The sequence below is a fragment of the Streptococcus parasanguinis genome, from assembly GCF_016648925.1.
In the GTDB taxonomy this organism is placed as follows: domain Bacteria; phylum Bacillota; class Bacilli; order Lactobacillales; family Streptococcaceae; genus Streptococcus.
In genome coordinates, this window is sequence record NZ_JACLQX010000005.1 from 1 (window position 1) to 57,671 (window position 57,671).

Consider the following 57,671-nt stretch of genomic DNA (forward strand, 5'->3'; position numbering starts at 1 on the left):
ACAGCCCTACTCAACTGTGCGGAGGTGGGACGACGAAATCGAATTCTAACGAATTACCGATTTCTGTCCCACTCTCTGAATGTACATTTACTGATTATGATTCTGAAGTCTGTTCAACTGGTTTGTGAGCAGACTTGATAGAGATTTTCCCATTGCTGGTCATGACGGCTTTGAGTTGTTTTTCACTTGGATGTTCCAGGTAATAATCGGTAATAGCATCTTCGATATGGTCTTGGATGGTACGACGGAGTGGGCGGGCCCCCATTTTTGGATCGTATCCCAGATCGACCAATTTTTCTTTCACCTTCTCTGTCACGTCCAGATGAATCTCATTTTGTGCGAGACGTTGATTGACTTCATCGAGCATGAGGGTAACGATTTGAAGCAGGTTTTCTTTTGATAGAGGTTGGAATTCAATGATGCCATCAAAACGGTTCATGAATTCGGGGCTAAAGAAGTTACCGAGTTCTCCAAGTACAGAGTTGGTGCGTCCTTCTCGAGCTGCTCCAAAACCAACATTGGCCTCAGCTTTGCCAGTTCCAGCATTAGAGGTCATGATGATAATGGTATCTTTAAAGCTGACAGTGCGGCCTTGACCATCTGTCAGACGGCCATCATCCAAGACTTGCAAGAACATGTGCATGACGTCTGGATGGGCTTTTTCAACTTCATCCAGCAAAACGAGAGAGTATGGATTGCGGCGGACCTTTTCAGTTAGTTGTCCAGCTTCATCGTAGCCCACATAGCCCGGAGGAGCTCCGACTAGTTTCGCTACGCTGTGTTTTTCCATGTATTCGCTCATATCAAAGCGGATCATATTGTCTGCAGAACCAAAGAGTTCAATCGCCAATTGTTTAGACAATTCGGTCTTCCCGACACCGGTTGGTCCGACAAAAAGGAAGCTTCCGATTGGACGATTTGGCGATCCTAGGCCGACACGATTGCGTCGAATGGCTTTCGCGATTTTATCTACTGCATCATCTTGACCGATCACATGAGCTTTCAAATCAGAAGCCAGATTGATCAATTGAGACTGTTCTTTTTCTTTCAAATCACCAACAGGAATATTGGTCTTTTGTTCAACTATGTGTTCAATAGTTTTTTCACTGATGACAGGGGTTTCCTGATCGGTGACATGTTGACCTTGCATTTCCTTGTATTTCGCGATTTGGTCGCGGAAGTAGGCTGCTTTTTCAAAGTCTTCTTCGCGTGTCGCTTGAGCTTTGAGGTTTTCCGCTTCAATCAAGCGCTGGTCGATCACTTTTGGATCCACAAAGTTTAGGGTCAGGTTCATCTTAGATCCCGCTTCATCCAACAAATCAATGGCCTTGTCTGGCAGGAAGCGATCTTGGATGTAGCGGTTTGAAAGAATAGCTGCCGCTTCGATGGCCCCGTCTGTATAGTGGACGTGGTGGTAGTCTTCGTATTTTTTCTGGATGCCCTTGAGGATGGTAATGGTTTCTTCAACCGTTGGCTCATCGACCTTAACGGGCTGCATCCGACGTTCCAAGGCTGCATCTTTTTCAATAATACGGTATTCATTGAGGGTAGTAGCACCGACTAATTGGAGTTCTCCACGCGCCAAGGCTGGTTTGAGGATATTTCCAGCGTCCATATTGCCCTCACCAGCTGATCCTGCGCCAACAATTTCATGGATTTCGTCGATGAACAGAATCACATCTTCACGTTGACGAATTTCATCCATTAATTTTTGCATGCGTTCTTCGAATTGACCACGGATGCCTGTGCCCTGAACGAGGCTGACGACGTCTAGGCGGATGACTTCTTTTCCTTGCAATTTATGTGGAACGTCGCCATCGACGATTTTTTGAGCCAGGCCTTCCACTACGGCAGTTTTTCCGACCCCAGGCTCTCCAATCAGAACCGGATTGTTCTTGGTTCGACGGTTGAGGATTTCGATGACACGGATAATCTCCTCGTCACGGCCAATGACAGGGTCAATATCCCCTTTGCGGGCAATTTCTGTGACATTGATGCCGAACTCTTCTAACAGTCCTTTTGGCTTTTGAGGGCGTGCTTGACGAGGGTCTTGACCACCACCACGGTTATTGTTTTGGCCGTAGCCGCCACCTCCATAACTGCCTCCGGATTGAGTTGGAGGGGTTTGAGGTTCTTGCGGACTTTGGAAGTTTCCAAGGTTATTGAAGAAATCTTCAAAAGGATCTCCAGTGAGTTGGCTCCGTTGGGTCATGCCTTTCAAGAAGCTGTTATTAGGGTCTGTTTTCATAATTTTATAGCAATTTTGACAGAGGTCTACTTGCTGCTGACGTCCATTTACATTTGTATATAAATGGATGGTTGATTCATTTATTTTACAATTTTGACAAAGCATATACATACCTCACAGTAGGTTTTTGATGGTTTTCCATCAAGAGACGAGCCTATTTTTGAAAGGTCAAAAATAGTCAAAGATTTATAGTTTCATTATATCAGTATTCTAGAAGTTTGCAAGAATTTGCTACGGAATGTCGCTAAGGAGTGAAGAAGAGAGCAAATCAATGGAAAAATGTGAATTTTTATTGGAAGAGCTTTCTCTTTTATGATAAAATAGGAGAGTAGAAAGTAAAGAGGAGAAATAAAATGGAATCACATTTAGTACGGATTATTAACCGTTTGGAGACGATGACAAAAGACGGTGGAAACTTAAAACGTAATTTTGAACGTGACGGTGTTGTTGTCGCTGAAGTAGCCTACAACCACAATGAAGAAGAAGGTTCAACCTTTACACTTCGTGATGTTGAAGCGCGTGAAACCTATACATTTGATAGCATTGATTTAATTGCAATGGAAATTTATGAATTGCTTTACTAAGCAGCTGTGTGGATGAGTTTGGGGTGGTCTCAAGCTCATTTTTTGTCCATCTGGCTATAGTTTTCGTCTATAAGAAATTCTAATTAGGAACAGTTAGGTTTGAGAGTTGAAATCTGCTATAATAGAGAGGACTATTTTCATTACTTGACTAGAAAGAGAATTGACATGACGACAATCATTGATGGGAAGGCGCTCGCTACAAAATTACAGGGTGAGATTGCGGAGAAAACAGCACGATTAAAAGAAGAGACAGGAGTTGTGCCTGGCCTCGTTGTCATCGTAGTAGGAGATAATCCAGCTAGCAAAATCTATGTAAGAAATAAAGAGCGTTCTGCTATTGCGGCAGGCTTTCGGAGTGAAGTGAGACGACTTCCTGAAAGCATTAGCCAAGCTGAATTATTAGAAGTGATCGAACACTACAATCAAGATCCCCTTTGGCATGGGATTTTGGTGCAGTTGCCACTGCCTAAGCATATCGATGCGGATGCAGTCCTTTTAGCCATTGATCCGACAAAAGATGTGGATGGCTTTCATCCATTGAATATGGGACGCTTGTGGGCTGGAAATCCTCTCATGGTGCCTTCAACTCCCGCTGGGATCATGGAGATGTTCAAAGAGTACGGGATTGATCTAGAAGGGAAGCGAGCAGTCGTGATTGGTCGTTCCAATATCGTTGGAAAACCAATGGCGCAGTTGCTCCTCGCCAAAAATGCGACGGTAACCTTGACCCATTCCCGGACCCATCATCTGCCTAAAATTGCTAGAAGAGCAGATATCTTGGTTGTTGCGATCGGTCGTGCGAAATTTGTAACAGCAGACTTCGTGAAAGAAGGCGCCGTTGTTATTGACGTCGGAATGAATCGCGATGAGAATGGCAAATTGTGTGGGGATGTCGATTTTGACTCCGTTGCACCTTTGGCCAGTCATATTACTCCGGTACCAGGAGGGGTTGGGCCTATGACCGTCACCATGCTGATGGAGCAGACCTATGAAGCAGCTGTTCGTGCCTTAAAAAAATGAAAGTGTGAACAAGATGAAGTTTGTATTTGATTTAGATGGAACCCTGTCATTCGATGGTGTCACAATCGATGATGAAATCAAACAGGTCTTATTGAGAGCAGAAGAATTTGGCCATGAAGTCGCCTTTGCTTCTGCACGTTCTTACCGGGACTGCTTGGGCCTTTTAGGGGACCCATTGAGTCAGCAACTCGTGATAGGCTTAAATGGTGGATTGGCCTATCGCCAGGGGCAATTGGTATATGAGGAACAATTGGACAAGGATGTATATCGGGAAGTCCTTGGCTTTTGCCGCCATTACAATCTACCATTTTTTGTGGACGATACCTTTGATTATAGTGGTCAGATTTTGGAAAAGGTTCCTTTTATTGCGAATGTGGATCCCCTCAAAAAAGCCCAGTATCGTTCATTAGAGGACCTGACGGATCCGATTAAGGTTGTGATCTATATGGGGGGTCATGAGGAATTGGTAGATGAGATCATCGAGCGAATTGAACAGTCCAATAAGGCCCACATTCGTTATCATGCTCATGAAAAATGTATCTATCTCAATCCAGCAAACACTCATAAAGCGACAACAGTCGAAGAACTCTGTGGAGAAAATTTCGTGGTTTTTGGTAATGATCAAAACGATATTGAGCTCTTTGAAAAAGCTATTTATGCAGTTCAAATTGGCGATTTTCCATCCCTTCGGCCTTACGCTGATGATCAATTAGTGGCCAAGCAAAATCATCCACAAGCTGTTGCTGCTAAGATCTTGCAAGTCTTCGCAGAATTTAGAGGAAAATAAAAGAAGGAGGGGGAGTCGTGGCTTCTCCTTTTTCGCTAGAAATGAGGAAGGTATGAAAAGAGTTCAGAAAGAAGAGATCCAGCGTGTTATTGTGAAGCGAGAGGAGAATTCTTATAAGGGCGATTTTGGTCGCCTGCTCTTGATTGGGGGAACTTACCCCTATGGAGGAGCTATTATTATGGCAGCCCTTGCTGCGGTTCATAGTGGTGCGGGGCTGGTTACTGTCGCAACAGATCCTGATAATCTGACAGCCCTTCATAGCCATCTTCCTGAAGCCATGGGCTTTGATCTAGCCGATCACGAACTCCTTTGTGAGCAGCTCCAAACAGCCGGTGTGATTCTCGTAGGACCGGGCTTAAAGGAAGCAAGAGAAAGCCAAGCGATCTTACACATGATTTTTGAGCATGTCTCTAGCCAGCAGGTCTTGATATTAGATGGCGGAGCTATTAGTCTTTTTGCAGCTTCTCAGTTTGACCTGCCAGAGGCTCAGTTGGTCTTTACCCCTCATCAAAAGGAATGGGAAAAACTGTCAGGGCTTGATCTAACAAGCCAGACTGAAGATAGAAGTCGAGAAGCGGTTCAAAGTTTTCCTAAAGGGACTGTCATTGTAGAAAAAGGGCCACACACCCGCATTTGGACAAGTGGGCAAGATGAGGGCTATCAGCTAGATGTTGGTGGTCCCTATCAGGCAACAGGGGGTATGGGAGATACCTTGGCAGGGATGATCGCAGGATTTGCGGGTCAATTTCCACAGGTCAGTCTCTATGAGCGCGTGGTGGTTGCGACCTATCTCCATTCAGCCATTGCAGAAGACTTGAGCAAGGAGGCCTATGTGGTTCTACCGACGACCATCAGCCAAGAAATCCCCAAATGGATGAAGAAGTGGAGTGACAATTCAAACGAAAATGTTGAAAATGAAACGTTTTCATGATAGTATGGATGAAAGGAGGTGAGAAAATGAATGAGCAAAAAAAATCGATTACGATGAAAGATGTTGCAGCAGAAGCTGGGGTTAGTGTTGGGACCGTTTCTCGTGTCATCAATAACGAAAAAGGCATTAAAGAGGTGACATTAAAAAAAGTTCAACAAGCGATTGAAAAACTTTCTTATGTGCCAGATGAATATGCGAGAGGATTAAAAACGAATCGTAGTAATATTATCGCTTTACTTATTCCAACCATTTGGCATCCATTCTTTTCTGAGTTTGCATATCATGTAGAAAAGGAATTGTTGAAAAATCAATGTAAATTATTGATTTGTAATGCAGATAAAGATGCTCAAAACGAGATAGAGTACATAAAATTACTTGAAAAAAATAAGGTAGATGGGATCATTGGGATCACCTATTCAGATATCGATAAGTATATCTCCTCTAATTTACCTTTTGTTAGTATTGACCGTCATTTTTCTGAAAATGTCTATTACGTAACCTCTGAAAATTATCATGGTGGTCAACTGGCTTGCCGAGAGTTAGTCAAACGAGGTTGCCAAAATTTAGCTTACATTAGTGGTGTGAACAAACATTTGAATGAAACAACGGAACGCGGAAGGGGGTTTAAAGATGAAGCTAAACGGCAAAATACAAAAATCTGTAGTCTTGAAATGCCAGAACCGTTAGATCAAGCAGAAAGACAAATTAAGTCTTTTTTCGAAGCTCATCCTCAGATTGATGGGATTTTTACAGTAAATGATTTTATGGCTCTACGTGTTATAAAAGTTTTGACGGAGATGGGAAAAACTCCTCTAGAGGACTATCAAATTATTGGTTTTGATGGCTTAAGACCTGCTTTTGATCAACCGTACTTACTTTCGACCATTGTTCAAGAAATAGCTCAGATGGCCCAAGCGGCAGTAGATTTATTACTCAAATTGATTCGACAAGAAAAAATAGAAAAGAATGTGATTAGTTTGCCCGTACATTTCTTTGAAGGGAACACTACAAAAAAATTATAAAAAGTGCTTGACAAATTATGAAAGCGCTGTTATAATTTAGCTATAAAATGAAACGTTTCAAAAAACTCAACTATTTTAGCTTGAGTTAAAAATATAACCAAAAAATGAAACGTTTCAAAAAGGAGGACGCTATGCGTAAAGGTATTAAGTTATCTGTAGTTGCAGCACTATCATTAGGATTGCTTGCAGGATGTGGTGGGGGATCAAAATCCAAAACTGCAAGTTCTTCAAATGAGATTAAAGTCTGGGTTCAGTTCTCAGATGAAACAGCTGAGGGAAAAGCTTGGCAACAAGTTGTTGATAATTTCAACAAATCAAAGAAAACGAAATATAAGGTTGTGACAGAATTTATTCCACGTAGCGGTAGTGGTGGTGGATATGAAGATAAGGTTAACGCCGCTGTTACGACAAATAGTTTACCAGATGTCATTACACTAGATGGTCCTAATACTGCAGCCTATGCAAAATCAAAAGTGATTGCTCCTTTGGATGATTATCTAAAAGACGATAATATGGATGATGTACTGGACAGTATTAAACAACAGGGAACTTATGATGGTAAATTTTATGCATTTGGTTATTCAGAATCCAATGTAGGTGTTTACTATAATAAGAAAATGTTTAAGGAAGCAGGGATTGATGAAGCTAGTTTGCCAACCCTAGAAAAACCATGGACATGGTCTGAGTTTAATGCCATTGCTAAGAAATTAAAAGATCATTTTAACAAACCAGCAATTGATTTCCGTTTGAATTCAAACGATGAGATGTTGCCATATGCTTACATGCCTCTTATTTGGTCAAATGGTGGATCTGTTGTGAATTCTAAAGGAACAAAAGCGGAAGGCTACTTCAATAGCAAAGAAAGTGTTGAAGCTGTTCAATTTATTCAAGATCTTGTGAAGGATGGATATACGACAGTTAGTCCTGTTGAAAAAGGTTTTGAAACCGGTGAATATCCTATGGTTCTGAGCGGTTCTTGGACGATTGCAGACCTACAAACAAATTACAAAGATATTGATTTTGGTATTCTTCCTTATCCAGTTTCAGATAAAACGAAGAAATTGGTATCACCTTCAGGTAGTTGGCAATTAGCCGTTACAACAAAATCTGATAAAAAAGAAGCAGCCGCTGAATTTGTTAAGTTTGCTACAAATACTGAATCTAGTGAAATTCTAAGCTTAGGTAACAGTGTTCTTCCAATCAGAAAATCAACAATTAAAAATATTAAGGACAAAGTATCTGAGCCAATGCGTTTCTTGATGGAACAAAATGCTAAAACAGCTCATGCTCGTCCAGTTGTAGTAGCTTATCCACAAGTTTCACGCGCTTTCCAACAAGCAATGCAAGATATCAGCTATTATAAAGATAATCCAGATGTACAAAAAGTATTAGATGCTCGTGCGAAAGAAATGCAAACAGCAATCGACCAATCTTTAAATAAATAGTTGACATTCAAAAAGGTGGAAGGTAAGTTATGGAATGTACCTTCCACCTTATTTTATTTAATAGTTTCATCTTAGGAGACGAACAATGAGCGAAAAAAATAAAGTCGAAACAAAAAAGAAAGAACGCCTTAAAGAAAATATTATGGGCTATAGCTTTTTAGCTCCAGCTTTAATATTGCTTTTCATCTTTTTAGTGATACCTGTTGGTATGGTGATCTATTATGCCTTTACAGATTATTACCTATTAACGCCTGAGGATAGAAAATTTGTAGGATTACAAAATTTCATGCGCTTAGCACAAGATCCAATCTTTATAAAAAGCTTCTTGAATACCTTGAAATTTGTAGTTTGGATTATTCCAGTGCAACTTGGTGCGGCTCTCGGGATGGCCTTAATTGTTAATAAGAAACGTAAAGGAAATATGTTCTTTAAGGTAGCATTTTTTGCTCCTGTTGTGATGTCTCTTGTCGTTATCTCTATCCTCTGGTTATACTTGTTAAATCCAAATAATGGTTTGCTCAATGCTCTACTGAATAAAATTGGTATTTCTTCACAACCATTCTTGACAAGTCCAAAACAAGCCATGTATGCCATTGTATTTGTTTCTGCATGGCAAGGTGCAGGTTATCAAATGTTGTTATTCCTTGGAGGAATGCAAAATATTCCACAAGATATTTATGAGGCGGCAGAGTTGGATGGATTTTCAAAATGGGCTCAATTTAGATATATCACGATGCCTTTATTGAAACCAACTGCCTTGTTTGTACTCTTGACGACATTGATTTCAGCATTTAAATTGATTGTGCAACCAATGGTCATGACTCAAGGTGGTCCATTGAACTCAACAATCACTATGGTATATTACATTTATCAACAAGGTTTCACTGACCGTCTTGTTGGTTACTCAAGTTCGATTGCCTTAGTATTTACAACATTGATTGGTATGATTAGTCTTGTACAACGGCGAGTTTTGAAGGAGGATGATTAGGATGAAACGTTTAAAACCGACTACTATTTTAGAATATGTTTTATTAATTCTATTAGCAGGCCTCTTTCTATTTCCTATGATCTGGATGGTGGTTTCAGCAATGAAGCCAGAAGCAGATGTGTATAAGAATTTAACAAGTTGGAAAGCTTTCTTACCTAGTTTTAATCCAGCTGATTGGTTTAAACCTTACCAAGAAGTTCTTGCCCGTTTTAGTATTCTAACATATCTAGGGAACAGTATTTTTTATGCAGGAACATTTGCACTTGGGTCTATTATAGTAAACGCCTTAGCGGGATTTGCATTTGCAAAAATTAATTTTACAGGTAAAAAAATTCTGTTTGGCTTTTTATTGGCCTTGTTAATCATTCCGATGGAAACAGTGTTGATTCCTCAATTTACAATTATTAATTCACTTGGCTTAGTCAATAATCGTTTAGCGGTTATTATCCCTGGATTAGCTAGTGTCTTTAATATTTATCTTTTCCGAAACTTCTTTATTGCCATTCCAGAAGAAATTATCGAATCTGCAAAAATAGATGGCGCAAGTATCTTACGGATCTTTTTCAAGATTATGTTGCCGATGTCGAAACCGGCAGTCGCAACAGTAGGTGTTCTTTCCTTTATTTCTAGTTGGAATGATTATATCTGGCCGTTGATGGTTTTAACCGATTCGTCAAAATTTTCAATGCAGGTGGCGATTACAACCATTAATACAACTCAACCAGTTTATATCAATCAAGTAATGGCTGTTTTGACAATTTCTACAATTCCACTTATTCTAGTATATATCGTAGCACAAAAATATATTATTCAAGGTCTAGGTGGATCTGGTACAGGTATTAAGTAGGTGATCAGTATGAAGGAAAGCATTCGGAAAGCAAATCAGTATATCGATGAAAACAGGGAGAAGGTCAACCAGCAATATAGAGGAGCATTTCATTTGCTACCTCCAATCGGTTGGATGAACGATCCAAATGGCTTTGTTTATTTCCGTGGGGAATATCATTTGTTTTACCAATTCTATCCCTATGATAGTGTTTGGGGGCCCATGCATTGGGGGCATGCCAAATCAAAAGATCTTCTCCATTGGGAAGAACTGCCAGTAGCATTAGCGCCAAGTGAAAGCTATGATAAGGATGGTTGTTTCTCGGGTAGTGCTATTGTGAAAGATGACAAGCTCTATTTGCTGTATACTGGTCATGTAGACGATGAGGAAAAGCGGGAAGAGACTCAGTGTCTTGCGGTGTCAACAGATGGCATTACCTTTGAAAAGTTGCCTACTAATCCAGTGATCCATGCTCAACATATTGAGGGGATCGCAGATATTGCAGATTTTCGTGATCCTAAAGTATTTGAATATCAAGGAAACTATTATGCTGTCGTTGCTTCTAAGACACCAGATGACAGAGGTCAAATTCTCCTATTTGCATCAAGTAATCTAGTAGATTGGGACTTTACATCAGTCCTTCTAGAAGGTGAAAAAGGGCAAGGGATTATGTGGGAGTGTCCTGATTTCTTCCCTTTAGATGGCAAATGGGTCTTGATCCTGTCTCCCATTGAAATGGAAAGGCAGCAAGAAAAATACTGGAATTTAAATTCGACGGTTGCCTTTATCGGTGACATGAATTGGGAAACGGGGCACTTTCGTGTCGATTCCTATGATGAAATCGATGGTGGTTTGGATTTCTATGCCCCTCAAACTTGTCAAGGACCAAATGGCGAACGATTCATGGTTGCCTGGATGCAAATGTGGCACCGGTCTATCCCCAGTCATGATTTAGCTCATGGGTGGGCAGGTAGTATGACTCTTCCAAGAAAATTGTCCTTGAAAGACGGACGATTGGTTCAGGAGTTACCTGAGTCAGTGAAAGAACACTTTCTTGTAGAGCATGCGTCAGAAACCGTTGTTAAGGGCAATCAGATCACGATCCCAGCGAGAGGGAAACAAACCTTGTTTGAACTAAATGCCAAACCGGGTCGCTCCTTTATCCTTGGATATGGTGATGAAACTGATCCTGATAGTGTCTTGCAATTGGTTTACGACGCCTCTCAAAAACGCTTTAGCTTAAGTCGAGACCAATTTGGACACCTCATTTCTGGAAAAGAAAATCCAGCATTTCAATCGAGATGGATTCAGTTGGATCCTGAAAAAGAACTTCATTTTTCAATTCTCCGAGATACCAACTCAATTGAAGTATTCGTGGATGGTAAAACTCTCTCGATGACCTTTTATGAAACGACTGAGAATCCTGTCTATACCATCACGGCAGATGAATGGGTCGAATTGGTCGTAAAAACCTATCAAAAATAGAAAATCAATAGCCTCCTAAAGAATAAAAAGACAAGTCTTGTGACTTGTCTTTTTATTCTTTAAGAGAGGACAGAAGCGAGGAGTCCTCCGAGAATGAGGATGATAGCCCCGCTCAGTCGGTTGGCCATTTGGGCGAAGGCGATCATTTCCATGCGATCGGATGCGGAGAGAACAGCGATATTTCCGGTTCCTCCCATCGAGTTATTGATCATACCAGATCCGATAGCAGTCTCGACTGGATACAATCCAACCAGTTTTCCGATCACAGCAGAAGCAAGCCCCATAGCTAGAACAGAAGTCAAGCTTAGGAGAATGAATTGCCAGGTCATCGCCTTAGCGAGAGTTGAAAGATCAATCAAGGAAAGTCCGATCCCAGCTAAGACTGCATGGGTAAGGTTGGTCATAATGACTTGGTTGAACATGAGCACACAGTTTTCCAAAGGTTTTGGGACAGCATTGAAAGCTTTCAGAATAAAGACGATGATAATCATGAAGGCATAACTGTGGATTTTTGGAACAAAGGCATTGCAGATGACCCCGAGAAGAAAAATACTAAAGGCAAACATCATTCCAACTCCGATTTGGATCGGATCAAGGGTGAGTTTTTCTTTCTTCAATTCATCTTTATTGACGGGAATCAAGACACCGTGACCATTGTAAGGACTATCTGCAAAGACTTTGACGATCAAAACAGCACCAATGATGGCAAGGATATTACCAAGTGTGGTAGCGGGTGCCAATTGAGAGAAGATAGCTGCTTGGCTTCCGTGGAGATTGGCAGCATAGATCTTTGAAAGAGGCAGGATTCCAGCTCCCATTCCTCCGACCATTTGTGGGAAGGAAACATAGAGAATCGAATGTCCAAATCCTTGTCCCAAAAGGCTTCCAACGATCCCAACAGAGAGAGCCCCAATGACCATGGTGACCAAGGAAACAGGAATAAAGCGAGCGGAAGCTTTCACTAGGAGATTGCGATTCATCCCTAGAATAGCCCCACAAATCAAGGCTGCGATATAAAAATCTAGAAAGCCAAAGGAATCTCCCAAAAAGCCCTTGGTAGCTGTGATAATGTTTGCTGGAATAACATGGAAGGTCGCTAGAAGAGTAGCTCCTAGTAAGGTGAAGACGGATCCCCCACCTAGGTAAGAATTCATAATTGGAAGTTTCTCACCGATAAAGTAGAGAAGATGCCCCATGACGACCAAAAGGAGGGTTAGTCCAAGCATATTGAGTGGGAGTTTCCCCATAGCAATCGTCACCGCAAGAACGATGACGATGAATGCATATAGAGGAAGACTGACACCGGAAATTTTGATTTCATTCAATTTTTTCATGGTTGTTCAGTCAGCTCCTTATTAGTATTTAGGATACCATTTAAGGTCACGTACAGCTTTGGCCATATCTGTTTCTTTAGCTTGTGCAAGCCCTTGTTCTTGAGCTTTCTTGGCAACAGCTTCTGCTACCTTGATAGACACGTCTGCTACATATTGGAATGGTGGAAGGACTGGCGCACCTGGTTGACCTGGATTGACGATGCCTGACAATGAGTGAGCAGCTGCCCCGATCATTTCGTCTGTCAACAATTTGGCTTCAGAGGCCAACATACCAAGACCAAGACCTGGGTAGATCAAAGCGTTATTGGCTTGACCGATTTCGTAGTCCACACCTTTGTAGCTAATGGTTCCTGAAGGGACACCGGTAGCGACAAAGGCTTTACCGTCTGACCATTCGATGACTTGTTGGGCTGTTGCTTCCAATTTCTTGGTTGGGTTAGAAATTGGGAAGATAACTGGGCGTTCAGTGTTTTCACACATGGCTTCAACCACTTCTTTAGTGAAGGCACCTGGGTTTGTAGAAGTTCCTACCAAGATCGTTGGTTTCACTGTTTTGATCACTTCAAGAAGATTGGTCATATCGCCTTTACCTTCGAAGTCAGAACGTTTTTTAGCAAATGGTTTTTGAGCTGGCGTCAAATCTTCCATATCGTCAAACAAAAGACCTTGTTTATCGATCATGAAGAAACGTTTGTAAGCTTCTTCTGGAGAAAGCCCTTCAGCAACCATTTCAGCGTGAACACGGTCTGCGATACCAGCACCAGCAGAACCACCACCATAGCAAAGGTAAACTTGGTCTGTCAATTTTTCACCAGTGATATCCATCGCTCCAAAGATACCACCCAAGACAACGATCCCAGTTCCTTGAATATCATCGTTGAAAGTTGGGATTTCTTTCTTGTAACGGTTCAAGATATCAGCCGCATTTGAACGACCGAAGTCTTCCCAGTGAAGGTACAATTTAGGGAAAAGTTTTCCAGCTGTTTGAACGAATTGATCGATAAAGGCATCGTATTTTTCACCACGAACACGTTCATGACGGTTCCCCAGATACATTGGATTGTTCAACAATTCTTCACGGTTGGTACCAGCATCGATGACAAGAGGCATAACGCAAGCTGGATCAATGCCTGCAGCAGCCGTGTAGACCATCAATTTCCCGACAGAGATGTCAACCCCTTGGACACCCCAGTCACCAATACCAAGGATTCCTTCTGCGTCAGTTGCAACGATCAAGCGGATATCGCGATCGCCAGCCGCATTTTTCAATGTTTCTTCGATATTTTCTGGGTGGTTAATATCAAGGTAAGCTGCGTATTGTGGGTCTACAAAGAGTTCAGAATATTGTTCAATGGTGTCTGCGATCACTGGATCATAGACGATTGGGTTGAACTCAACGATGTGTTGGTTAAAGAGGTAGTAGAAAAGAGTACGGTTTGTATTGAAAATTTCCATCAAGAAAAGACGTTTTTCAAGGTCTGATGGTTTGCGCAAGAAATGTTGGTAAGCTTGTTCAGCTTGTTCTTCGATGGTTTGAACATATGGAGGAAGAAGACCAATCAGGCCAAGTTCTTTACGTTCTTCCATTGTGAAAGCAGTTCCTTTATTTAAGAAAGGATTGTTTAAAATTTCATGTGATTTCATTGCGAAATACTCCTCATAAATAATTTATCTGTAAGATTTTTTCTCACGCAAGCCATTATAGTCTTCGGTAATTCTTATAGTCAACTTCCCTTGTCCTTATAAAAAAATTTTATAAGTAAGAGTTTTGTGTTAGAATGAAGGAAATGGAAATTGTAGAAATAGAGGGATAGAGATGAATATCCGAGACTTGGAATATTTTTATCAACTGTCGAAGCTAAAGTCTTATACAGACGTGGCGCATTATTTTCAAGTGAGTCAACCGACTGTAACCTATGCCATCAAGCGTTTAGAGGACCACTATGCTTGTCAGTTGGTGGAAAAATCGTCTTCTAATCGTGTCTTGCACCTAACTCAGCCGGGGAAGGTTTTAGCCAATCACGCGCGAGAAGTTTTAATCGAAATCGAAAAGACAGAAAAAGCTGTTGAACGAAGTAAAAAGAATCTGTTGCGCATTGGACTACCTCCTTTGATCACTAGCGATATCATGAAAAAATTTGGGACGCATGATGAAGAGCTTGAGATTTTTCGTCAATCGCAATTGGTGCAATTAGGTTCCAGGGATTTGATGCGTTTGTTGGTGCGTGGAGATTTAGATTTTAGTCTGTTGGGAAGCTTAGAGCCCATTTCACGCGCGCATTTGACCAGTCAGCTCTTGTATAAAAAAGAATTTTTTGTGATTGTTTCAAAGGATCATCCACTAGCAGATCGCAAGGAAATTTCTTTTAAAGAGGTGTTAGAGGAGACCTTCATTCTGTTAGATGAGCATCATGTCCACATGACGGCTTTTAAACGCTTGAATGCTCGCTTTGATGATTTAGCCCAGTCTACTGTTGTCTTGACCGATTCCAACTTGGTCTTGAGTTTCATCGAAGAAAATTTGGGAATTGGTCTCATGACCGATCTGACTCTCTTTCCAGAATATCCAAATCTTGTCAAAATTCCGCTGGTTGAAGAGGAAAAAACAGTCTTCTATATTAGTTATGCCTATCCAAATGAAGGGGAACCCCAAGCGCTTCTTAGCTCCTTTATTGAACGGTTAGAGAAGTGTGAAAAATAAGGAAGCTGGTGTTAAACAGACAAATAGAAAGTTTCTTGAATAAAATGAGACTTGTAGAGAAAGGAAATTCATGATTTCGCTTTGTCTGCCAGCCTTTTTTGGTGTTTTTTGGTATAATTAAACTTGATCATATTCTGCAGAAAGGAGTTCCTATGTCCAACTATTTATCCGTATCAAGTTTGACCAAATATTTGAAATTAAAATTTGATAAGGATCCCTATTTGGAAAGGGTTTATCTGACAGGGCAGGTCTCCAATTTCCGAAAACGTCCCAACCACCAGTATTTTTCATTAAAAGATGAAAAAGCGGTCATTCAGGCAACGGTCTGGGCTGGGGTTTATCGAAGCTTTGGTTTTGAGCTAGAAGAAGGCATGAAGATCAACGTCATCGGTCGCATTCAGCTCTATGAGCCAAGTGGGAGTTATTCCATTGTCATTGAAAAGGCTGAGCCAGATGGGGTAGGGGCCTTGGCCATCCAATTTGAGCAACTCAAGAAAAAGTTGACCGAAGAAGGGCTCTTTCAGGATCGATGGAAGCAAGCTCTGCCACAATTTCCAAGAAAGATCGGGGTCATCACCAGTCAAAGTGGGGCCGTGATTCGCGATATTATCACAACGGTGAGCCGACGCTTCCCTGGTGTAGAGATTGTGCTCTACCCGACCAAGGTTCAGGGTGAAGGAGCATCTAGTGAGGTGGTTGCTAATATTCAAAGGGCTAACCAACGGGATGATTTGGATGTCTTGATTATCGGTCGTGGGGGTGGTTCAATTGAAGATCTCTGGGCTTTTAATGAAGAAGCAGTGGTGCGAGCCATTTTTGAATCGCGGATTCCGATTATCTCCAGTGTTGGACATGAGACAGATACGACTCTAGCCGATTTTGTAGCAGACCGACGAGCCGCTACTCCGACAGCCGCTGCTGAATTGGCTACTCCAGTAACCAAATTGGATCTCTTGTCCCATTTACAAAAGCAGGAAAATCGCATGGCAACAGCCATGTCCAATCGCTTGGCCTATAATCGTGAACGCTTGGCCAAATTAAGTCAATCGGTTATTTTTAGACAGCCTGAAAGACTCTATGATGGCTACCTGCAAAAGATTGACCAGTTGCAATTGCGCTTGAAACAAGGAATGCGTGATGCTTATGGACAAGGGGCCAATCAACTGCAAGGTCTGCGTCATCGCCTAGAAGCCATGTCTCCTTTGCATCGCATCGAGCGCTACCAAGACCGCCTGCTCCAAGATAAGAGAATCTTAACCAACCGAATGGAACAAGTCCTAAAAGAGCAAAAGATCAAGGTAAAAGGCTTATCAGAAGCCCTCTTGATGCTCGATACCAGTAGGATTATTGCGCGTGGCTATGCCATGGTTAAGCAAGACGATCAGGTTCTAGACTCGGTTGCGAAAGTAACAGAAGGGGACCCGCTGTCACTCATCATGAGAGATGGCCAGTTAGAAGTAGAGGTAAAACATGTCGAAAGAAAAGAAATTTGAAGAAAACTTAGCAGATTTGGAAGCCATTGTCCAAAAATTGGAAAGTGGTGATGTGGCTTTAGAAGAAGCTATTACAGAATTCCAAAAAGGAATGAAGTTGTCAAAAGAATTGCAAGATACCTTGGATCAAGCAGAGAAAACCTTGGTCAAGGTCATGCAAGCAGATGGTACTGAAGCGGATCTAGCATGAGACAAGAAGAAAAACGAAATAGAGTAGAGCAAGCAGTTCGCTCTTTTTATGAGGAGAAAGCCGTTGCCCCCCATTTAGTGGACTCGGTCCTTTATTCGATTCAGGCAGGTGGAAAACGCCTGCGCCCCTTGCTCCTTCTAGAATTGTTAGAGGCCTTTGGACTGGAATTGACAGAGCCTCACTTTCAAGTGGCAGGAGCTTTGGAGATGATCCATACAGGAAGTCTCATTCACGATGATCTGCCAGCCATGGACAATGACGATTACCGTCGGGGACAATTGACCAATCATAAGAAATTCGGAGAAGACCTGGCGATTTTAGCAGGGGATGCGCTTTTTCTCGATCCCTTTGGGATGATAGCTGCGAGTGCCCTTCCTGATGCGGTCAAGGTCTCCTTGATTCTTGAATTGTCAGATGCTTCCGGTAGTCGTGGAATGGTAGCTGGCCAAGTCCTTGATATGGAAGGGGAGCACAAACAGCTCACGCTAGCAGAATTGCAGACTATCCATGCCAATAAGACAGGGCGCCTCCTTGCCTATCCTTTCATTGCAGCAGCTTTGATTTTAGAGTTGCAAGCAGACATTGGTCAGCTCTTAGAAAAAATCGGGAAAAAATTAGGCCTGGCTTTTCAAGTGCGGGATGATATTTTGGATCTGGTCGCTGATTTTGAAGCTTTGGGTAAGACCCCTCAAAAGGACTTAGTAGCTGAAAAATCGACCTATCCAGCCCTGTTGGGATTGGAAGAATCAAAAGCTTTGCTGACAAGTGAATTAGACGCTTGCGAGGACTTGTTGGATCAGATTACAACTGCTTGCGACTTTGATCCGCGAGCGATCAAGAAATTAATAGAAGGATTACGAATAGATGGCTAAGGAAAGAGTGGATGTATTAGCCTATAAACAAGGCCTATTTGATACCCGCGAACAAGCCAAAAGAGGGGTGATGGCAGGTCTTGTCGTTGCCGTCATCAATGGTGAGCGCTTCGATAAACCGGGTGAAAAAATTGATGAAGCAACCGAGTTGAAATTAAAGGGTGAAAAGCTCAAATATGTCAGCCGGGGCGGTCTTAAATTAGAAAAAGCCCTGAACCAATTTGGTTTATCTGTAGAAGGTAAAATTGCGATTGATATTGGAGCTTCTACAGGTGGCTTTACAGATGTCATGCTGCAAAACGGAGCCAGCCAGGTCTTTTCGGTGGATGTCGGGACCAATCAGTTGGCCTGGAAATTGCGCAATGATCCTCGAGTGGTCTCGATGGAACAGTTCAATTTCCGCTATGCCGAGCCAGATGATTTTGAAGCGACACCGAGCTTTGCCAGTATCGATGTCAGCTTTATTTCCTTGGACTTGATTCTGCCAGCCCTTCACCGGATTTTGGCAGAAAATGGACAAGTCGTGGCCTTGGTCAAACCTCAGTTTGAGGCAGGACGCGAACAGATCGGGAAAAATGGGATCATTAAGGATCCTAAGATTCATTTAGCGGTCCTTAAAAAGGTCGCTACATTTGCAGGAACGCATGGCTTTGCGGTAAAGGGAGTGGATTATTCCCCTATCCAAGGAGGTCATGGCAACATCGAATTTTTGATGTATCTAGAAAAAAAAGAAGAGAAAACAAAGCCAACTACAGAGCAGCTGGAGGCTGTTGTGGAGCTGGCACACAAGGAATTTAAACATGAAGAGTAAGAATATCAGATTAGAAAAAATTCGTCGCTTCATTCGCGATCATGAAGTGGGGACGCAAGAAGAGATCGTCGAACATTTGAAAGAAGAAGGCATCTCAGCAACCCAAGCGACGGTATCACGGGATATCAAAGAATTGGGCATCGTAAAACGTCCTCTCAAAGATATGACCTATGTCTATGAATTGCCACGTAAGCACCACCAAGGGATTGGGATGATTGAAAGCAATATCTTGTCTCATCGTCGCATGGGAGAATATGTCAATTTCACCATGGTTCCAGGGACGGCTCCTCTAGTCAAACGTCGCTTGCGGGAGATTTATAAGGAGCATATCTTTAGTATTGTTGCAGATGATGATACGATCTTGTTGATTGCTTATTCCGCACCAGAAGCAGAGAATATCCTCAAATCAATCTTTGGGTGGTAAGAGCCTATGCTATTAGAAATTTCGATTAAGAACTTTGCCATTATCGAAGAGATTTCCTTAAATTTTGAAAAGGGAATGACGGTACTGACAGGGGAAACAGGTGCAGGGAAATCCATCATTATCGATGCCATGAACATGATGCTGGGAAGCCGCGCAACGACCGATGTCATTCGACACGGAGCCCCAAAAGCAGAAATCGAAGGGCTCTTCACCGTTGAGAGCAATCGCCACTTGACGACTCTCTTTGAAGAGCAAGGGCTAGAGTGGACTGATGAATTGATCATTCGCCGAGAGATCTTGCAAAATGGACGAAGTGTCAGCCGGATCAATGGTCAGATGGTGAATTTGTCTGTCTTAAAGGCAGTCGGCCAACACTTGGTGGATATCCATGGGCAGCATGATCAGGAAGAACTGATGCGGCCCCAATTGCATATCGCTATGCTGGATGAATTTGGGGATGCAGCCTTTTTCCAAACTAAAGATGCTTATCGTCAGACCTTCGAAGACTACAAACGCCTGCGCAAACAAGTGGTGGAACTCCAGCGCAACCAGCAGGAAAACAAGGCTCGTATCGAGATGTTGGAGTTTCAAATCGCAGAGATTGAGGCAGCTGCCTTGGAAGTGGATGAGGACCTGCGTCTGGAGCAAGAACGCCAACGCCTGCTTAATCACAAGATGATTGCTGATACCCTAACCAATGCCTATACCATGCTGGATGCAGAAGAGTTTTCGAGCCTCTCCAATGTGCGCTCAGCCATGAATGATCTGGAAAGCATCGAAGAATATGATCCCAGCTACAAAGAGCTCTCAAGCCAGTTATCAGAAACCTTTTATGCCCTTGAGGATATTACCAAGCGCTTAGAAGATGTGGTCGATGGTCTGGAGTTTGATGGCAATCGCCTCATGCAGGTGGAATCACGTTTAGATTTGATCCACTCCATCACGCGCAAGTATGGTGGCCAAGTCAAGGACGTCTTAGAATACCTGGCGCAAATCACCAAAGAATATAGCCTCCTCACTGGAAGTGACCTCTCGTCTGAGGACTTGGAAAAAGAACTCAAACGTTTGGAAAAAAGTTTGGTCACCTTGGCTCAAGATTTGAGTGATCAGCGGCATGCCCTGGCCCAAGCTTTGGAAAATGAAATCCAGCAAGAATTGGCAGATCTCTACATGGACAAGGCGCGTTTTCAAGTACGTTTTAGCAAGGCTAAGTTTAATCGTGAGGGAAATGAAGCTGTCGAATTTTACATTTCGACCAACCCAGGTGAGGATTTTAAACCCCTTGTCAAGGTAGCATCCGGCGGAGAATTGTCACGCTTGATGTTGGCCATTAAGTCTGCTTTTTCTCGAAAAGAAGGAAAAACCAGTATCGTCTTTGACGAGGTGGATACAGGGGTCTCTGGGCGCGTGGCCCAAGCGATTGCAGCGAAAATTCATAAGATTGGTCAAAATGGCCAAGTGCTTGCCATTTCTCACCTGCCTCAAGTCATCGCTGCAGCAGATTATCAATTCTATATTGAGAAAATCAGTGATGAACACTCAACTGTCTCTACTGTGCGTTTGCTCAATAGAGAAGAACGAATCGAAGAAATTGCCAAGATGCTGGCAGGAGAGGATCTAACGGAAGCTGCCCGTCAACAAGCAGAGCAACTTCTCAAGCGTTAAGAGAAAGAAGGTTTGAAATAATGTCAAGATACTTTGTAGTCGGAGATATTCACGGAAAAGCACAAATGCTAGAAGAGCTCATGACAGAGTGGGATGGAAAAGCCCAATTGGTCTTTTTAGGGGATTTGATAGATCGAGGCGAAAACAGCAAACGATCGATTGAAATCGTAAAAGACTACGTAGACCATCACGGAGCTGTTTGCCTTTCCGGGAATCACGAGTACATGTTTTTAGCCTGGTTGGACAATCCAGAAGAGCGTTATGACCACTACCGAAGAAATGGTGGCGATACGACCATCAACTCTCTGTTAGGCCGGCCACTCGATGCTCCTGTAGATGGGATTGCGGATGCGCAAGCAGTAGAAAACGCCGTTCCTGACTTGGTGGCTTTCATCCGTAGTTTGCCTTTTGACTACGAGACAGAGACCTATTATTTTGTCCACGCTGGTGTGGATCTAACCCTTGAAAATTGGCGAGAAACCAGTGATTACCAAAAGGTCTGGATCCGAAAACCATTCCATGAAGCGGAGAATCATACAGGCAAATGGATCGTCTTTGGCCATACACCGGTCTATGGACTGCTCAATGAGCCAGTCGGCACCGAAAATCTTTGGATTTCAGATCGGAAGATGGGTGTCGATGGGGGTGCTGTCTTTGGTGGAGTCCTCCATGGATTGCTCTTGGATGATCAAGGTATTGTCCATGACCATGTCCTTCATAATACAGGTTTTTCTGCCGCAGACGACTGAGGAAGCAGGAATGGATATCTTTCACTGCAAAACCCCGTGTTTTTTGATATAATGAAAGCAGAACATTCTTAGGAAGAGTATAGAAATATATGGCAAATATTAAAATAGTTACAGACTCATCTATTACAATTGAGCCTGAAGTGGTTGAAGAATATGGCATCACCATTGTGCCACTTTCTGTTATGGTGGATGGAGTCCTTTATTCCGACAGTGAGTTGGGTGAAGGGGACTTCTTGCGCTTAATGCAGTCTAGTAAAAATCTTCCAAAGACCAGCCAACCACCCGTTGGAGTCTTTGCGGAGGTGTATGAAAAGTTAGCAGCAGACGGAGCTCATATCGTTTCAATTCATATGTCTCATGCCTTGTCAGGAACCGTAGAGGCGGCTCGTCAAGGAGCAACCTTATCAGGGGCAGAAGTAACTGTGATTGATAGTGGCTTTACAGACCAAGCCATGAAGTTTCAAGTGGTTGAGGCAGCTAAGTTGGCTAAAGAAGGAGCAGATCTAGACACCGTTTTAGGTCGTATTGAAGAAGTCAAAGAAAAGACAGAGTTGTATATCGGCGTATCTACCTTGGAAAATCTAGTTAAAGGTGGTCGGATTGGCCGTGTCACCGGACTTTTGAGCTCGCTTCTTAACATCCGTGTGGTGATGCAAATGAAGGACCATCAGTTGGAACCAATCGTCAAAGGACGTGGAAACAAGACCTTTAAGAAATGGTTGGATGAATTGGTAGAGAATCTTTCCCATAGTAAGGTGGCTGAGATCGGGATTTCTTACGCAGGGACACCAGAGTGGGCCAATGAAATGAAGGCTCAGTTGCAATCTCTCGTTGAAAAAGCAATCCCTGTTCTCGAAACTGGATCGATTATTCAAACTCATACAGGTGAGAATGCATTTGCAGTTTTGGTACGCTACGAATAAGCTGAATAAATGTTTGAAAAAACAGGTTTAGTACTTGACCTAAAGGCTTTTTTTAGATATTATAGTACTGTTAAGGCGTAAAGCCTAAAAAAAATTGGAGGATTTGTTAAATGGCTAACAAACAAGATTTGATCGCAAAAGTGGCAGAAGCTACAGAATTGACTAAAAAAGATTCAGCAGCAGCTGTTGACGCTGTATTCGCAGCAGTTTCAGAATACCTTTCAAAAGGTGAAAAAGTTCAATTGATCGGTTTCGGTAACTTCGAAGTTCGTGAACGTGCAGCTCGTAAAGGTCGCAACCCACAAACTGGTAAAGAAATCAAAATCGCAGCTTCTAAAGTTCCAGCATTCAAAGCTGGTAAAGCTCTTAAAGAAGCAGTTAAATAATTGCATTTTGAAAAGCCATCCTAGATTTCTAGGGTGGTTTTTTGTTGGACAGCTCTATAGGATAAGGGTATAATAGGAAAAAAGAAAGAGAGAGAAGAGACCATGCGATTCATTTTAGGACTCTTTGCCTTGTTGTTTATCCGACCTATTTTGTATCTACTGAAAGGGCTGTGGTTCGTACTGGAGTTCTGTTTTATGATCCTCGTGGTCAAAATGATCCTAGGAACCGTGCGCTGGATGACCAGTTGGATCGGCTGAGAGGGGATAGAGACATTAGTGAATGACTCAATGTCCCCCAGGGGTTTTGCTCTTCCATTTTCAGGCTCGTGAATCAATGTCCACTGGACATAACCTCGCTTTTCCGTTTTCAAGCTCGTGAATCAATGTCCACTGGACATTTTTTTTAATTAAAAGCATTCTAAATAGTGATTTATTTTGAAACATGCTATAATAGGGGTAACGAATCGATTAAATCAAATTGGAAAGGGGGGATCATAGTGAACACATTGCATCGTCATGAAGAAGAGCGAGTGGAAGAAGTTTTGCAAAGTTTGCGTGCCAAGGGCATTCGGATAACCGATACTCGCAGAGCAGTTCTTTCCTATTTAGTGGCGAGTCATGAACATCCAAGCGCTGAGAAGATCTATCGCGACTTATTGCCTCAGTTTCCAAGCATGAGTCTAGCAACTGTATACAACAATATCAAGGTTTTAATTGATGAGGGAGTTGTCTCTGAGATCAAGGTTCGCAATGATACCACGACCTATTTTGATTTCATGGGGCATGACCATTTGAATGTGGTATGTGAAAAATGTGGTCGTATCGCAGATGTGGACATTGAAGTCCCAGATCTTCGCGAAGAAGCAGCCAGTCAAAGTGGCTACCAGATCACCAAAACCCAGATGACCGTCTATGGCATTTGCCCCGACTGTCAGAAAAATTAATGTTAGAGAAACCAGAGCCGTTAGGCTCTTTTTTGTGAGAAATTGCGCTTTTCTATGGTCGCCACTAGATTTTTCACTGAAAATCTAGTAGAATAGAATAGATAAACGGGGGAAACCTCGGAGAATAAAAAGGAGATCCATCTAATGGTAAAATTGGTTTTTGCTCGCCACGGTGAGTCTGAATGGAACAAAGCTAACCTTTTCACTGGTTGGGCTGATGTTGATTTGTCTGAAAAAGGTACACAACAAGCGATCGACGCTGGTAAATTGATCAAAGAAGCTGGTATCGAATTTGACCAAGCTTATACTTCAGTATTGAAACGTGCGATCAAAACTACTAACTTGGCTCTTGAAGCTTCTGACCAATTGTGGGTTCCAGTTGAAAAATCATGGCGCTTGAACGAACGTCACTACGGTGGTTTGACTGGTAAAAACAAAGCAGAAGCTGCTGAACAATTTGGTGATGAACAAGTTCACATTTGGCGTCGTTCTTACGATGTATTGCCTCCTGCAATGGACCGTGATGATGAACACTCAGCACACACTGACCGTCGTTACGCTTCACTTGACGATTCAGTGATTCCAGATGCTGAAAACTTGAAAGTTACTTTGGAACGTGCCCTTCCATTCTGGGAAGATAAAATCGCTCCAGCTCTTAAAGACGGTAAAAACGTATTCGTAGGAGCACACGGTAACTCAATCCGTGCCCTTGTAAAACACATCAAACAATTGTCAGACGACGAAATCATGGATGTGGAAATCCCTAACTTCCCACCATTGGTATTCGAATTTGACGAAAAATTGAACGTTGTAAAAGAATACTATCTTGGTAAATAAAAATATCCAGTGGATATTTTTATTCCGAGCCTGAAAACGCAAAATCGAGGCAATTATAACGGGATTCGTTATCAATCATAGAAAGCTGACTTCGGTCAGCTTTTTTGCTTGTCTTCCTTAGATCCTAGCTGGTTTTGGGTTTTCAGGGTCTCCTAAAAATGTTATAATAGAGTGTTACTAAATTGGGTTCCATTAGCCCTGAAAGGAAAAGAAAATGACAAAATCATTCTACATCACAACCCCTATCTATTACCCATCTGGTAAACTGCATATTGGTTCAGCTTATACAACGATCGCCTGTGACGTCTTGGCGCGTTACAAACGCATGATGAACTACGATGTTTTCTACCTGACTGGTCTCGATGAGCATGGGCAAAAGATCCAGCAAAAAGCAGAAGAAGCTGGGATTACGCCGCAAGCTTATGTAGATGGGATGGCCGTTGGAGTGAAAGAACTCTGGCAATTACTCGATATCTCATATGATAAATTCATCCGTACGACAGACGACTACCATGAAAAAGTGGTGGCTCAAGTCTTTGAACGCTTGCTTGCGCAAGACGATATCTATCTGGGTGAGTACTCTGGTTGGTATTCAGTCTCTGATGAAGAGTTCTTTACAGAAAGCCAATTGGCTGAGGTTTACCGTGATGAGAATGGCAAGGTTATCGGTGGGGTAGCCCCATCAGGCCACGAAGTAGAATGGGTTTCTGAAGAATCTTACTTCCTTCGCCTCAGCAAATACCAAGACCGTTTGGTTGAATTTTTCAAATCCCAACCTGATTTCATCACGCCAGATGGCCGTCTCAATGAAATGTTGAAAAACTTCATCGAGCCAGGTTTGGAAGATTTGGCGGTATCTCGGACAACCTTTACTTGGGGAGTTCCAGTTCCATCTAATCCAAAACACGTGGTCTATGTATGGATTGATGCCCTTCTCAACTACGTGACAGCTCTTGGTTATGGTCAAGAAGATCATGAAAACTTTGACAAATTCTGGAACGGAACCGTCTTCCACATGGTTGGAAAAGACATCCTTCGTTTCCACTCCATCTACTGGCCAATCCTTCTCATGATGTTGGATATCAAATTGCCAGAACGCTTGATTGCCCATGGTTGGTTTGTCATGAAAGACGGTAAGATGTCTAAGTCTAAAGGAAATGTCATCTACCCAGAAATGTTGGTGGAACGCTTTGGCTTGGATCCACTTCGTTACTACCTCATGCGCAGTTTGCCAGTTGGTTCAGATGGGACCTTCACACCAGAAGACTACGTGGCTCGCATCAACTATGAATTGGCCAATGACCTTGGAAACCTCCTTAACCGGACGGTGGCCATGATCAATAAATACTTTGGTGGTCAAGTTCCTGCTTATGTCGAAAATGTTACCGCATTTGATGCAGATTTGGCTAAGGTGGTTGAAGAAAACATCGCTGAATACCACAAGCAAATGAATGCGGTTGATTACCCACGTGCTTTGGAAGCCGTATGGAACATCATCTCTCGGACCAACAAGTACATCGATGAGACAGCGCCTTGGGTTCTCGCCAAAGAAGATGGGGACAAGGAACAATTGGCAGCGGTCATGGCTCACTTGGCAGCTAGTCTTCGTGTCGTGGCTCATTTGATCCAACCATTCATGATGAACACTTCAAATGCCATCATGGAACAACTTGGCTTGGGCTTGGACTTCGATCTTGAAAACTTGACCCTAGCAGGTTTCCCTGAAAATGTCACAGTGGTTGCCAAAGGAACTCCAATCTTCCCACGTCTCGACATGGAAGAAGAAATTGCCTACATCCAATCTCAAATGACTGCTGGAAAACCACAAGAAAAAGAATGGATTCCAGAAGAAGTGGAACTCAAGTCTGAAAAAGACGAGATCAAATTTGAAGACTTTGACAAGGTTGAAATCCGTGTAGCAGAAGTCAAAGAAGTGGAACGCGTCGAAGGATCAGACAAACTGCTTCGCTTCCGCCTAGATGCAGGAGATGGCGAAGACCGTCAAATCCTCTCTGGTATCGCAAAATTCTATCCAAATGAACAAGAATTGGTCGGCAAGAAACTCCAAATCGTGGCCAACCTCAAACCACGTAAGATGATGAAAAAATACGTTAGCCAAGGCATGATTCTTTCCGCAGAACACGGAGATCAATTAACGGTCCTAACCGTTGATCCATCTGTACCAAATGGAAGCATCATCGGTTAAATGATAGATGAAGAAAAGTCATCTAAAAAACTTTCCTTAGGTGAGTACGGACGTCAGCGAACTTCGAAGAAGTTCCATGACTTAGTTTTGGACCCTAGGTTCCAAAACTCCCGAGTGCTAGAAACACAATTGTTTCTAGCACTTTTCTCACGGTGGAAAGTTTCAGTAGATGATTGAATAATTCTAACGAATAAATTTTTTGATTTTTATAGAATTTATTTGATTTGTAAGGAAGAGCAGATTGTCTACTCTCTCAAGCACTCCCGCGGGAGTGCTTTTCTTGTGTCGATATAGTTCCTATCATTGAATTTTATAAGAATGTTAGATGAGTCCTATTAGTAATGAATGTTAATGGAGACTTCCGCAGTGAGAAAAGAGTCTGAAACGGTATCGTTTCAGACTCTCGGAAGATTTGAGACAGAGGGCTCAAATCTTAGGTATGGAATCCCAAAGGGATTCGCTACCGTCCGTCCTCACCTAAGGAAGGTCTCCGAAATATAGTCCCTATTCATCCGGCCGGTATTCTAGGATATCTCCTGGCTGGCAGTCGAGTTCTTTGCAGATGGCTTCAAGGGTAGTGAAGCGGATGGCTTTGGCCTTGCCGGTTTTGAGGATGGAGAGGTTAGCTGTCGTGATGCCGATTTTATCGGCTAGCTCATTGGATTTCATTTTCCGCTTGGCCAGCATGACATCTAGATTGACGATAATCATGGCACCCTCCTTAAATGGTTAGCTCATTTTCTTCAGCAATCTCAATACCTCTCTCTAAAATCTTGCCAGAGACCCAGACGATTGGAACGGCAAGGAGAAGCCCTGTGTTAAAGGTAAATTGGAAAGTGAAGGGAAGGAGATAAGCATTTCCACTGGTTTCAAGTGTGCCAGACATAAAGGACAAGACCAAGAGAATCTTCCAAGCTCGGTTGCAAAGATCAATGTTAGAGTGAGAAAAGATCTTTTCTTGGTAGAGATTTTGGAGGAAGCTGCGAATGGTGATGAGAAGGTAAATATAGATAGCGCTTGAGGTTAGTGGGAAGAGCAGCTGCCAGAGAGGTTGTGGATGTTTGGGAAAGAGCTGGATGCCATTCGCATCAAAGGACAAGCGACCTGATTGAATGAGATCTTTGAAAAGGCCCATGCGGGAAAGCAGATGGATGACCAATGCAGCCACGGTCATAAAGCCACAGAAGTAAATGAAAGCCGTTAAGACTTCAATGACATTTTTTAAGGTTTTTGAGTTTTTCATCGCAAGCCTCCTTGAAGTTTATTTATTTTTCACTTATAGTATACTCCTTATAAAAAATTAGTCAATAAAAAAGTATCGAAAAACGATAAAAAAATAATGATAAACAAAATATTGTTTTTGAAAAACAGGTATTTTCTACTAAAACTAGTCAGTTCAAGCCTGGAAAACCACTACATAGAGGGGAATTTTACTATACTTTCGATTTAGGGTATACTAGTGTAAAGATCTTATTCCATGGAGGTAGTAAAATGAATCTTAAGTGGAAGAAAAAATACCTGGGGCCGATTTTGGGGCTGGTCGGAGCAGTTGTTCTGATCGGTGGAGTCTATCTCTACTCTAGCTCCAACATCCAACCAGACCATCAAAAGGAATTTAACCAGACTAGCAAGAAGGTCACTAAGCCAAAGGAAAAAGCCATTGACTTGAGTGGTGACTATGTCTCTAATGAACGGGATGAAGCCAAAATCGAGAAAAAAGGCAAGGCTTGGAAGATCGATTACCAAACGGCTGACGGCAAGGTATCCGCTGAATTTAGCACGGACTGGAAGGCCGAAGGGGCTAACAAAATTTCAACTGGCAAGATGAAAAAGTCCGATGGTAATACAGACTTTACAGTCACTGTTCGTGTCTTCAAATACAAGACAGATAAGAAGCCTTTGATCACGGTCACCATGACTGACAAAAATCCCGACCACGAGATGGTCTTTGCCAATCGGGAGGATTTTTTCAAATCGACAGATCCCAATGATGTCGTCCTTGATGGCAATCTCTCACCGTTTGAAGGTGCTTATTCCAATGATACCTATGAAAAGGAAATCGCAGATTCCGGTTTTAAACTTTATGGCTATACTCCAGAAGAATATTACCAAAACAAGACCAGCGCCTTTCCAAGCATTGTAAATGGTGAGGCTGGCTGGACTTTCTGGAGCGGAGGCACTCGGGCAAGTTACCTGCTCAATAAAGAAAAAGAGCCCAAGAAGCGAAAAGGCTATTATGAAGTTTATTTCACAGGGGCCAATGCGACTGCGATCCAAGGGCAAGAGCAAACCTTGTACTTGATCCCAGCAGGTGTGACAGGTCCTGATGGAGTAGCTTCCCAAGAACGTCGGATTCTCTTTGGGGATGCGGCCTTTCGGGATTATCATCTAGAGTGGTGGAAAGCTTACCCACAACCGAAAAAAGAGAAAGACTTGGATATTGCGGCCATTAACGGAGGCGATTTCTCAAGCTTAGCTGGAACCTGGCGCAATGGCAAGGGAGCTGAAATCGTCATCCAAGCAGACGGAAAAGTCAAGGGCCAAGGCAGCCTCAAGGCTGTTGCGGACTCGGATAAGAAGAGCAAGATCCCTTATGTTGAGATGAAGATGGGTGAGACTGGTGCTGCGATTGGACTTCTGAAAATCGGTTTCCAAAATCCAGATGGAGACCAGTCTGATACCAGCAAGCCACGTCTAGTGGTTACTCAATCTGCAGGCAACTACCCGGCTGATCAATATTTCTACCGTCAATAAAAAGTTTGAGACAGCTTTGTCTCAAACTTTTTTACTGTCTAAAAGGCAGCTATCTATTTGCAGAATGCTAGTTCCTAGCATTAAAAGGAAAAAAATGTAAAAAAGGCTTGACAAAGCAAATGATTAGCAGTATTATTAACTAGTTAATTAACTGATTAATAAACTAGTTAACGAAAATGAAAAAGAGGTGAAGGATGAATAGGAGAAGAATGAAGGTTCTGGGACTCTTGTTTCTCGGTTTCTTTCTGCTGACAGCTTGTGGAAGTCAAGGAAATGCAGGCAAGCCCCCTTCTAAAAAAGGTCTTAAAATTGTCACGAGTTTTTATCCTATCTATGCCCTGGTCAAGGAAATCTCTGGCGATCAAAATGACATCTGGATGGTTCAGTCAGGTGCAGGGATCCATGATTATGAACCCTCAACCAAGGAAGTGGCCCAGATCTATGATGCAGATGTATTTGTCTATCATTCTCAGACCCTGGAATCTTGGGCCGGTCGCTTAGATCCCAATCTTCAAGGTTCCAAGTTGCGAGTGATCGAAGGCAGCCAAGGAATGACCCTTGATAAGGTGGCTGGATTAGAGGATGTCGATGCTGGTCAGGGAAAAGAAGCCAAGCACTTGTATGATCCGCATACTTGGTTGGATCCTGTAAAAATCGCAGAGGAAGGAAAGATCATCGCCCAGCGCTTGGGAGAGATTGATCCAAAGAACAAGGAGCTCTATCAGACCAATGCTCAAAAGCTTGAAAAGCGCTGTGAGGAACTGGTAGCCCACTACCAGCCTCTCTTTGACAAGGCCAAGCAAAAGACTTTTGTGACCCAGCATACGGCCTTTTCCTATCTGGCCAAACGCTTTGGTCTCAAGCAGTTAGGGATTGCAGGGATTTCCCCAGAGCAAGAACCGACCGCTCGGCAATTGGCGGAGATCCAGCAGTTTGTCAAAGATTATCAGGTGAAAACGATCTTCGTAGAGAAGCACACGTCGTCAAAGGTGGCAGATAGTATCGCCAAGGCAACAGGGGCGCGTGTCAAGGTTTTGGATCCACTAGAAGCTGATCCGCAAAACGATAAGGATCTATTAGCAAATTTAGAAGAAAATATGGCGACTTTAGCCAAGGAATTAGAGGAGTAAATCAAGAATGAAGAAAAAGGGAACGATTGGAATTGTAGCGACCTTGGGGCTAGGACTCTGTGCCTATGCGCTCAGTCAGCAGCCACAAGTCAAGGAAGAGAAAAAGAATCAGATTCAGTATTTGCAAGCTGACAAGAAATCGTCATCGTCTGCCTCAAGTAAAAAGGAAGACAGCATCGAAGCGGTCAATGCCAAGGAAAAGACCCAGGCAGAGCAGATTGTCATTAAGATTACAGATGAAGGCTTTGTCACTTCTCATGGGGATCATTTTCATTACTACAGCGGCAAGGTTCCATTTGATGCCATCTTTAGTGAAGAGTTGATTTTGCGGGATCCAACTTATCAGCTGCAAGAAGCGGATATCGTGAGCAAGGTCAAGGATGGCTATATTATCAAACGCGCTGGGAAATACTATCTCTACTTAAAGGATGCCCAACATACGGTTAATGTGCGCTCGATCGAAGAGATCGCTCAACAGCAAAAAGGAGGCGCAAAAGAAGAAGGGGAGACAGGATCAGTGCAAGCGAGCTCCTCGCACAAGGCAGGCAAGACCCGTGACTTCCGTCAACCGAGTCAAGCGCTGAAAGAAGGAAAGACTCTAGAGATGCTGACGGCTAAGAACCATACAGGTGGTGGATACCGTACAGATGATGGTTATGTCTTTAGCCCTGGAGATGTCATTTCAGATACAGGGGACGGCTTTATTGTGCCCCATGGCGGCCATTACCATTATATTCCAAAGAGTGCCTTATCTGCTGGAGAGTTAGCAGCAGCTCTCTCTGTCTTAGGCGGTCAAGCTGGCCATCAGGCTGGAAGCTCACGCCTAGCTGGAGCAAGTACAGAACAAGGGCAAGGAACTTCAGATCAAGCCTCTCCAAGCCTTGGGAAGCAAGTGGGCAACCAGCCCTCAGCTAGTCCAACCAATACACAGACAACCCCGACGACGTCTAAACCGGCTACCTCTAAACCGAGTCCAAGCCTGAGCAACTTGATCGAAGAATTGCAGAAAGCCCCGTTGTCTTCTCGTCATGTGGAGTCTGACGGTTCTGTCTTTGATCCAAGCAAGATTACCAAGTGGACCGATCAAGGGATTGTCTACCCTCATGGGGATCATTTCCACTTTATCCCATACAGCTCCCTATCTCCTTTAGAGCGTGAGTTGGCGCGGCAATTCCAATTGCTTCGTGCTCAAGGAACTGGTATTCCAACCGAAGGAAATCCAAGCTTGCCTTCAAATCCAAGCACAAAACCAGTTGATCCTGATCATGAGCATGATCATGACCACGAGCATGGAGACAGTCACGAGCACGAAGAGGAGCACGACCATGGCTTCCACGCAGACAAGGTCATCAGCAAGGACGAGGAAGGCTATATGGTCGCTCATGGCAACCATGCCCATTATTTCTATAAAAAGGACCTCTCTCCTCAAGAGATTGCAGCAGCGGAGGCAACTCTAGCTGGTAAGAAAGAAGAAGACAAGGGTCAGCCACTGACAGATGATGTTGCCACCTATTCTCGTGATGCCTCAGATGAGGAAAAGATCCAATACATTAGCAAGACCTACGGTGTCCCTCGCGAGGCCATTAAGATTTCCAATGGTTTCTTTGTCTTTAACAATCCAGACCAAGAATACGATCCGACCCACATCCATCCTTATGCCGTTCGGAAGGAACATGTCCGCATCCCACTTGAAACTGGCAATCCTGAACTAGACTTTATCAATGAACTCTATGCAACAGCGCTTCGTTCAGGGATTTCTCCTTATAGCCTCCAGATTGAAAATGGTCAGTTTGTCATCCCGCATGGCGATCACAACCACTACATCAAGGTGCGCTCAGCAGGACTAGCAGATTACTTAGCTCACCGTCTTCCTACCATCCAATCGTCTTATAAAAAAGGTGACTTGGACAAGAAAGTCGTAGAGGATAGGGTTAACCAGCTCTTAGCAGAAAGCCGCAGCCTCTATGCTTCTGATCCATTGCAACAAAGACGAATCGAGCTCATCTTGGGTCACTTCTTGGAAAATGTCAAGAGTTTCCCAAGTAACTCAACAGAGGGCTATCTAGCCAGTCTCAAACAGGTTGATGCGCAGTACATTCATGCGATCCAAGCGGTCAAACCAAAAGAAGAGACAGCCTTGGACCGTCGTTACCAAGAATTGCTGGAACAAGTGCGCTTGCTAGACACAGAAGCCTTCCAACTGAAGAAGGAAGGGTTGGTCTCACAACTGCAGGAAGCCTATGCTGCTAAGGACAGCAAGCGTTTAGAGCAGGAAGGGAAGCTATTAGAAGCTGTTCAGGAGATGCAAGATCGGACGGGTGTGACATCGGTCGACTATCTCAAGTACTTCTACCAAAGCTTGAGCGACGCGCGCTTGACACCAGAACTGCGCACCAAGGCGGCAGATCTAGCTTTGAAACTCTATCGGGCCCAAGCCTTTGAAGAGGCCTGGGATGCTAAGGCTCACTTTATGGAACTCTACCAAACCAAGCAGGCAATTGACCAGCTCTTCTCTCAAGAAAAAGGCCAAACCTATCCTATTGAAAAAACAGTTTTGGATCAAAAAGGAAGTCAGGCTCCATCTTATAACTTAGCGGTCTATGATTTCCTCAAGGGCTTATATGGAGAGTTGGACAAGGCGACAGAATCCCGTCAACGAACCAGCATCCTGACAGCCCTCTCAGAGCAAATCCAGTCGCTCTTGCCACAAGTCGAAGACCAGGCCAAACGAACTGCCTTTGAAGCAAGTTTGGCTCAGCTTGGAAATGAGACGGATCCAGACAAGGCTATTGCAAGTGGACAAGCTCTGTTACGCGAAATCAGTGACACCATTGAAAAGCAAAAACAAAAGCAAACAGAAGAGCCTCAGATTGGGGATGTCGCCCTTTATCAACAGCTCTATAACCAATTGATGGCGCTTCACCAACAATTGCAGGAAAAGGGGGCTAGTGATGCTGTATTTGATCGCTTAGAAGCTCTCTTTGACCAATTGGCTAATCCAAAGAGTGACAAGGCAGCCTTACTACAGGCTATCCAAGCCTTTCAGGCAGAGTTAGCAGCAATGCCATCTGCAAGCGAAGCGGGGAAACCAGCTAGCACGGTCGAAACGCCTGTCACTACAGAAACTCCGGTAGAAACAGAAGCAGCAGCTTCAGCAGGGAACAACACTGCCACAACTGAGACAGAAACAGAGCCTGCAAGCCCAGCTTCCATAGAAGAAGGCACGCCAGATGCTCCATCTTCTCAGGACCAATAGAAAATAGAAAATCATCTGAAAGACATTTCAGATGATTTTTGTGTTCTAGTGAATAGAAGAGGTGGTCTTTTTTTCAGTTGTTGAGTCTCACTCCTTGTGCTCAAGGAGCAGAGGTGAGGAGGACTCGACTGCTTTTTTTCGCTTGAAAAATGCAGTCATTTGAACCAGAATACGAGGAACCGTCTGCCATTTTTTCCAAGCTTGGACACGGGTATCGAGGAGTTGCTTGGCTAGACGTTCTAGCATTTCCCTTTCTGTAGGATCTAGGTCTTGAGCATTTTGAAAGATCTCTTTAATCTTGGAGAAATTTTTCAAGTTCCTCAAATCATTAATCGAAGTAATGCCTGCATCCAAGAAGAGGCCGAAGAAGGTATCAAAGAACTTCTTGCGCTCATCCGCCGATGTTTCGCGAACCCACTGCTTCAGGGTCTCGTCGGTTTGCTGGCTGTCAGGACTGGTTTGATCTAGGGTCACAAATTTATCTTTCTCAATCATCCAAGTAAAAGCGTCATGCTGGACAAAGCCACCAAAAGCTCGGCTTTTGACAATCGTAGCAGGCTCAGGGACTTCTAGCATCATGCCGACGATGGATCCTTGAGGGACAAAGCGACGAATGATTGGGGACGTCCGCTGGTAGCCTTCAGTCTCGATAATGGCCCTGTTGAGGCCAGGAGCATCGTAGCTGTAGATGGCATCGACTCGTTCAAATAAGGAATCCGGCAGGTAAGTGCAGGCATAGGTTGCCAGATTGCCCCCTTTGGAGTGACCGGCTACTAAGAAGCGCCCTTTAGGAAATTCCTTCATGACGTTTTGTAGGTAGCTGGCTGCGCGTCTCTGAGCTGGAACATGATCCATATAGGTCATGTGGAAGTCTTCCTTCCAGCCGATCAAGGTGTCATCCGTCCCTCTGAAGACAACTAAATAAACATTCATGGTAAGATGATAGGTCATGGCCGCAAACTGCTTCTGAACATCGGGGTCATATTCGTTGACATAGTTGAGGAGTTTGATGTTTTTAAAACGCTTTGAACTAGCTAAGTCATCGACTAATTGCAGGTGTTGGTCTGTCACGATGAAATCGGTGGTTCGATCGACTAGCTCTGCTGCATCAGATAAGCGGACTTCAATATTGGTCGTATCCCCTTGGGGCACGATCCGATCAAAAGGAAGATAGGTCAGCTCTGTCAGTGCCAGGACATCCAGTTCATTGAAAGGACGGTCGTATATGGAATCGTAGGTCACTTCTTTTAGGTAATCAAAAATAGTTGACATCTGTGCCTCCCGTGTCTTATTTCTTTCAGTATAGCACAAAAATGGATGGAGAAAAAGCGCCTTCCATCAAGACAGTAGGAGTGAGATCTTATTTCCCTCTGAAACAGCCTTTTTCTCTGCTTCTTAATCTGTTATAATAGGAAGAAGAAAAAGGAAGGAAAGAAAGCCATGCATAAAATTCTCTTAGTCGAAGACGATGACATTATCCGCCAACAGGTCAAACAATTATTGGAACAATGGGGCTATGAAGTGGTCGCAGTCGAGGATTTTATGGATGTCCTCGGGATCTTTGTCGAAAGTGACCCCCACTTGATCCTCATGGATATTGGCCTGCCTCTCTACAATGGTTACCACTGGTGCCAGGAGATTCGTAAGGTTTCAAAGGTTCCGATCATGTTTCTTTCTTCACGGGATCAAGCCATGGATATTGTCATGGCCATCAATATGGGTGGAGATGACTTTGTCACCAAGCCCTTTGACCAAAATGTCCTCCTTGCCAAGGTCCAAGGACTCTTGCGTCGCTCTTACGAATTTGGGACAGATCAAAATCTGCTAGAGCACCGGGGAGCCATCCTCAATCTCAAGTCCACGGACTTGGTGTATGAAGGGGAAGTCATCAAGCTGACCAAGAATGAATTTCAGATCCTGCGCGTCCTGTTTGAGCATGCAGGCAGTATCGTGGCGCGCGATGACATGATGAAGGAGCTCTGGAATAGCGACTTCTTTATTGATGACAATACCTTGTCTGTCAATGTGGCCCGCCTTCGCAAGAAACTAGAGGAGGCTGGCTTGTCAAACTTCATCGAAACCAAGAAAGGCATCGGTTACGGGTTGACCCATGAATAAATTTGGAACGATCTTCTGGCAATATGTGGTATCCCGCAGGCGCCTACTCTATCTATCGGTCATCTTTTTGATCGTCGATTTGGTCTTTGCCTATCTCTTTCCAGAGACAGGGACGGTTTTCCTCTATGCGACCCTAGTGCTAGGCTTTTTTGCCTTCTGTGTCTTGATCTGGGATTTCGCCATGACCTTTCGGGACTACCGCAAAGCCGCACTTTATGAGGAAATAGAGGTTGCCTCACCACTGGAACACCTCCTTTATGAAAAATACACGGAAGAACAGCAGGCGCGCTTGGAGGAAGGGAAGACAGCCCAGGCCAAGTTCAATGATCTGATGGATTACTATACCCTCTGGGTTCACCAGATTAAGACGCCCATTGCGGCCAGCCAGCTCTTGGTGCAAGATGTCGAGACGCCCATTGTCAAGCAGCAGATGGAGCAGGAGCTCTTTAAGATTGACTCCTATGCCAATCTGGTATTGCAGTACCTGCGACTGGAGAGTTTTCATGATGATCTAGTCTTAAAGCGCGTGTCGGTAGAAGACTTGGTCAAAGAAGTAGTCCGCAAGTATGCCCTCTTTTTTATCCAAAAGAACTTGACCGTGGATCTGCATGATTTGGAAGAGGAGGTCATCACCGATCGCAAGTGGCTCCTGGTCATCATCGAGCAGCTCTTGTCCAATAGCCTCAAGTACACCAGCACAGGTGGGATTGAAATCTATTTTAAAGACCAGACTCTCTATATAAAAGATAGCGGGATTGGGATCAAAAATAGCGATGTCCTCCGTGTCTTTGAGCGGGGCTTCTCCGGCTACAATGGCCACCTGACCCAGCAATCTTCAGGGCTGGGCCTCTATCTATCTAAGAAAATCGCAGAGCAATTGGGCCACAGGATCACCCTCCATTCAGAGGTCGGCCAAGGCACGACCGTCGCTATTCGCTTTGAAGAAAAGAAGTTGGTCATGGATTAGGATTTCCCCATCTTACAAAAATGTAAGAAATAAAGGTCAAAATGAAAGGTTAGGTTATGGTAGCCGCCTTTTATTTTTTATACAATAGTTTCATCAAATGAAGGAGGTCAAGAAAATGAAACTCTTGAAATGGATGAAACAACCCAAAAAGACTGAGAAAACAAATAACCAAACCGATCTGGAAAAGACGGAATTTGGTCTCCAAGTCCTGCAACAAACCCAAGAATTTTTCTTGATCTACTAGTAAAAGGAGAAAAGTATGTCATTACTAGATGTTCAACATATCAAAAAGATCTACAAAACCCGCTTTCAAGGAACGCAGGTCGAAGCCTTAAAGGATATCCATTTTACCGTTGAGAAGGGCGAATATGTCGCCATCATGGGGGAATCAGGATCCGGGAAATCCACCCTCCTCAACATCCTAGCCATGCTGGATCAGCCGACGGAAGGGCGGGTCTACCTAAATGGCACGGACACCTCAACCATCAAGAACAAGGATGCGTCCAGCTTCCGCCGAGAAAAACTAGGATTCGTCTTTCAAGATTTCAACCTGCTCGATACCTTGTCTGTCAAGGACAATATCCTCTTGCCTCTAGTCCTTTCTCGCAGACCGGTCAAGGAAATGATGAGCAAGGTCGATAGCGTCAGTCGGGAATTGGGCATTCACCAACTCCTTGAGAAATATCCCTACGAAATTTCTGGTGGGCAAAAGCAACGGGTGGCTGTAACACGGGCCATCATTACCTCTCCAGAAATCCTCCTTGCGGATGAGCCAACAGGGGCGCTGGATTCTAAGTCTTCGGCAGCATTGCTAGATGTCTTTGAAGATATCAACACCATGGGGCAAACCATTCTCATGGTGACCCACTCAACTGCAGCGGCAGCTCGGGCCAAGCGCGTGCTCTTTATCAAAGACGGAATTCTCTACAACCAGATCTTCCGCGGGGAAAAGACAGAGCGTCAGATGTTCCAAGAAATCTCGGATACCTTGACGGTCATGGCAAGTGAGGTGGAGTAGATGTTACGATTAACCACTAAATTAGCTTGCTCTAATCTGATCAAGAACCGCAAGCTCTATTATCCCTTTGCTATTGCGGTCATTCTCGCAGTGACCATCGCCTATCTCTTTGACTCCCTGACCTTTAATCCTCGCATTTCCGAGCTTCGAGGGGGCTCTTCTATAGTGTTCACCCTCAGCTTGGGATTCTTCGTGGTCAATGTCGCGGGGGCCATCATCGTGCTTTATGCCAATAGCTTCGTCATGAAAAACCGCTCCAAGGAGCTGGGAATCTACAGCATGCTGGGCCTTGAGAAACGCCATCTCATCAGCATGATTTTCAAGGAACTCTTGCTTTTTGGCTTTCTAACCATCTCAGCCGGAGTCTTGATCGGAGCTCTCTTTGACAAGTTGATCTTTGCCTTTCTCTTGAAACTCATGAAGATGAAGGTCCAGCTAGTATCCACCTTCCAACCTGGGATTGTGGTTTTGGTCTTTGTCACCTTTGGTCTCATCTTTGGCCTCCTGGTTTTTCTCAATGCTTGGCGCATTCTCCGTTTGAATGCCCTGCAGTTGACGCGTGAGAAGGCTAGTGGTGAAAAGAAAGCCCGCTTCTTGTGGCCCCAAACCATCCTTGGCTTAGCCTCTCTCGGTTTTGGCTACTACCTAGCTGTGTCTGTCAAAGACCCTATCATTGCGCTTGTGACCTTCTTTCTAGCCGTTATCTTGGTCATGATCGGGACCTACCTGCTCTTTAATGCTGGGATCACCGTCTTCTTGCATCTGCTTAAGAAAAAGAAGAGTTATTATTACCAACCCAACAACATGATCTCGGTCTCTAATCTCATCTATCGTATGAAGAAAAATGCAGTGGGGCTTGCGACCATTGCCATCCTCTCGACCATGGTATTGGTAACCATTTCTGCTGCGACCAACATCTATATCGGTGGTGAAACGATCAAGAAGATCATGTCTCCTCATGATTTCTCTGTCCAAGGAAAAGGGGTAGACCTAGAGCAAATCAACCAGAAATTTGATGAATTTGCCTCTGAGCATCATCTTGAGATCAAAAATCGTGACCTGATGACCTATGCCAACTTTGGAGTTAAATCACAAAAGGGTACGGATTTCACCGTCTATCCAGCTGATGAACGCAACGTCACTCCCAAAACTGTCTTTATGGTCTTTGATGCAGCTAGCTATGAACAAATGACCGGAGAAAAGGTCGATCTGACCGGTAACCAAGTCATCCTCTTTGCTCATAACAAGGCTCTGACAGGGCAAAAGCAGTTCACTATCAATGGGCAAGACTTCCAAGTCAAGGAAGAAGTGAGCAAGGATTTTATCACGGATCATGTGCCAAATCAGTTCAATATGCTGACGGAGGATTTCAATTACCTGATCGTGCCAGACCTTTCAGCCTTTGTCGCTCAGTTTCCGGATCTTGCCATCAATACCAATATTTACGGTGGCTTCAATGTCAATGTTGACGAAGACCAGCAACTCAAGCTGGCAGCCAGCTATGACAAGATGATCGATGAATTGAGTAGCCAACAGGCCCAAGGAACATTTATCTATGGAGGCAACCGAGCCAATGATGTGGCAGAGTTGAATAGCCTCTTTGGCGGCATCTTCTTTATCGGTATTTTCTTGTCATTGATCTTTATGGTCGGAACCGTCATCGTTATCTACTACAAGCAAATCTCAGAAGGCTATGAAGACCGTGACCGCTTCGTCATCCTCCAAAAGGTAGGGCTTGATGAAGATGAGGTCAAACGGACCATCAACCGTCAAGTGCGGACTGTCTTCTTCCTCCCCCTCATCTTTGCCTTTGTCCACCTGGCCTTTGCCTACCATATGATCCGCCTGATCCTTAAAGTGCTCGGTGTCATCAATAGTAGCCAAGTCCTCATCGTGACCCTCAGTGTCTGTGCCGTCTTTTTCATCACCTACCTAATCGTCTTTTGGATCACCTCTCGGAGCTATCGTAAGATTGTGCAGATTTAAGAAAAGAAACTCAAATTAAATTAGAAACTTTCCTTAGGTGAGTACGGACGTCAGCGAACTTCGAAGAAGTTCCATGACTAATTATTGAGCCTAAGGTCTCAATAATTCCGAGTGCCTGAAACATAATTATTTCAGGCACTTTTCTCACAGCGGAAAGTTTCAATATACTCTAATAATAATCAGATATTATTTGGATATTTTTGCACAATAATCCAGCATAGGTTATTCAAAGAAAAGAATTGTCAATTTTTTTAAGCTCGCTCATAGCGGGCTTTTTTGTACGAAAACCGACTGCGATTGTTTTTGTTTTTCAAAGGGATACACAAAAAAGACTGAACCCGTAGAGTTCAGTCTTTGTTCACTTTCTATTAAAGTGATGTAAGGAAAGTCAATCCCCCTAGGATGACACCTGCCGAATTCGGAATGATCAAAATCCAGTCTTTTTTAGGTTCCTTTGTCCAACCATAAATGACCCAAATCAAGCAAGAAATAGCAGCTGACAAGGGTTGGAAAGGTTGGGCCTTATTTCCCTGTAAATTAGCAATAATTTGTGGGATGTAGGCAATGAAAACGATAATCCCAATAAAGGCACCGATCGAGCCAACGATTTGGTTGATTTTTTGTTTATTCATAAAATTTTACCTCTGTGTATCAAAATAGCATAAGTAGGAAGAAAATGCAATTAATTTGCATGCTATGCAAGATGAAAATGATTACATTCGCACAAAATTAGACAATGTGTCAAAAAAATGGCAACTAGAGAGAAGACTCTCTCGAAAAGAAATCCATCTTCCTGCAAAATCACAAGATTGTGACACTTTACAGTTCGGTAACATTTGAAAAAAAGACTTGAATTTGTAAAGGACAAAAGGTAGAATAGTGCATACTTTAAAAAAAGAAAAGGAAATGGTAGTTTCAAAATGAATGAAAAACAAATGAAAATTCTTGGTTGGGTTGCGACCTTTATGTCTGTTATGATGTATGTGTCTTACTTCCCACAAATCATGGATAACCTCGCAGGTCACAAAGGGAACTTTGTTCAACCCCTTGTCGCAGCCATCAACTGTAGCCTTTGGGTTTACTACGGACTCTTCAAAAAAGAACGCGATATTCCACTTGCTGCAGCCAATGCACCAGGGATCATCTTTGGTTTGATCACAGCCATCACAGCCTTGTAATTAATTAAAAAAGCTGGACAAAAGTCTGGCTTCTTTTTTTATGACTTCACTCATTTCCATGGTATAATGGGAGGACTATTCATAGAGAAGATCAAAAGGAGACAAGAGTGGATCAAAAACATCACTGTCAAGTCCTATGGGCGAAAAATAAATACCTGGTGCTGAGTCGTTCCAGTAATCTCTACAAGGAAATCCGGGAGTACCTCAAGCAAGACCAGGTAGAGGTCAGCCACGTCGAGGATCTAATCCAGCAAGCGCTGGCCTTGCCGGAAAATCGTGACCAGGTCTCCAATGCCTTTCAGCATATCTGGGGCTATTTCAAAAAGCAGGCGACTCCTGAGGAAAAGTCGGACTTCATGCTGCTACTTGAGAAATACCAGCATGGTCAAGCTAGCCAAGAAGATCTGATCAAGGGAATCCAGACTCTCCTTGAGCGCTACCCCAATCGCTACTTACAAGACTCGACGCTACTAGGAGGTCAATAGATGAGACTCTGGCACCAAGACTTGATTCCCAAACTCCCTCGTCCCCAGCTCCTGGGCCAACACCGGGAATGCTGCGCCCTAAGGGGTAATGGCTGGGGCAAGAAGCACGCGACGGTCAACTATGTCTTTGACTACTCACCTTATCGCCTCTATGCCTATCACCGCCTGATCATGGAGGAGATGACCGCTCGTGGCTACAAGGTCAGCCCAGAGTGGTGGGAGCCAACCTACCGAGGCAAGACCTGCCCAGCCTATCCAGAGCTGGAAGAGGAAGCCTTGAACACCCCCATCTATCCCGAGCACAGGGATACTTACCTTCAAGAATGCCTGGACAATCTAGCAGAAAAAGGGATCCAACTAGACTAATCATTGATTAAGTAAAAATGTAAGCTAAACCATTCGTAATCAATTATTACGAATGGTTTTTAGTATCTAAAATATGATAAAATAGAAAGGATAATAGATTAATTAAGGAAAGTAAAAATGGCAAATAAAGAAAATGCAGAGCGCAAGGAGCTGCACCGTAAAATTTGGGCGATTGCGGACGATGTTCGTGGGGCTGTTGACGGTTGGGATTTCAAGCAGTACATACTAGGAATTCTATTCTATCGTTTTATTTCAGAGCATATGGCTGACTATTTTGATCACGCTGAGCATGAAGCTGGAGATTTAGAATTCCGATATGCCGATTTGAGTGACCAAGAAGCTGAGCGAGATTTCAAACCAGGGACAGTTGAAGATAAAGGTTTCTTTATTCTTCCTAGTCAGTTATTTGAAAATGTCGTTAAGAACGCTTCACAAAATAAAAATTTAAACGAGGACTTAGCCAATATTTTCCAAGATATTGAGAAGTCAGCAATTGGGTTTAAATCAGAGGATGATATCAAAGGATTATTTGATAATTTGGACACACGAAGTAACATCCTTGGTGGTACTGTTCCAGAAAAAAATAAACGTCTTTCTGATATTCTTAATGGTATCAATAGTATTAACTTCGGCAATTTTGAGGAAAATGATATTGATGCCTTTGGGGATGCCTATGAGTTCTTGATTTCAAACTATGCAAGTAATGCTGGGAAAAGTGGTGGTGAATTTTTCACTCCTCAGACAGTGTCTAAATTACTTGCTCGTTTGGTAATGGTTGGTAAGGACAAGATTAACAAGGTTTACGATCCAACATGTGGGTCAGGTTCGCTCTTGTTACAGATGAAAAAGCAATACGAAGACCATATCTTAGAGGATGGTTTCTTTGGTCAAGAAATTAATATGACCAACTATAACTTGGCTCGTATGAACATGTTCTTGCACAACATCAACTACAATAACTTTGATATTAAGCGAGGAGACACCCTATTAAATCCTCAGCATTTAGATGAAAAACCGTTTGATGCTATTGTTTCGAACCCTCCTTACTCTGTCAAATGGGTGGGAGATGGAGACCCAACTCTCATAAACGATGACCGTTTTGCACCAGCAGGGAAACTAGCTCCTAAGTCAAAAGCTGACTTTGCCTTTATCATGCATAGTCTCAACCACTTGTCTAACAGAGGTCGAGCAGCCATTGTTTGTTTCCCGGGTATTTTCTATCGTGGTGGCGCTGAAAAGACTATTCGTCAGTATCTAGTAGATAACAACTTTGTTGAAGCAGTGATTGCCCTTCCAGATAATCTCTTTTTTGGAACCTCTATCGCAACGACAATTTTGGTTCTAGCGAAGAATAAACTAGAAAATAAAACCCTCTTTATCGATGCGAGTAAGGAGTTCAAAAAAGAAACCAATAACAATGTCTTGACGGATGACAATATCGATCATATCGTTGAGTTATTCATTAATTATCAAAGTATTGACTATAAAGCAACTCTTGTTGATAATGAAGTGATTGGTTCGGAGCAGGATTACAACCTATCTGTCTCAACCTATGTTGAGCAAGAAGATACACGTGAGAAGATTGATATTGATGTGCTTAATAAAGAAATCGCTGAGACTGTTGCTAAGATTGACCACTTGCGTGCAGAGATAGATAAAATTGTAGAGGAACTAGGAGGTAAATCATGAACATCCTAGAAGAAATCCAAAACTGCCCCGTTGAGTGGAAAGAGTTGGGGGTAGTTTGTTCTGTTAATAAAGGTAAGCAGTTAAACAAGAATCTGTTGATAGATGATGGATTATATCCTGCGTATAATGGAGGACAAACTTATTCAGGAAGAACTAATGATTACAATGTCGAAGCTAATACAATTATTGTAAGTCAAGGTGGTGCTTCTGCAGGTTTTGTCAATTTTGTAGAGACTAAATTTTGGGCTAATGCTCACTGCTATTATATACTTCCCGATGAAACTCAAGTGGAAAATAGATTTGTATATCATTTTTTAAAAATGAATCAAAAATATCTTATGGATTTTCAACACGGCGCCGGTATACCTGCGTTAAAATCTGATAAATTAACTAAACTATTAATTCCCGTCCCTCCTATAAAAATTCAAGAAAAAATCGTGCAAATACTTGACAAAATGACAGAGTATGTTACAGAATTGACCTCAGAATTGACCTCAGAATTGACCTCACGTAAAAAGCAATATTCTTTTTATCGAGATAAACTCTTATCATTTGAAGATGAAGTTTATCAGGTTGAGTGGAAGACGCTAGGGGAAGTAGCTAAATTTAATTATGGATATACTGATAAAGCAAAAGAGACGGGAGATATTAGATTTATTCGAATTACTGATATTGATGAAAATGGCTATCTCAAGTCGAATGATAAAAAATATATTTCTTTAACCGAAGAATCTAGAAACTATCTAGTAAAACATGGTGACTTATTGATGGCTAGAACGGGTGCTACATATGGTAAAACTCTATTTATTGATACTGATGAAACTAGCGCGTATGCCTCTTTCTTAATAAAAATTACTCCATCAGATAAATTGAATTCGAGATACTATTGGCACTTTTCAAAGAGTGAATTGTACTGGAAACAGGCTAATAATTTGGTTTCAAAGGCAGGTCAGCCCCAGTTTAATGCGAATAGTTTGAAAAATGTAAAAATCCCAATACCTTCTCTAGAAATCCAGTCTCGTATTGTTCAAGTTCTGGACAACTTTGATATGGTTTGTAACGACTTAAATATCGGACTGCCTAAGGAGATTGAACTGCGTCAAAAACAGTACGAATATTTCCGAGAAAAACTCTTGACATTCGTCGCCGAAGGCGAGTACACTGACAGTACAGTACAGTACAGACAAGACATCATTAGGCTCTTAAATTGGGTATTTGGACCAATTCGAGTGGAGTTGGGTAGTATTTGTGAATTTGTAAGAGGAAATGGTCTTCAGAAGAAAGATTTTACCCAAGCTGGAAGATCTGTTATCCACTATGGACAAATTTACACTAAATATGATTTTACAGTAGTTTACACTTTCTCCAAAACTAGTGAAATGGTGTTTAAAAAGTTAAAAAAAGCCCAACCAAATGATTTGGTAATGGCAACTACATCTGAGAATGTTGAAGATGTCGGGAAAGCAATTGTTTGGGAAGGAAAAGAAGAGATTGGAATTTCTGGAGATAGTTATATCATTCGTACAAGTCAAAATTCACGGTACTTGAATTATTGGCTAAGATCGATTTCGTTTCAATCTCAAAAGGAAAGAAAAGTGACTGGGACAAAAGTTGTTAGAATCAATTCGAAGGATATGGAAAAATTTCAAATTGTAGTTCCATCCATTACAGAACAAGAAAGAATTGTCTCCATTCTTGACCGTTTCAACACTTTAACTAACTCTCTTTCTGAGGGCCTCCCAAAAGAAATCGAACTAAGACAGAAACAGTATGAATACTGGCGAGAACAATTATTAAACTTTACTAGATAAAGTCTTTAATCATTTTGAGAAAGAATCTCAATTAAAACAAAAAAGGAACATACTATGGTTGATTATTCAAAAGTACATGAAGTAATTGCGGAAACAAATGAAGGGATTCTCTTGGCTGAGTTTCAACCAGAGTATCGCACGGATCGAGAATATCAGTCAGAGGCTGATTTAGAAAATCAGTTAATTTCTGATTTGGTAAATCATCTCCACTATGAACGCTTAAATATTCATACACCGGAAGAGCTCTTAGCAAATGCTAAGGTGCAAATTGAAAAACTTAATAAGGTAACGTTTACGAATGCTGAGTGGGAGCGCTTTGTAGTAGAGTATTTAGACTGCCCCAATGAAGGATTAGTTGAAAAAACTCGAAAAATCCAAGAGAATTATATCTATGATTTTGTCTTTGATGATGGACGAATTAAAAATATTTTCATTCTTGATAAGAAAAACATTCACAACAACAGCATGCAGGTCATCAACCAGGTGATCCAAGTGGGTAGCCATACTAACCGTTATGATGTCACGATTTTAGTGAATGGTCTACCATTAGTTCAGATAGAATTAAAGAGACGAGGGATTAGTCTTAAACAAGCTTTTGAACAGATCCATAGATATAGTAAGGAAAGTTTCAATAGTGAAAATTCTTTATACAAATACATTCAGATCTTTGTTATTTCTAATGGAACTTATACACGCTACTTTGCAAATACGACAGCTCAAAATAAAAATCATTATGAGTTTACCTGTGAATGGGCAGACCGAAAAAATAAAACGATTCACGACCTGGAGGACTTTACCGTTACTTTCTTGAGTAAACGAGTCCTCTTGGAAGTCTTGACCAAGTATTGTGTCTTTGATGCTGATAATACCTTACTCATCATGCGTCCTTATCAGATAGCAGCAACGGAGAGTATTTTACGAAAGATTCATTCCACAAATGAAATGAAGAATTTCGGTACGATCAATGCTTGTGGCTATATCTGGCATACTACTGGTTCTGGTAAAACTTTGACTAGTTTTAAGACTGCTCGTTTAGCAACAGAGTTGGACTATATTGACAAAGTGATTTTTGTGGTGGATAGAAAAGATCTAGACTATCAAACCATGAAGGAATATCAAAAATTCCAACCAAATTCAGTCAATGGTAGTAACAATACAAAAGAACTCCAACGTAGTATTGAAGAAAATGATGATCGAATTGTTGTCACAACCATTCAAAAATTAAATAAGTTTATCACTGCGAACCCAAACCATGAAATCTATAGTAAAAAATGTGTTCTAATCTTTGATGAATGTCATCGTTCCCAGTTTGGGAAAGCGCAAAAGCGTCTTAAAAAAGCTTTTAAACAGTATGCCTTATTTGGATTTACAGGAACTCCGATTTTCCCAGAAAACAGCTTAACAGGAGAAACAACACAAGAGGTTTTTGGAGAGCAACTTCATAACTACGTTATCACAGATGCTATTCGAGACAATAAAGTGTTGAAGTTCAAGGTTGATTACAACTATATCAAGCCTGAAATCAATAAATATAGAGAAGCAGAAAAGGCAGTAGGTCGAGAGATCGATGAGAAGAAACTCAAAAAGATGGAGAAGGAACTCCTTTTGCATCCTGAACGAATTGCAACCATCACTGAGTATCTGTTGAGAGTTTATAATGATAAGACGCACCGAAATCAACACTACACTCACAAACAAAAACAACTGTCAGGATTTAATGCCATGCTGGCTGTACAAAGTATTGAAGCTGCGAAATTATACTATGAAGAACTTCAGCGACAACAAGCAGCATTACCAGAAGCTAAGCGTTTGAAGGTCGCGACTATCTTTAGCTTTGCGCCTAACGAAGAACAGTCAGCGTATGGAGAAATTCAAGATGAAGAGCTAGACCCTCAAGATACAGCCATGCCTCTTTCGTCTAAAGAGTTTCTTTCTAAGGCAATCTACGACTATAATCAAATGTTCAAGACCAACTTTTCGACTGATGGGAAAGAGTTTCAAAATTACTATCGTGACCTTTCTAAACGAGTTAAGTCCAAGGAAGTGGATTTGTTGATTGTAGTGGGTATGTTCTTGACAGGTTTTGATGCGCCGACCATGAATACTCTCTTTGTTGATAAAAACCTACGTTATCATGGTTTGATTCAGGCTTTTTCTAGAACCAACCGAATTTTTAACAAGGTTAAACCTTTTGGGAATATCGTATGTTTCCGTGATTTAGAAAAAGCTACTCAAGAAGCTATTAGAACCTTTGGGGATACCAATAAACTTGATATTATATTAGAAAAAAGTTTTAGCGAATACATGGATGGTTTCGTGGATCAGGTGACTGGTATCAAGGTTAAAGGTTATACAGAAGTTTGTCAGGAAATTCTGGAAAGATTCCCTAATCCACAAGAAATTGAAACAGAACATGATAAAAAAGAATTTGTTAAGTTGTTTGGTGAGTTTCTGAAGCTTGATAACGTTCTTCGAAATTATGATGAATTTCAGGAAATCGAAAAGCCTATCTCGGAAGGTTATCTCCAAGATTTAAGAAGTTCTTATGTAGAAATTCGAGATGAATTCTTAAATCTTAAAAATTATGAAAGAACAAAAGACTTAGGTGTTGATCTTTCAGATATTGAATTTGAAATTGAGCTCTTAAAAACAGATGAGATTAATCTAGACTATATTCTTGCTTTGATTGTCGAAAAATCGAAGAACTCTGAGTCTAAAGAAGCAATGAAAGCTGAAGTTAGCCGTGTCATTCGCTCAAGTATTGATATTCGTGCTAAGGAAGAGTTGGTGATTGGATTTATCAATGATACTGATTTAGCGAGTCTGAAAGACCATGATGAAATTATCAATACATTTTATGCTTATGGTAAAGAACGTAAAGCAGTCGCTATTCGTGAATTAGCAGAATCTGAGAATCTTGTAAAAGATTATCAATTATTCATTGATCGATCTATTCAACGTGGTTATGCTGAGAATAGTGGAGCTGATTTGGATTCGATTATTCCACCGACTACCCGTAGACATGGAGCTCGTGAACGTAAGAAACAAGAAGTTCTACAAAAGATCCAAACATTAGTAGAAGTTTACTCAGGTATTTGATCATGAAACTAAGAATAATTACTTAAGAAAAATATCGATTCGCTATTAACAAAGTTTGGGTTTATTAATTAAGGATCTTATTAATAAGTCGATTGAAGAAACAGTAGAGGTTAAATTTTAACCATTCCCCAAATTTTTTTCGAATTATAGAAGTAGAGGGACCTTCCCTCTATTTTTTATCGGAAAGGAGCAAGGATGCAAAAGAGACACGCGCATGTATCGCCGACCTTGGACATCATGGCCAAGAAGATTTTTAGTTTGCCGGAGGTGACGACGGCCTTTATTCGAGATATTTTGGAGCTGGATGTGGCGGACGCTCAGATTGTGGAGGGAAGCCAGCCCCACAGCATGGCTTATGAGGAAGATGACTTGTTCTCCACTGCGGTGGATGTGAGAGCCAAGCTCCATGATGGGACCGAGGTGATCATCGAGATCCAGATTCGCAAGCAGCAGTATTTCTTGAATCGGTTCCATTACTATTTGGCCAATCAGCTGGTGGAGAATGTGCAAAAACTGCGCCAGCAAGGACAGACACATAAGATGTACGAGCAGATGGAGCCCGTCTATGGGATTGCGATTTTGGAGAAGTCGCTCTTACTGGACGAAGAGGCCGCCATCAACAAATACTGGTTGACCAATAGCCGATCTGGCAAGCAACTCAAGGCCTATTATAAAAATGGCAAGCACCAAAATCTTCTGCAGGTTGCCTTTTTAGAGCTAGACAAGTATAATAAAGATGAGAACCTGACAGATGCAGGCAGACAGTGGTTGGAGTTTTTTGGGAATCTTCCCTTTACAAAAGCTCCCAGTCAGGCCGTTGCTCACGCAGATTCATTATTAGATTCATCTAGCTGGACCAAGGAGGAGAAGACCATGATAGACGAGCGGATTCGTATTCAAGAAAATTATGATATGACCATGGAGACGGCTATTGACGAAGCACGCGAAGAAGGTCTAGAACAAGGTGTGGCGCAAGGTCGTAAACAGTTGGTATGCGAGATGGTCTCACGAGGAATGTCGCCTGAGTTGATCTCGAATATGACGGGCTTATCCATTGAAGAAATTAAGGCTCTTCTTTCCTGAGTCTTTAACGGAGGCATCGCCTCTTTTCTTTTTTGAAAAAACTTGAAAATTTTCCCATTTTTTCAATCCGCCTTTCTAGAATTGTGGTAGAATAGAGTCAACAAAGAGTTATCCTCACCAACAGTGTGATCGATACTAGAAAAGAGGATTCTGATGACAAGAAAAATTGGTATTATTGGTTTGGGGCATGTGGGTGCGACCTTGGCCCACAGCATGATTTTGAAACACACCTGTGATCACTTGGTCTTGATTGATACCAATGAGAAAAAGGTCAAGGCAGATGCCTTGGATTTTTGTGATACGGTTGCCAATACGGGGTATCCGGTGCATATCACGGTCAATGACTACGCGGCTTTAAAAGATGCGGATGTCGTGGTGTCGACTCTTGGAAATATCGAGTTGCAGGCTAATAACACAGATGACCGTTTTGCGGAGCTTCCTTTTACTAGCAAGCAAGTAGTGCAAGTGGCGCGTGATCTGAAGGCTTCTGGCTTTAGTGGGGTCTTATTGGTAGTGACCAATCCGGTCGATGCCGTCACTCAACTCTATCAACAATATACCGGCCTTCCAAAAGAGCAGGTGATTGGGACAGGGACCTTACTGGACACAGCTCGAATGAAGCGTGCAGTCGCTGATCGTTTGCAGGTTTCTCCTGCTAGTGTATCAGGCTACAATCTTGGTGAGCATGGAAATTCTCAATTTGTCGCTTGGAGTCAGGTCCGTGTCAAAGGACATGCTATTACCGATCTCTTCTCTCAAGAAGAGCTTGACGCCATCAACTACGAGTCCTTGCGCGGTGGCCACACGGTCTTCTTTGGCAAATTCTATACCAATTTTGGGATTGCAGCAGCAGCCCAACGCCTGGCAGAAGCTGTGATCAATGATAGCCACGAGGAAATGCCAGTGTCTAACTATCGTCCAGAATATGGAACCTATCTTGGCTACCCAGCGATCGTGGGTCGAAAAGGAATTCTTGAACGATTGGATTTGCATTTGACAGAAGAAGAAAAAGAAAAATTACTCCATTCAGCCGAAACCATCAAGGAAAACACAAAAAAAGGGCTGGAGCATGCATAAAAGAGAGGAGGCTGGGACAAAAGTCCTAGCCTCTCAATCGTCTTAGCCCTTGCTTAGTGAATTTAATAAAGCTTAGTAAATTCCAAGTTGTAATCCTTGACATTACATCTAGGGTATGTATAATATTACTTGTAACAAATAATCTTACAACAAAATAGGTAATAACTATGAAAAACATTTTATTTATCGTCGGATCCCTTCGTCAAGGATCTTTCAACCATCAAATGGCCCAGAAAGCAGAAAGCCTTCTTGAAGGAAAAGCAATGGTGACTTACTTGGACTACAAGGACATTCCAATGATGAACCAAGATTTGGAAACACCAACCCTGCCAGCTGTGCAGGAAGCGCGTGATGCAGTTCTTGCTGTAGATGCCATCTGGATTTTCTCACCAGTCTACAACTTTGCCATTCCAGGCGTAGTGAAAAACTTGATCGATTGGCTGAGCCGTGCCCTTGACCTATCAGAAACGCGTGGTCCATCTGCCCTTCAGGACAAGATCGTAACGGTTTCTTCAGTAGCCAATGCCGGACATGAGCCAATGTTTGCGGCTTACCAAGCGCTCTTGCCATTCGTTCGAACTCAAGTAGTGGGAGACTTCACTGGAACAACCGTAAACCCAGAAGCCTGGGGAACAGGTGAATTAATCTTGACGGACGAAGCAGTGGAAGGACTGAAAAAACAAGCACAAGCCTTATTAGAAGCATAAGAAAAGCTGAGACAGAAGTCTCAGCTTTTTAGATACTAAAGAGTTGTCCGAAGAAGTATGTCACACCCATGGTGAGAAGGCCAATGATGAGGTTGCGAAGCATAGCTGGCTTGGTTGGTGCTTTTCCCAGTTTTGCACTGGTATAGCCAGTGAAGATTAAGGATAGTCCAACAACGAAGACCGTCACCGGAATGCGATAGGCAGTTGGAAAGAGAATAATAGAGAGCATTGGAGGAAGGGAACCAACAGAAAAAGCAAGGAAGCTAGAGGCAGCAGCATGCCAAGGATTGGTAAACTCCTCGTATTCGATACCATATTTCTCTTCGACCAGGGCTTTGAGGGGATATTTCAGAAAGGCCCGTTCTGTCAAAATCTTTGCGGAAGTTTCGCATTCTCCATTTTGAAGATAAGCATTGTAGAGAGAGTCTCTTGCTAACTTTGGATCGCGATCCAACAAGGCTTGTTCGCGGTTCACAGCGGCTTCTTCCGTGTCTTTTTGTGTGGAAACAGAGACATACTCACCGCCTGCCATCGAAAAGGCACCTGCCAGAATCGCCGATAAGCCAGATAGGAAAATGATCCAGATGTTTGGTGTGGCACTGGCCACCCCGATCACCACCCCAGCAATAGAAATGATTCCATCATTGGCCCCGAGAACAGCAGCTCTCAAGATATTCAATCGGTCGTTAAATGATTCATCTACTCCATGTTTTATTTCAGTCATACAATATCTCCTTTGTCTTATTTAGAATGATTATAAATAAAATACAAAAAGAAAGCAAGGATTTTAACTCAAATGATAAAAGTTCGACAATTTAATGAAATTTAAGTTATAATCTTTGACATTGCAAGCAAAAAAGAAAGAATAGGGCATACGCCTATTCTAGCAAGGTTTATTTAGCGGAAGTGGTCTTACCTTTGAAGATCCTGATGGCATTGTCACACGGGTCAGAAAAGGATAATAAAAAGGGAGTGGGAAAGAACTCCTAAAATTAAAAAGTTTGAAAAGGTTCCCCAAACCTTTTCAATTTTCCCTCCCCCGCATAGCTTCAACAGTCTGGGAGACTGTTGAAGGTTGTAGATAAAGGAAACTTTGTTTCCATCATTAGGTCTTCTTTGGAGCTTAATTAAGCGAACAAAGATGCCAATCAACCACTGCGTCATACAGTTATTTCTATCAAAGATCGAAGGCTGGACAGTTTATTCCCAGCTCCTTTCTGATGAGAAAAATTAATTCGTATCTTGTTCTTTCCCAACAACCCAAAATAAGAGAAGGAGTTGGAAGATGCCCAAGGCAAATAAGACCATAAAACCGTTGCGACTTCCTTTAGCAGTGGCTTGGGTGAAGTCCATCTTTTGATTAGCTTGGCTCATGGCAACGATCAGTGAAGCCAGGGTTGTTCCGACAGCGCCTGCAAATTGTTGCAGAGTGTTAAAGATCGCGTTCGCATCGGGTTGCTCTTCTAGAGAGAGTTGTTTTTGTCCGTTGGTCATGATATTGCCGAAGGCCAGACCCATACCGGTCATGAAGATCATGTAAAAGATGAGAATCAAGCCATTTGTCAGCTTCAGGCCAAAGAGGGTAAAGTGGAAATGGGCCAGAAGGATTAAAGCAGCTCCAAGGAGAATCGGTTTGCGGGCACCCAACTTATCTAGAATGAGACCAGAGAAGGGAGCAAAACCTGCTCCAATGATGGCTCCTGGAAGTAGCATCAAGGCTGCAAGCGTGGTACTCGAGTGGTTGACCAATTGGACATAATTGGGCAAGAGGAAACTCATGGCCAGTGAGCCTAATTGGAAGGTGAAAAAGGCAAGAACATGGCCAGTGAGGAGATGGTTCTTTAAGATGGCAAGGTTGATAATGGGACTCTCCAAGCGATTGGACCGCCAGACTAAGAGAACGAGTCCCAAGAACCCAATCACCAGCCAACCAAGCACAGAAAAACTAAAGAAAGCATGATCAGAGAGACCGTGAATCCCTAAAATCAGTCCTAAAAATGAAGCAATAATGGCGAGAAGGATCATGATATCAAGAGTTTCTCGTTTGACTGTACTGATTTGTTCAATGGAGCGAAGTCCAGCAACTAGCGAAGCTAGAAGGATCGGGAATTGAACCAAAAAGATGGACCGCCAACCGAAGTTGGCAGTCAAGAGACCACCGACAGTAGGCCCAATGGCTGGTGCAATGGCTGTAATCAGGGTCCCCACTCCCATCATGAGACCGATCTTGCGTTTTGGGACCTGCTCTAAAATGATATTAAACATCAGAGGAAGGGCAAAACCAACCCCCATTCCTTGGACCAATCGCCCCAGAACCACAAAGCCAAAACTTGGAGCTAGGAAGTCAATGAGAACACCTAAAACAGATAGGAGATTTCCAACTAAAAAGATGGACTTCATTTTAAAAGAGCGCTTGAGGTAGGCAGATAGGGGGACTACACAGGCAACCACTAGAAGATAGATGGTGGTGACCCACTGGACGGTTGCGGTATTGATCTCAAATTCCTTCATCAATATTGGGAAGGTGATATTCATAGCAGTTTCTCCAGCCACCCCGCAAAAGGAAAGGATCCCTGTTGCAAAAATAGCATACAGGACCTTGGCTGAAATTTTTTCTTGTGACATCGGTGTCTGATTCCTCCTAAATCTTCCTATAGACATGGACTATAGTATAAAAAATATGGTAATGATCTGATTTTCCGTCAGCTCCAATCGCTAGGAGCATAGCAAGACCAACGGTAACCCGATCCATCGTTTTGTTAGCTAACAAATAGTATAGAGGAAATGAAGACCCCTGTCAAAGAATTTTTGAAAAATTTTGAAAATTTTAAAAGTGTTCTCAAAAGTTGGAGCGTCTCCAAACAGAAGAGATCACTCGCCAGTATGATATAATAAGAAGAAAGTAAGAAACATGAACAAATCACTAAACACGAATGGGGGCGCCATGACCAAGTATTTAGTCCAGAAATTTTTCTGGTTACGAGAAAAAAGTTTGATTCAAATTTCCCAGAAAACGTTGGTTTCCTTATTTCCCTTTTTCCTATTTTCAGGTATTATTCGGGTGATCGCTCTATCGGTCTTCTCCGATCGAGGCTATATCCATCAGCTCTTTTCGATGGATAGTTGGTTGCCATGGGATCAGGCAATTAGCCAAGTCCTCATTAATTTTTCCAATTTTTTAGGAGGTCTAGCTGGGCCTTTAGTGACCTACTTCGCTGGAAAATATACAGCTGGGCACTATGGTAGAAGTACAGGGACAGCTGGAGTGACAGCTCTTTTGGTCAGTCTAATAGTGGGGTCTCAGGAATTGTTGGTGGGACCCCTCCATGACGGGCAACTGACGCGTATCACCTTACCTGCGACGACCAATATCGTCTTAGCGATTTTTTTAGGCTATCTAATTGGGCAGATCTTTCGTCTATCCAAGGCCAGTGACGACCAGATTGTAGACAAGGATTTCATCTATCAACCCAAGACGGTGCGTCCCATTTTCTTATCCTTAGTTCTAGGGGTCAGCCTCAATCTTCTTTTGGTTCTTGGGAACCAATTTAATATTTTTCAGACTATCCAACAGTTCTTGGCTTCTCTCACTGTAAGCAGCCATCATCTGCTGTCGACCTTTGCTATGGGATTATTTAGTGGCCTGTCTGCTTGGGTCGGCAACAGTCAAGCCTTTGCCTTGAACTCAATTGCGGATGATAGTTTTGCCCTGGAAAATCTGACCTACGCTGTGACGCATCATACGACGACAGGAATTCCTCATCTCTATACCTTGACCAATTTGTACCGCAGTTTTGGCATGGTGGCAGGAGTTGGTGCTGTCCTAGCACTTTTGGTTGCAATCTTATTGGTTTCACGAAGTCAAAAGGACAAGAAAGTCAGCCTCCTCAGTCTCTTTCCAAGTCTCTTTAACAATGGTGCTCCATTCATGGTCGGAATCCCGGTCCTTCTCAATCTGCTTTATGTGATTCCCTTTTTATTGATCCCCTTGGTGAATATGGGAATTGCAGCAGTGGCTTTGTGCTTCAAACTGATGCCAGCGGCTGTCTATCCAGTGCCAGATGGGACTCCTAGCCTTCTCTATGCCTTTATTGGAACGGGAGGAAGTCTGAGAGCCTTAGCTGTGAGTCTCCTTTGTTTTGCCGTCGATGTGCTCCTTTATCTACCATTTGTCCGTATGGGAAATCGTATTCGAAAAGATTTAAAAGTGAAAGGAGAAAGCGATGAAGCAATCTAAAAAAACAGCCATCGTCCTTACTTTGGTCAGTCTTTTCTTGATCGCTTTAGCCATTCCTTCTTATAGCTGGACTCGGACCAATGTTTCAAAAATTGAGAAATTTTATAATTCAAAATTGTCTCCCATCATCATGATTCCAGGAAGTTCCGCAACAGAGAATCGCTTTGATGGCTTGGTGACCAAGCTCAACCAAGACCGCCAAGGAACCAAACACAGCCTGCTCAAGGTCAAAGTTTGGAATGATGGGCATATCACCTATAGTGGAAGTATGGATGCCAAGGACAATGAGCCGGTAATTGTAGTTGGTTTTGAAAACAACAAAGATGGCTATAGCAATATTAAAAAGCAGGCTAAACTATTCAATCAAGCCTTTGAAGCCCTTCAAGAAAAATACAATTTTAATAATTTCAAGGGCTTGGGTCATTCTAACGGGGGCTTGATTTATACAGCCTTTATCGAAAATTATCTAGAAGATTATGATGTGGATCTAAAGACCCTCATGACCATCGGAACTCCCTATAATTTCACGGAAACCAATATTCAAAATAAATCTGAGATGTTGGCCGATTTTATCAAGGGAAAAAAAGCCATCCCCAATACGCTTCATATGTATTCAGTAGCAGGAACCATCACCTATGATTCCGATGAGTTGGTCCCAGATGCCAGTGTTTCTGCTGGGAAATATATCTACCAAAACCAAGCTGCTAGTTATACGGAGATCACAGTGACGGGGGAAGATGCCCAGCACTCGGACCTTCCAACCAATGATGAGGTGGTTGCCTTGGTGAAAGAGCATATTGAAAGTCAAACGGATCGTAGAAAGAATCCGAATAAAGAAAACTAAGTGTGAAGAAGGGATTCCTTCCTCACCTTTTTTTTAGTATAATAAAGTTTAGTATGAAAATAAGGGAGACTATAGGAAATAAGATGAAAAGAAAAAAATGGATGCAATTGGGCTTAGTGGCTTCGAGTATGGTCATGTTAACAGGATGTTACCAGAGATACCAACGCCAGTCCAGTCCCAAAAAAGAGGCTGCAACAAGCCAGACTTCAGCAAAGAAACAAGCGAAAAAAACAGATAACAAACAATTATACCAGTCTGTTTTTTCAGACTACCAAAAGATTTTTGCCACTTCAAAAGATTTAGATGCTATTTCCAAATTGAATGATGCATTTGCCAAAGAAGATCGGATGATCAATAGCTGGGTGATCGAGACCGTGATCAATCAGCCAGATGCCGTTCGCTATGCCTTTAAGGACTTAAATAACGATGGGGTAGAGGAGATGATCATCGCCAATCAGCAGACCGATGGCAGTTACTTTGTGACAGGAGTTTATTACCTCAAGGACCAAAAACCGACTCTACTAGCTGAAGGTTTCGTCGCTGGACACGGTGGAGCGCGCAATGCGACGACCCTCTATAAGGGAGGAGAAGTCTTAGAAGTCAGCTGGATGTCAGGAACTGGCCGTGGGGTAGCTGTGCTCTCACGGATAGAAAAGACGCCTCAAGCCGCGACCAAAGTCCAGGAAGAAGAAGTCCAAGTACCGGGGTCAGATCTGAATGCCCTCTTTGGAAAATCGGATGAGGATAAACTGGATCTCAAGAGTTTCGATTGGCAAACTTTTGACAGCACACCATCATCGGGAAATAGCCAAAGTCAGGAAAAAACGCCTTGGAATGCTGAAAAATCAGCCAAATTAGCAGAATTTATGAAGACCTGGGGCGAAAAGATGGGCCAACCCAACTATCAAAAAGGCATCGCTGGCGGTGATGTAGGACCAGACAACCTCTATACTCTAGGGGAAAATAGTAAGATGGATGCCATTTATACAGATACT

The 57,671-nt window shown here is 42.7% G+C and carries 51 protein-coding genes (1 of these 51 running past the window's edge); 42 read left to right on the top strand and 9 right to left on the bottom strand.

Annotation, left to right across the window (positions count from 1 at the left end; translation table 11 throughout):
* Positions 1-94: 94 nt before the first annotated feature.
* Positions 95-2,353, bottom strand: coding sequence for an ATP-dependent Clp protease ATP-binding subunit (locus H7T97_RS02715; RefSeq protein ID WP_201089292.1), 2,259 nt, complete (start codon positions 2,351-2,353; stop codon positions 95-97).
* A 248-nt stretch (positions 2,354-2,601) separates the two neighbouring features.
* Here H7T97_RS02715 and H7T97_RS02720 point away from each other — a divergent pair, with 248 nt between their 5' ends.
* The 9 genes from H7T97_RS02720 to H7T97_RS02760 all read left to right on the top strand — a co-directional run bounded on the left by H7T97_RS02720 (position 2,602) and on the right by H7T97_RS02760 (position 11,336).
* Entirely contained in the window at positions 2,602-2,832 is a 231-nt protein-coding gene (locus H7T97_RS02720; protein ID WP_003005989.1) for a DUF1797 family protein, read from the top strand.
* Positions 2,833-2,997: 165 nt separating this feature from the next.
* Complete coding sequence (locus tag H7T97_RS02725) at positions 2,998-3,852, top strand: bifunctional methylenetetrahydrofolate dehydrogenase/methenyltetrahydrofolate cyclohydrolase (protein ID WP_201088198.1); 855 nt, start codon at positions 2,998-3,000, stop codon at positions 3,850-3,852.
* A 13-nt stretch (positions 3,853-3,865) separates the two neighbouring features.
* Complete coding sequence (locus H7T97_RS02730; protein ID WP_201089294.1) at positions 3,866-4,639, top strand: HAD-IIB family hydrolase; 774 nt, start codon at positions 3,866-3,868, stop codon at positions 4,637-4,639.
* Positions 4,640-4,691: 52 nt separating this feature from the next.
* Entirely contained in the window at positions 4,692-5,570 is an 879-nt protein-coding gene (locus tag H7T97_RS02735; RefSeq protein WP_049486565.1) for an NAD(P)H-hydrate dehydratase, read from the top strand.
* A gap of 26 nt (positions 5,571-5,596) precedes the next feature.
* The gene (locus H7T97_RS02740) at positions 5,597-6,592 is read left to right on the top strand and encodes a LacI family DNA-binding transcriptional regulator (RefSeq protein ID WP_049486564.1); all 996 of its coding nucleotides are present in this window, start codon (positions 5,597-5,599) and stop codon (positions 6,590-6,592) included.
* Between the two features lie 131 nt (positions 6,593-6,723).
* Positions 6,724-8,037 (top strand): ABC transporter substrate-binding protein, encoded by a 1,314-nt coding sequence (locus H7T97_RS02745; protein ID WP_041826251.1) that lies wholly within the window; start codon positions 6,724-6,726, stop codon positions 8,035-8,037.
* 85 nt (positions 8,038-8,122) lie between these two features.
* Positions 8,123-9,025, top strand: coding sequence for a carbohydrate ABC transporter permease (locus tag H7T97_RS02750; protein WP_014712989.1), 903 nt, complete (start codon positions 8,123-8,125; stop codon positions 9,023-9,025).
* A gap of 1 nt (position 9,026) precedes the next feature.
* Positions 9,027-9,872, top strand: coding sequence for a carbohydrate ABC transporter permease (locus tag H7T97_RS02755; RefSeq protein ID WP_161800641.1), 846 nt, complete (start codon positions 9,027-9,029; stop codon positions 9,870-9,872).
* Positions 9,873-9,881: 9 nt separating this feature from the next.
* On the top strand, positions 9,882-11,336 hold the full coding sequence (locus tag H7T97_RS02760) for a glycoside hydrolase family 32 protein (protein ID WP_201089296.1): 1,455 nt from the start codon (positions 9,882-9,884) through the stop codon (positions 11,334-11,336).
* A gap of 59 nt (positions 11,337-11,395) precedes the next feature.
* Here the strand turns inward: H7T97_RS02760 and H7T97_RS02765 are convergent, their stop codons facing one another.
* Positions 11,396-12,670: a 2-hydroxycarboxylate transporter family protein gene (locus tag H7T97_RS02765; RefSeq protein WP_201089298.1), complete on the bottom strand. Its 1,275-nt coding sequence runs from the start codon at positions 12,668-12,670 to the stop codon at positions 11,396-11,398.
* Positions 12,671-12,691: 21 nt separating this feature from the next.
* Positions 12,692-14,314 (bottom strand): malolactic enzyme, encoded by a 1,623-nt coding sequence (locus H7T97_RS02770; RefSeq protein ID WP_003017582.1) that lies wholly within the window; start codon positions 14,312-14,314, stop codon positions 12,692-12,694.
* Positions 14,315-14,486: 172 nt separating this feature from the next.
* Between H7T97_RS02770 and H7T97_RS02775 the strand changes: the two genes are divergently transcribed.
* The 13 genes from H7T97_RS02775 to metG all read left to right on the top strand — a co-directional run bounded on the left by H7T97_RS02775 (position 14,487) and on the right by metG (position 26,871).
* The gene (locus H7T97_RS02775) at positions 14,487-15,371 is read left to right on the top strand and encodes a LysR family transcriptional regulator (RefSeq protein WP_201089300.1); all 885 of its coding nucleotides are present in this window, start codon (positions 14,487-14,489) and stop codon (positions 15,369-15,371) included.
* A gap of 152 nt (positions 15,372-15,523) precedes the next feature.
* Positions 15,524-16,864: an exodeoxyribonuclease VII large subunit gene (xseA, locus tag H7T97_RS02780; RefSeq protein ID WP_201089302.1), complete on the top strand. Its 1,341-nt coding sequence runs from the start codon at positions 15,524-15,526 to the stop codon at positions 16,862-16,864.
* Complete coding sequence (locus H7T97_RS02785) at positions 16,842-17,054, top strand: exodeoxyribonuclease VII small subunit (RefSeq protein WP_003006013.1); 213 nt, start codon at positions 16,842-16,844, stop codon at positions 17,052-17,054. Before xseA ends, H7T97_RS02785 begins: the two co-directional genes overlap by 23 nt.
* Positions 17,051-17,926, top strand: a complete 876-nt coding sequence (locus tag H7T97_RS02790) for a polyprenyl synthetase family protein (protein WP_201089304.1) — start codon at positions 17,051-17,053, stop codon at positions 17,924-17,926. The genes H7T97_RS02785 and H7T97_RS02790 overlap by 4 nt, the downstream gene beginning before the upstream one ends.
* A complete protein-coding gene (locus tag H7T97_RS02795; protein ID WP_201089305.1) occupies positions 17,919-18,737 on the top strand; it encodes a TlyA family RNA methyltransferase in 819 nt (272 codons plus the stop codon). Before H7T97_RS02790 ends, H7T97_RS02795 begins: the two co-directional genes overlap by 8 nt.
* Positions 18,727-19,161: an arginine repressor gene (locus H7T97_RS02800; RefSeq protein WP_003006022.1), complete on the top strand. Its 435-nt coding sequence runs from the start codon at positions 18,727-18,729 to the stop codon at positions 19,159-19,161. Before H7T97_RS02795 ends, H7T97_RS02800 begins: the two co-directional genes overlap by 11 nt.
* Positions 19,162-19,167: 6 nt before the next feature.
* Positions 19,168-20,826 (top strand): DNA repair protein RecN, encoded by a 1,659-nt coding sequence (recN, locus tag H7T97_RS02805; RefSeq protein WP_201089307.1) that lies wholly within the window; start codon positions 19,168-19,170, stop codon positions 20,824-20,826.
* Positions 20,827-20,846: 20 nt separating this feature from the next.
* Entirely contained in the window at positions 20,847-21,575 is a 729-nt protein-coding gene (locus H7T97_RS02810; RefSeq protein ID WP_061455308.1) for a metallophosphoesterase, read from the top strand.
* An 89-nt stretch (positions 21,576-21,664) separates the two neighbouring features.
* On the top strand, positions 21,665-22,498 hold the full coding sequence (locus H7T97_RS02815) for a DegV family protein (RefSeq protein ID WP_061455309.1): 834 nt from the start codon (positions 21,665-21,667) through the stop codon (positions 22,496-22,498).
* Between the two features lie 110 nt (positions 22,499-22,608).
* A complete protein-coding gene (locus H7T97_RS02820; protein WP_003006038.1) occupies positions 22,609-22,884 on the top strand; it encodes an HU family DNA-binding protein in 276 nt (91 codons plus the stop codon).
* A gap of 497 nt (positions 22,885-23,381) precedes the next feature.
* Positions 23,382-23,828 (top strand): Fur family transcriptional regulator, encoded by a 447-nt coding sequence (locus H7T97_RS02825; protein WP_201089309.1) that lies wholly within the window; start codon positions 23,382-23,384, stop codon positions 23,826-23,828.
* 144 nt (positions 23,829-23,972) lie between these two features.
* A complete protein-coding gene (locus H7T97_RS02830; RefSeq protein ID WP_003012031.1) occupies positions 23,973-24,665 on the top strand; it encodes a phosphoglycerate mutase in 693 nt (230 codons plus the stop codon).
* 214 nt (positions 24,666-24,879) lie between these two features.
* Complete coding sequence (gene metG / locus H7T97_RS02835) at positions 24,880-26,871, top strand: methionine--tRNA ligase (RefSeq protein WP_031576065.1); 1,992 nt, start codon at positions 24,880-24,882, stop codon at positions 26,869-26,871.
* A gap of 504 nt (positions 26,872-27,375) precedes the next feature.
* Here the strand turns inward: metG and H7T97_RS02840 are convergent.
* Together H7T97_RS02840 and H7T97_RS02845 are read right to left on the bottom strand one after the other, a co-directional pair.
* Entirely contained in the window at positions 27,376-27,582 is a 207-nt protein-coding gene (locus tag H7T97_RS02840) for a helix-turn-helix domain-containing protein (RefSeq protein WP_003006064.1), read from the bottom strand.
* Positions 27,583-27,592: 10 nt separating this feature from the next.
* A complete protein-coding gene (locus H7T97_RS02845; RefSeq protein ID WP_031576062.1) occupies positions 27,593-28,114 on the bottom strand; it encodes a DUF2975 domain-containing protein in 522 nt (173 codons plus the stop codon).
* A gap of 248 nt (positions 28,115-28,362) precedes the next feature.
* Between H7T97_RS02845 and H7T97_RS02850 the strand changes: the two genes are divergently transcribed.
* The 3 genes from H7T97_RS02850 (at position 28,363) to H7T97_RS02860 (ending at position 34,011) form a co-directional block, all read left to right on the top strand.
* Positions 28,363-29,625 carry a DUF6287 domain-containing protein gene (locus H7T97_RS02850; protein ID WP_201089311.1) on the top strand — a complete coding sequence of 421 codons (1,263 nt, stop codon included), beginning with the start codon at positions 28,363-28,365 and terminating at the stop codon, positions 29,623-29,625.
* A 194-nt stretch (positions 29,626-29,819) separates the two neighbouring features.
* Positions 29,820-30,755: a metal ABC transporter solute-binding protein, Zn/Mn family gene (locus tag H7T97_RS02855; protein ID WP_201089313.1), complete on the top strand. Its 936-nt coding sequence runs from the start codon at positions 29,820-29,822 to the stop codon at positions 30,753-30,755.
* Positions 30,756-30,762: 7 nt separating this feature from the next.
* Positions 30,763-34,011 carry a pneumococcal-type histidine triad protein gene (locus H7T97_RS02860; RefSeq protein ID WP_201089315.1) on the top strand — a complete coding sequence of 1,083 codons (3,249 nt, stop codon included), beginning with the start codon at positions 30,763-30,765 and terminating at the stop codon, positions 34,009-34,011.
* An 87-nt stretch (positions 34,012-34,098) separates the two neighbouring features.
* Here H7T97_RS02860 and H7T97_RS02865 read toward each other — a convergent pair whose 3' ends face one another.
* Positions 34,099-35,283, bottom strand: coding sequence for a DUF2974 domain-containing protein (locus H7T97_RS02865; RefSeq protein WP_201089317.1), 1,185 nt, complete (start codon positions 35,281-35,283; stop codon positions 34,099-34,101).
* Between the two features lie 168 nt (positions 35,284-35,451).
* On the opposite strand from H7T97_RS02865, the gene H7T97_RS02870 reads away from it, so the two are divergent.
* From H7T97_RS02870 to H7T97_RS02885, 5 genes are all read left to right on the top strand, one after another.
* Complete coding sequence (locus H7T97_RS02870) at positions 35,452-36,129, top strand: response regulator transcription factor (protein WP_004219907.1); 678 nt, start codon at positions 35,452-35,454, stop codon at positions 36,127-36,129.
* Positions 36,122-37,096: a sensor histidine kinase gene (locus H7T97_RS02875; RefSeq protein ID WP_201089319.1), complete on the top strand. Its 975-nt coding sequence runs from the start codon at positions 36,122-36,124 to the stop codon at positions 37,094-37,096. The genes H7T97_RS02870 and H7T97_RS02875 overlap by 8 nt, the downstream gene beginning before the upstream one ends.
* Before the next feature lie 115 nt (positions 37,097-37,211).
* Complete coding sequence (locus tag H7T97_RS10270) at positions 37,212-37,340, top strand: hypothetical protein (RefSeq protein WP_260314053.1); 129 nt, start codon at positions 37,212-37,214, stop codon at positions 37,338-37,340.
* A 15-nt stretch (positions 37,341-37,355) separates the two neighbouring features.
* On the top strand, positions 37,356-38,114 hold the full coding sequence (locus H7T97_RS02880) for an ABC transporter ATP-binding protein (protein WP_201089321.1): 759 nt from the start codon (positions 37,356-37,358) through the stop codon (positions 38,112-38,114).
* Positions 38,115-40,100, top strand: a complete 1,986-nt coding sequence (locus tag H7T97_RS02885) for an FtsX-like permease family protein (protein ID WP_201089323.1) — start codon at positions 38,115-38,117, stop codon at positions 40,098-40,100.
* 368 nt (positions 40,101-40,468) lie between these two features.
* Here H7T97_RS02885 and H7T97_RS02890 read toward each other — a convergent pair whose 3' ends face one another.
* A complete protein-coding gene (locus H7T97_RS02890) occupies positions 40,469-40,732 on the bottom strand; it encodes a SemiSWEET family transporter (protein WP_003012241.1) in 264 nt (87 codons plus the stop codon).
* Between the two features lie 288 nt (positions 40,733-41,020).
* Between H7T97_RS02890 and H7T97_RS02895 the strand changes: the two genes are divergently transcribed.
* The 9 genes from H7T97_RS02895 (at position 41,021) to H7T97_RS02935 (ending at position 51,595) form a co-directional block, all read left to right on the top strand.
* Positions 41,021-41,278 (top strand): SemiSWEET family transporter, encoded by a 258-nt coding sequence (locus H7T97_RS02895; RefSeq protein ID WP_003006102.1) that lies wholly within the window; start codon positions 41,021-41,023, stop codon positions 41,276-41,278.
* Between the two features lie 107 nt (positions 41,279-41,385).
* Positions 41,386-41,763 (top strand): YbgA family protein, encoded by a 378-nt coding sequence (locus tag H7T97_RS02900; protein ID WP_201089325.1) that lies wholly within the window; start codon positions 41,386-41,388, stop codon positions 41,761-41,763.
* Positions 41,764-42,129, top strand: coding sequence for a TIGR02328 family protein (locus H7T97_RS02905; RefSeq protein ID WP_201089327.1), 366 nt, complete (start codon positions 41,764-41,766; stop codon positions 42,127-42,129).
* A gap of 117 nt (positions 42,130-42,246) precedes the next feature.
* Complete coding sequence (locus tag H7T97_RS02910) at positions 42,247-43,818, top strand: type I restriction-modification system subunit M (protein WP_201089329.1); 1,572 nt, start codon at positions 42,247-42,249, stop codon at positions 43,816-43,818.
* Entirely contained in the window at positions 43,815-45,629 is a 1,815-nt protein-coding gene (locus H7T97_RS02915) for a restriction endonuclease subunit S (protein WP_201089330.1), read from the top strand. The genes H7T97_RS02910 and H7T97_RS02915 overlap by 4 nt, the downstream gene beginning before the upstream one ends.
* Positions 45,630-45,683: 54 nt before the next feature.
* Positions 45,684-48,728 (top strand): type I restriction endonuclease subunit R, encoded by a 3,045-nt coding sequence (locus H7T97_RS02920; RefSeq protein WP_201089332.1) that lies wholly within the window; start codon positions 45,684-45,686, stop codon positions 48,726-48,728.
* 195 nt (positions 48,729-48,923) lie between these two features.
* Positions 48,924-49,811: an Rpn family recombination-promoting nuclease/putative transposase gene (locus tag H7T97_RS02925; protein ID WP_070450380.1), complete on the top strand. Its 888-nt coding sequence runs from the start codon at positions 48,924-48,926 to the stop codon at positions 49,809-49,811.
* A gap of 153 nt (positions 49,812-49,964) precedes the next feature.
* Complete coding sequence (locus H7T97_RS02930) at positions 49,965-50,888, top strand: L-lactate dehydrogenase (protein ID WP_201089334.1); 924 nt, start codon at positions 49,965-49,967, stop codon at positions 50,886-50,888.
* Positions 50,889-51,055: 167 nt separating this feature from the next.
* The gene (locus tag H7T97_RS02935; protein WP_201089336.1) at positions 51,056-51,595 is read left to right on the top strand and encodes an NADPH-dependent FMN reductase; all 540 of its coding nucleotides are present in this window, start codon (positions 51,056-51,058) and stop codon (positions 51,593-51,595) included.
* Between the two features lie 28 nt (positions 51,596-51,623).
* On the opposite strand, the gene H7T97_RS02940 is transcribed toward H7T97_RS02935, so the two are convergent.
* Both H7T97_RS02940 and H7T97_RS02945 read right to left on the bottom strand, forming a co-directional pair.
* Entirely contained in the window at positions 51,624-52,319 is a 696-nt protein-coding gene (locus tag H7T97_RS02940) for a VIT1/CCC1 transporter family protein (RefSeq protein ID WP_049473149.1), read from the bottom strand.
* Positions 52,320-52,825: 506 nt separating this feature from the next.
* Positions 52,826-54,220 (bottom strand): MFS transporter, encoded by a 1,395-nt coding sequence (locus tag H7T97_RS02945; protein WP_201089337.1) that lies wholly within the window; start codon positions 54,218-54,220, stop codon positions 52,826-52,828.
* A gap of 319 nt (positions 54,221-54,539) precedes the next feature.
* Between H7T97_RS02945 and H7T97_RS02950 the strand changes: the two genes are divergently transcribed.
* From H7T97_RS02950 to H7T97_RS02960, 3 genes are all read left to right on the top strand, one after another.
* Positions 54,540-55,832, top strand: coding sequence for a PTS transporter subunit EIIC (locus tag H7T97_RS02950; RefSeq protein WP_201089387.1), 1,293 nt, complete (start codon positions 54,540-54,542; stop codon positions 55,830-55,832).
* A complete protein-coding gene (locus tag H7T97_RS02955; RefSeq protein WP_201089339.1) occupies positions 55,819-56,676 on the top strand; it encodes an alpha/beta hydrolase in 858 nt (285 codons plus the stop codon). Before H7T97_RS02950 ends, H7T97_RS02955 begins: the two co-directional genes overlap by 14 nt.
* 83 nt (positions 56,677-56,759) lie before the next feature.
* Positions 56,760-57,671 carry the 5' portion of a DUF4767 domain-containing protein gene (locus H7T97_RS02960; protein ID WP_201089341.1) on the top strand. It continues 207 nt past the right edge of the window, so only the first 912 of its 1,119 coding nucleotides appear in the window; its start codon is at positions 56,760-56,762; its stop codon lies off the right edge, out of view.

What these genes read in the sequence shown, in the direction of transcription:
- H7T97_RS02945 (WP_201089337.1), bottom strand. Translation starts at nt 54,220, where the DNA reads ATGTCACAAGAAAAAATTTCAGCCAAGGTCCTGTATGCTATTTTTGCA.
- H7T97_RS02810 (WP_061455308.1), top strand. Translation starts at nt 20,847, where the DNA reads ATGTCAAGATACTTTGTAGTCGGAGATATTCACGGAAAAGCACAAATG.
- H7T97_RS02885 (WP_201089323.1), top strand. Translation starts at nt 38,115, where the DNA reads ATGTTACGATTAACCACTAAATTAGCTTGCTCTAATCTGATCAAGAAC.
- H7T97_RS02740 (WP_049486564.1), top strand. Translation starts at nt 5,597, where the DNA reads ATGAATGAGCAAAAAAAATCGATTACGATGAAAGATGTTGCAGCAGAA.
- H7T97_RS02815 (WP_061455309.1), top strand. Translation starts at nt 21,665, where the DNA reads ATGGCAAATATTAAAATAGTTACAGACTCATCTATTACAATTGAGCCT.
- H7T97_RS02715 (WP_201089292.1), bottom strand. Translation starts at nt 2,353, where the DNA reads ATGCTTTGTCAAAATTGTAAAATAAATGAATCAACCATCCATTTATAT.
- H7T97_RS02935 (WP_201089336.1), top strand. Translation starts at nt 51,056, where the DNA reads ATGAAAAACATTTTATTTATCGTCGGATCCCTTCGTCAAGGATCTTTC.
- H7T97_RS02950 (WP_201089387.1), top strand. Translation starts at nt 54,540, where the DNA reads ATGACCAAGTATTTAGTCCAGAAATTTTTCTGGTTACGAGAAAAAAGT.
- H7T97_RS02940 (WP_049473149.1), bottom strand. Translation starts at nt 52,319, where the DNA reads ATGACTGAAATAAAACATGGAGTAGATGAATCATTTAACGACCGATTG.
- H7T97_RS02875 (WP_201089319.1), top strand. Translation starts at nt 36,122, where the DNA reads ATGAATAAATTTGGAACGATCTTCTGGCAATATGTGGTATCCCGCAGG.
- recN (WP_201089307.1), top strand. Translation starts at nt 19,168, where the DNA reads ATGCTATTAGAAATTTCGATTAAGAACTTTGCCATTATCGAAGAGATT.
- H7T97_RS02750 (WP_014712989.1), top strand. Translation starts at nt 8,123, where the DNA reads ATGAGCGAAAAAAATAAAGTCGAAACAAAAAAGAAAGAACGCCTTAAA.
- H7T97_RS02760 (WP_201089296.1), top strand. Translation starts at nt 9,882, where the DNA reads ATGAAGGAAAGCATTCGGAAAGCAAATCAGTATATCGATGAAAACAGG.
- H7T97_RS02820 (WP_003006038.1), top strand. Translation starts at nt 22,609, where the DNA reads ATGGCTAACAAACAAGATTTGATCGCAAAAGTGGCAGAAGCTACAGAA.
- H7T97_RS02905 (WP_201089327.1), top strand. Translation starts at nt 41,764, where the DNA reads ATGAGACTCTGGCACCAAGACTTGATTCCCAAACTCCCTCGTCCCCAG.
- H7T97_RS02890 (WP_003012241.1), bottom strand. Translation starts at nt 40,732, where the DNA reads ATGAATAAACAAAAAATCAACCAAATCGTTGGCTCGATCGGTGCCTTT.
- H7T97_RS02795 (WP_201089305.1), top strand. Translation starts at nt 17,919, where the DNA reads ATGGCTAAGGAAAGAGTGGATGTATTAGCCTATAAACAAGGCCTATTT.
- H7T97_RS02850 (WP_201089311.1), top strand. Translation starts at nt 28,363, where the DNA reads ATGAATCTTAAGTGGAAGAAAAAATACCTGGGGCCGATTTTGGGGCTG.
- H7T97_RS10270 (WP_260314053.1), top strand. Translation starts at nt 37,212, where the DNA reads ATGAAACTCTTGAAATGGATGAAACAACCCAAAAAGACTGAGAAAACA.
- H7T97_RS02895 (WP_003006102.1), top strand. Translation starts at nt 41,021, where the DNA reads ATGAATGAAAAACAAATGAAAATTCTTGGTTGGGTTGCGACCTTTATG.
- H7T97_RS02920 (WP_201089332.1), top strand. Translation starts at nt 45,684, where the DNA reads ATGGTTGATTATTCAAAAGTACATGAAGTAATTGCGGAAACAAATGAA.
- H7T97_RS02865 (WP_201089317.1), bottom strand. Translation starts at nt 35,283, where the DNA reads ATGTCAACTATTTTTGATTACCTAAAAGAAGTGACCTACGATTCCATA.
- H7T97_RS02830 (WP_003012031.1), top strand. Translation starts at nt 23,973, where the DNA reads ATGGTAAAATTGGTTTTTGCTCGCCACGGTGAGTCTGAATGGAACAAA.
- H7T97_RS02870 (WP_004219907.1), top strand. Translation starts at nt 35,452, where the DNA reads ATGCATAAAATTCTCTTAGTCGAAGACGATGACATTATCCGCCAACAG.
- H7T97_RS02720 (WP_003005989.1), top strand. Translation starts at nt 2,602, where the DNA reads ATGGAATCACATTTAGTACGGATTATTAACCGTTTGGAGACGATGACA.
- H7T97_RS02785 (WP_003006013.1), top strand. Translation starts at nt 16,842, where the DNA reads ATGTCGAAAGAAAAGAAATTTGAAGAAAACTTAGCAGATTTGGAAGCC.
- H7T97_RS02845 (WP_031576062.1), bottom strand. Translation starts at nt 28,114, where the DNA reads ATGAAAAACTCAAAAACCTTAAAAAATGTCATTGAAGTCTTAACGGCT.
- H7T97_RS02735 (WP_049486565.1), top strand. Translation starts at nt 4,692, where the DNA reads ATGAAAAGAGTTCAGAAAGAAGAGATCCAGCGTGTTATTGTGAAGCGA.
- H7T97_RS02745 (WP_041826251.1), top strand. Translation starts at nt 6,724, where the DNA reads ATGCGTAAAGGTATTAAGTTATCTGTAGTTGCAGCACTATCATTAGGA.
- H7T97_RS02840 (WP_003006064.1), bottom strand. Translation starts at nt 27,582, where the DNA reads ATGATTATCGTCAATCTAGATGTCATGCTGGCCAAGCGGAAAATGAAA.
- H7T97_RS02925 (WP_070450380.1), top strand. Translation starts at nt 48,924, where the DNA reads ATGCAAAAGAGACACGCGCATGTATCGCCGACCTTGGACATCATGGCC.
- H7T97_RS02790 (WP_201089304.1), top strand. Translation starts at nt 17,051, where the DNA reads ATGAGACAAGAAGAAAAACGAAATAGAGTAGAGCAAGCAGTTCGCTCT.
- H7T97_RS02880 (WP_201089321.1), top strand. Translation starts at nt 37,356, where the DNA reads ATGTCATTACTAGATGTTCAACATATCAAAAAGATCTACAAAACCCGC.
- H7T97_RS02915 (WP_201089330.1), top strand. Translation starts at nt 43,815, where the DNA reads ATGAACATCCTAGAAGAAATCCAAAACTGCCCCGTTGAGTGGAAAGAG.
- metG (WP_031576065.1), top strand. Translation starts at nt 24,880, where the DNA reads ATGACAAAATCATTCTACATCACAACCCCTATCTATTACCCATCTGGT.
- H7T97_RS02930 (WP_201089334.1), top strand. Translation starts at nt 49,965, where the DNA reads ATGACAAGAAAAATTGGTATTATTGGTTTGGGGCATGTGGGTGCGACC.
- H7T97_RS02775 (WP_201089300.1), top strand. Translation starts at nt 14,487, where the DNA reads ATGAATATCCGAGACTTGGAATATTTTTATCAACTGTCGAAGCTAAAG.
- H7T97_RS02725 (WP_201088198.1), top strand. Translation starts at nt 2,998, where the DNA reads ATGACGACAATCATTGATGGGAAGGCGCTCGCTACAAAATTACAGGGT.
- H7T97_RS02910 (WP_201089329.1), top strand. Translation starts at nt 42,247, where the DNA reads ATGGCAAATAAAGAAAATGCAGAGCGCAAGGAGCTGCACCGTAAAATT.
- H7T97_RS02770 (WP_003017582.1), bottom strand. Translation starts at nt 14,314, where the DNA reads ATGAAATCACATGAAATTTTAAACAATCCTTTCTTAAATAAAGGAACT.
- H7T97_RS02730 (WP_201089294.1), top strand. Translation starts at nt 3,866, where the DNA reads ATGAAGTTTGTATTTGATTTAGATGGAACCCTGTCATTCGATGGTGTC.
- H7T97_RS02765 (WP_201089298.1), bottom strand. Translation starts at nt 12,670, where the DNA reads ATGAAAAAATTGAATGAAATCAAAATTTCCGGTGTCAGTCTTCCTCTA.
- xseA (WP_201089302.1), top strand. Translation starts at nt 15,524, where the DNA reads ATGTCCAACTATTTATCCGTATCAAGTTTGACCAAATATTTGAAATTA.
- H7T97_RS02955 (WP_201089339.1), top strand. Translation starts at nt 55,819, where the DNA reads ATGAAGCAATCTAAAAAAACAGCCATCGTCCTTACTTTGGTCAGTCTT.
- H7T97_RS02855 (WP_201089313.1), top strand. Translation starts at nt 29,820, where the DNA reads ATGAATAGGAGAAGAATGAAGGTTCTGGGACTCTTGTTTCTCGGTTTC.
- H7T97_RS02860 (WP_201089315.1), top strand. Translation starts at nt 30,763, where the DNA reads ATGAAGAAAAAGGGAACGATTGGAATTGTAGCGACCTTGGGGCTAGGA.
- H7T97_RS02800 (WP_003006022.1), top strand. Translation starts at nt 18,727, where the DNA reads ATGAAGAGTAAGAATATCAGATTAGAAAAAATTCGTCGCTTCATTCGC.
- H7T97_RS02755 (WP_161800641.1), top strand. Translation starts at nt 9,027, where the DNA reads ATGAAACGTTTAAAACCGACTACTATTTTAGAATATGTTTTATTAATT.